The 43,755-nt window shown below is 71.1% G+C and carries 43 protein-coding genes; 17 read left to right on the top strand and 26 right to left on the bottom strand.

The features are described 5' to 3' along the window. From ABT129_RS33610 to ABT129_RS33590, 5 genes are all read right to left on the bottom strand, one after another. Window positions 1-443, bottom strand: a 443-nt coding sequence (locus tag ABT129_RS33610; RefSeq protein WP_351909219.1) for a DUF4394 domain-containing protein, incomplete at its 3' end; no start/stop codon positions are given. 412 nt (window positions 444-855) lie between these two features. Beyond that, entirely contained in the window at window positions 856-1,503 is a 648-nt protein-coding gene (locus ABT129_RS33605; RefSeq protein WP_351909217.1) for a fasciclin domain-containing protein, read from the bottom strand. An 88-nt stretch (window positions 1,504-1,591) separates the two neighbouring features. Continuing rightward, window positions 1,592-3,178, bottom strand: coding sequence for a sulfite oxidase (locus ABT129_RS33600; protein WP_351909215.1), 1,587 nt, complete (start codon window positions 3,176-3,178; stop codon window positions 1,592-1,594). A 66-nt stretch (window positions 3,179-3,244) separates the two neighbouring features. After that, window positions 3,245-3,409 (bottom strand): hypothetical protein, encoded by a 165-nt coding sequence (locus tag ABT129_RS33595; protein ID WP_351909213.1) that lies wholly within the window; start codon window positions 3,407-3,409, stop codon window positions 3,245-3,247. Between the two features lie 359 nt (window positions 3,410-3,768). Further along, window positions 3,769-4,008, bottom strand: coding sequence for a chaplin (locus ABT129_RS33590; RefSeq protein WP_351909211.1), 240 nt, complete (start codon window positions 4,006-4,008; stop codon window positions 3,769-3,771). A 377-nt stretch (window positions 4,009-4,385) separates the two neighbouring features. Here ABT129_RS33590 and sigK point away from each other — a divergent pair, with 377 nt between their 5' ends. Both sigK and ABT129_RS33580 read left to right on the top strand, forming a co-directional pair. Then, window positions 4,386-4,973 carry an ECF RNA polymerase sigma factor SigK gene (gene sigK, locus ABT129_RS33585; protein WP_351909225.1) on the top strand — a complete coding sequence of 196 codons (588 nt, stop codon included), beginning with the start codon at window positions 4,386-4,388 and terminating at the stop codon, window positions 4,971-4,973. Then, window positions 4,970-5,719, top strand: coding sequence for an anti-sigma factor (locus tag ABT129_RS33580; RefSeq protein ID WP_351909209.1), 750 nt, complete (start codon window positions 4,970-4,972; stop codon window positions 5,717-5,719). Before sigK ends, ABT129_RS33580 begins: the two co-directional genes overlap by 4 nt. A gap of 158 nt (window positions 5,720-5,877) precedes the next feature. On the opposite strand, the gene ABT129_RS33575 is transcribed toward ABT129_RS33580, so the two are convergent. Together ABT129_RS33575 and ABT129_RS33570 are read right to left on the bottom strand one after the other, a co-directional pair. After that, window positions 5,878-6,465: a GNAT family N-acetyltransferase gene (locus ABT129_RS33575; RefSeq protein ID WP_351909207.1), complete on the bottom strand. Its 588-nt coding sequence runs from the start codon at window positions 6,463-6,465 to the stop codon at window positions 5,878-5,880. A 69-nt stretch (window positions 6,466-6,534) separates the two neighbouring features. Next, window positions 6,535-7,431, bottom strand: coding sequence for an alpha/beta fold hydrolase (locus ABT129_RS33570; protein ID WP_351909205.1), 897 nt, complete (start codon window positions 7,429-7,431; stop codon window positions 6,535-6,537). A 401-nt stretch (window positions 7,432-7,832) separates the two neighbouring features. On the opposite strand from ABT129_RS33570, the gene ABT129_RS33565 reads away from it, so the two are divergent. Beyond that, the gene (locus tag ABT129_RS33565) at window positions 7,833-8,411 is read left to right on the top strand and encodes a fasciclin domain-containing protein (protein WP_351909203.1); all 579 of its coding nucleotides are present in this window, start codon (window positions 7,833-7,835) and stop codon (window positions 8,409-8,411) included. Window positions 8,412-8,519: 108 nt separating this feature from the next. Here the strand turns inward: ABT129_RS33565 and ABT129_RS33560 are convergent, their stop codons facing one another. From ABT129_RS33560 to ABT129_RS33535, 6 genes are all read right to left on the bottom strand, one after another. Beyond that, the gene (locus tag ABT129_RS33560; RefSeq protein ID WP_351909201.1) at window positions 8,520-9,404 is read right to left on the bottom strand and encodes a MurR/RpiR family transcriptional regulator; all 885 of its coding nucleotides are present in this window, start codon (window positions 9,402-9,404) and stop codon (window positions 8,520-8,522) included. 109 nt (window positions 9,405-9,513) lie between these two features. Beyond that, complete coding sequence (locus ABT129_RS33555) at window positions 9,514-10,803, bottom strand: cyanophycinase (RefSeq protein ID WP_351909199.1); 1,290 nt, start codon at window positions 10,801-10,803, stop codon at window positions 9,514-9,516. A 153-nt stretch (window positions 10,804-10,956) separates the two neighbouring features. Then, window positions 10,957-12,171 carry a M20 family metallopeptidase gene (locus ABT129_RS33550; protein WP_351909197.1) on the bottom strand — a complete coding sequence of 405 codons (1,215 nt, stop codon included), beginning with the start codon at window positions 12,169-12,171 and terminating at the stop codon, window positions 10,957-10,959. Continuing rightward, the gene (locus ABT129_RS33545) at window positions 12,168-12,920 is read right to left on the bottom strand and encodes an amino acid ABC transporter ATP-binding protein (RefSeq protein ID WP_351909223.1); all 753 of its coding nucleotides are present in this window, start codon (window positions 12,918-12,920) and stop codon (window positions 12,168-12,170) included. The genes ABT129_RS33550 and ABT129_RS33545 overlap by 4 nt, the downstream gene beginning before the upstream one ends. An 8-nt stretch (window positions 12,921-12,928) precedes the next feature. Next, the gene (locus tag ABT129_RS33540) at window positions 12,929-13,891 is read right to left on the bottom strand and encodes an amino acid ABC transporter permease (RefSeq protein ID WP_351909195.1); all 963 of its coding nucleotides are present in this window, start codon (window positions 13,889-13,891) and stop codon (window positions 12,929-12,931) included. Between the two features lie 2 nt (window positions 13,892-13,893). Beyond that, entirely contained in the window at window positions 13,894-14,838 is a 945-nt protein-coding gene (locus ABT129_RS33535; protein WP_351909193.1) for an ABC transporter substrate-binding protein, read from the bottom strand. Window positions 14,839-15,182: 344 nt separating this feature from the next. Between ABT129_RS33535 and ABT129_RS33530 the strand changes: the two genes are divergently transcribed. Both ABT129_RS33530 and ABT129_RS33525 read left to right on the top strand, forming a co-directional pair. Continuing rightward, window positions 15,183-16,613: a pre-peptidase C-terminal domain-containing protein gene (locus ABT129_RS33530; protein WP_351909191.1), complete on the top strand. Its 1,431-nt coding sequence runs from the start codon at window positions 15,183-15,185 to the stop codon at window positions 16,611-16,613. 469 nt (window positions 16,614-17,082) lie between these two features. After that, window positions 17,083-17,961, top strand: coding sequence for a MurR/RpiR family transcriptional regulator (locus ABT129_RS33525; protein WP_351909189.1), 879 nt, complete (start codon window positions 17,083-17,085; stop codon window positions 17,959-17,961). Window positions 17,962-18,117: 156 nt separating this feature from the next. On the opposite strand, the gene ABT129_RS33520 is transcribed toward ABT129_RS33525, so the two are convergent. Together ABT129_RS33520 and ABT129_RS33515 are read right to left on the bottom strand one after the other, a co-directional pair. After that, a complete protein-coding gene (locus ABT129_RS33520; RefSeq protein ID WP_502981991.1) occupies window positions 18,118-19,482 on the bottom strand; it encodes a class I SAM-dependent methyltransferase in 1,365 nt (454 codons plus the stop codon). Window positions 19,483-19,573: 91 nt separating this feature from the next. Further along, window positions 19,574-20,830: an NAD(P)/FAD-dependent oxidoreductase gene (locus tag ABT129_RS33515; protein ID WP_351909185.1), complete on the bottom strand. Its 1,257-nt coding sequence runs from the start codon at window positions 20,828-20,830 to the stop codon at window positions 19,574-19,576. A gap of 336 nt (window positions 20,831-21,166) precedes the next feature. Between ABT129_RS33515 and ABT129_RS33510 the strand changes: the two genes are divergently transcribed. Both ABT129_RS33510 and ABT129_RS33505 read left to right on the top strand, forming a co-directional pair. Beyond that, window positions 21,167-22,162: a MerR family transcriptional regulator gene (locus ABT129_RS33510; RefSeq protein ID WP_351909183.1), complete on the top strand. Its 996-nt coding sequence runs from the start codon at window positions 21,167-21,169 to the stop codon at window positions 22,160-22,162. Window positions 22,163-22,390: 228 nt separating this feature from the next. Further along, complete coding sequence (locus ABT129_RS33505) at window positions 22,391-23,059, top strand: RNA polymerase sigma factor (RefSeq protein WP_351909181.1); 669 nt, start codon at window positions 22,391-22,393, stop codon at window positions 23,057-23,059. On the opposite strand, the gene ABT129_RS33500 is transcribed toward ABT129_RS33505, so the two are convergent. Beyond that, window positions 23,047-23,430, bottom strand: a complete 384-nt coding sequence (locus ABT129_RS33500) for a DUF6479 family protein (RefSeq protein ID WP_351909179.1) — start codon at window positions 23,428-23,430, stop codon at window positions 23,047-23,049. The genes ABT129_RS33505 and ABT129_RS33500 overlap by 13 nt on opposite strands. Window positions 23,431-23,796: 366 nt before the next feature. On the opposite strand from ABT129_RS33500, the gene ABT129_RS33495 reads away from it, so the two are divergent. Then, entirely contained in the window at window positions 23,797-24,039 is a 243-nt protein-coding gene (locus tag ABT129_RS33495) for a hypothetical protein (RefSeq protein WP_351909177.1), read from the top strand. A gap of 163 nt (window positions 24,040-24,202) precedes the next feature. Here the strand turns inward: ABT129_RS33495 and ABT129_RS33490 are convergent, their stop codons facing one another. Together ABT129_RS33490 and ABT129_RS33485 are read right to left on the bottom strand one after the other, a co-directional pair. Continuing rightward, the gene (locus tag ABT129_RS33490) at window positions 24,203-25,537 is read right to left on the bottom strand and encodes a cryptochrome/photolyase family protein (protein ID WP_351909175.1); all 1,335 of its coding nucleotides are present in this window, start codon (window positions 25,535-25,537) and stop codon (window positions 24,203-24,205) included. A 131-nt stretch (window positions 25,538-25,668) separates the two neighbouring features. Beyond that, window positions 25,669-27,765: a glycosyltransferase gene (locus tag ABT129_RS33485; protein ID WP_351909173.1), complete on the bottom strand. Its 2,097-nt coding sequence runs from the start codon at window positions 27,763-27,765 to the stop codon at window positions 25,669-25,671. A gap of 328 nt (window positions 27,766-28,093) precedes the next feature. Between ABT129_RS33485 and ABT129_RS33480 the strand changes: the two genes are divergently transcribed. The 5 genes from ABT129_RS33480 to ABT129_RS33460 all read left to right on the top strand — a co-directional run bounded on the left by ABT129_RS33480 (window position 28,094) and on the right by ABT129_RS33460 (window position 32,039). Continuing rightward, complete coding sequence (locus ABT129_RS33480; RefSeq protein WP_351909171.1) at window positions 28,094-29,383, top strand: glycosyltransferase; 1,290 nt, start codon at window positions 28,094-28,096, stop codon at window positions 29,381-29,383. Window positions 29,384-29,606: 223 nt separating this feature from the next. Further along, window positions 29,607-30,122 carry a SigE family RNA polymerase sigma factor gene (locus ABT129_RS33475; RefSeq protein ID WP_351909169.1) on the top strand — a complete coding sequence of 172 codons (516 nt, stop codon included), beginning with the start codon at window positions 29,607-29,609 and terminating at the stop codon, window positions 30,120-30,122. Window positions 30,123-30,125: 3 nt separating this feature from the next. Then, window positions 30,126-30,797 (top strand): hypothetical protein, encoded by a 672-nt coding sequence (locus tag ABT129_RS33470; protein ID WP_351909167.1) that lies wholly within the window; start codon window positions 30,126-30,128, stop codon window positions 30,795-30,797. Window positions 30,798-30,985: 188 nt separating this feature from the next. After that, window positions 30,986-31,321 (top strand): ArsR/SmtB family transcription factor, encoded by a 336-nt coding sequence (locus ABT129_RS33465; RefSeq protein WP_351909165.1) that lies wholly within the window; start codon window positions 30,986-30,988, stop codon window positions 31,319-31,321. Window position 31,322: 1 nt separating this feature from the next. After that, window positions 31,323-32,039 carry a cation efflux transmembrane domain-containing protein gene (locus ABT129_RS33460; RefSeq protein ID WP_351909163.1) on the top strand — a complete coding sequence of 239 codons (717 nt, stop codon included), beginning with the start codon at window positions 31,323-31,325 and terminating at the stop codon, window positions 32,037-32,039. A 120-nt stretch (window positions 32,040-32,159) separates the two neighbouring features. Here ABT129_RS33460 and ABT129_RS33455 read toward each other — a convergent pair whose 3' ends face one another. Both ABT129_RS33455 and ABT129_RS33450 read right to left on the bottom strand, forming a co-directional pair. Beyond that, window positions 32,160-32,495, bottom strand: a complete 336-nt coding sequence (locus ABT129_RS33455; RefSeq protein ID WP_351909161.1) for a YnfA family protein — start codon at window positions 32,493-32,495, stop codon at window positions 32,160-32,162. A gap of 50 nt (window positions 32,496-32,545) precedes the next feature. Further along, window positions 32,546-33,313 (bottom strand): MerR family transcriptional regulator, encoded by a 768-nt coding sequence (locus tag ABT129_RS33450; protein WP_351909221.1) that lies wholly within the window; start codon window positions 33,311-33,313, stop codon window positions 32,546-32,548. Between the two features lie 165 nt (window positions 33,314-33,478). Between ABT129_RS33450 and ABT129_RS33445 the strand changes: the two genes are divergently transcribed. Then, window positions 33,479-34,000, top strand: a complete 522-nt coding sequence (locus tag ABT129_RS33445; protein WP_351909159.1) for a DUF6328 family protein — start codon at window positions 33,479-33,481, stop codon at window positions 33,998-34,000. Window positions 34,001-34,053: 53 nt separating this feature from the next. Here the strand turns inward: ABT129_RS33445 and ABT129_RS33440 are convergent, their stop codons facing one another. Both ABT129_RS33440 and ABT129_RS33435 read right to left on the bottom strand, forming a co-directional pair. Beyond that, on the bottom strand, window positions 34,054-35,271 hold the full coding sequence (locus ABT129_RS33440; protein WP_351909157.1) for a phospholipase D-like domain-containing protein: 1,218 nt from the start codon (window positions 35,269-35,271) through the stop codon (window positions 34,054-34,056). 179 nt (window positions 35,272-35,450) lie between these two features. After that, window positions 35,451-35,612: a DUF5670 family protein gene (locus tag ABT129_RS33435; protein WP_327166277.1), complete on the bottom strand. Its 162-nt coding sequence runs from the start codon at window positions 35,610-35,612 to the stop codon at window positions 35,451-35,453. A 252-nt stretch (window positions 35,613-35,864) separates the two neighbouring features. On the opposite strand from ABT129_RS33435, the gene ABT129_RS33430 reads away from it, so the two are divergent. Continuing rightward, window positions 35,865-36,038, top strand: coding sequence for a CsbD family protein (locus ABT129_RS33430; protein WP_351909156.1), 174 nt, complete (start codon window positions 35,865-35,867; stop codon window positions 36,036-36,038). 202 nt (window positions 36,039-36,240) lie between these two features. On the opposite strand, the gene ABT129_RS33425 is transcribed toward ABT129_RS33430, so the two are convergent. Then, window positions 36,241-37,053, bottom strand: coding sequence for a magnesium and cobalt transport protein CorA (locus ABT129_RS33425; protein WP_351909155.1), 813 nt, complete (start codon window positions 37,051-37,053; stop codon window positions 36,241-36,243). 439 nt (window positions 37,054-37,492) lie between these two features. Here ABT129_RS33425 and ABT129_RS33420 point away from each other — a divergent pair, with 439 nt between their 5' ends. Further along, window positions 37,493-37,666: a hypothetical protein gene (locus tag ABT129_RS33420; RefSeq protein ID WP_351909153.1), complete on the top strand. Its 174-nt coding sequence runs from the start codon at window positions 37,493-37,495 to the stop codon at window positions 37,664-37,666. 359 nt (window positions 37,667-38,025) lie between these two features. Continuing rightward, window positions 38,026-40,008, top strand: coding sequence for an APC family permease (locus ABT129_RS33415; RefSeq protein ID WP_502981990.1), 1,983 nt, complete (start codon window positions 38,026-38,028; stop codon window positions 40,006-40,008). A 131-nt stretch (window positions 40,009-40,139) separates the two neighbouring features. Here the strand turns inward: ABT129_RS33415 and ABT129_RS33410 are convergent, their stop codons facing one another. From ABT129_RS33410 to ABT129_RS33400, 3 genes are all read right to left on the bottom strand, one after another. Next, window positions 40,140-42,683, bottom strand: coding sequence for a DUF4118 domain-containing protein (locus ABT129_RS33410; protein ID WP_351909149.1), 2,544 nt, complete (start codon window positions 42,681-42,683; stop codon window positions 40,140-40,142). 22 nt (window positions 42,684-42,705) lie between these two features. Next, window positions 42,706-43,395 carry a response regulator gene (locus ABT129_RS33405; RefSeq protein ID WP_351909147.1) on the bottom strand — a complete coding sequence of 230 codons (690 nt, stop codon included), beginning with the start codon at window positions 43,393-43,395 and terminating at the stop codon, window positions 42,706-42,708. Between the two features lie 133 nt (window positions 43,396-43,528). Next, the coding region (locus ABT129_RS33400) for a potassium-transporting ATPase subunit C (RefSeq protein WP_351909145.1) at window positions 43,529-43,755 on the bottom strand (227 nt) is incomplete at its 5' end.

Here is a 43,755-nt window from a genome sequence, read left to right as displayed (position 1 = left end):
GTGGTCCGCGGGGCGGCGGGGTCGTCGATGTTGTGGCGCAGGTTCTGGCCGGTGTCGCTGATGACGCGCAGGCGGTTGGCGGCGGGGTTGAAGTCGACGCCGAAGTGCCGGCCCTGGAGGGCGACGGTCAGCTGTGAGACCTTGACGGCCTTGGCGTTGCTGTCGACCGTGTAGATGCCGCCCCTGTCGCCGACGCCGTAGAGCTTGCCGTTCTGGACGCGGAAGTCGATGCCGACCAGCTTGGTGTCGCCCGACAGGCCGGAGACCTTTCCGAGCGACCAGCTCTCGGCCGGGTTGTGGACGTCGAAGCCGACGAGACGCTGGTCGCTGGTCAGACCGACGCTGATCAGGCGGTGGCCCGAAGCGCGGCCCTGCGGCCCGAACGGATCGCCGCCCGCCGCCGTCGCCGAAGCCAGGACCGGGGAGAGCAGGGAAACAGCCATCGCGGCAGCGGCCACAGCGGCGGCAGCGACTCTACGAGTACGCACAACAGGGCTCCGATCGGTTTGCGGGCCTCAACCGTGAGGCACGTCTGCGCATCCTTCGACGCCAGGCGAGGCAGAGATTGCAGCCCTGCGCGACAACCCCTCCAACAGCCCGCAATAGTCCTATCGCCACGCCCACCCGCCGACCAATCGCCACCTCAGGACGTTCCTCTCCCAGCTGCCCGTCGACGACTCGGTGAGGTTCTGTCAGCGCGTGGACCACGGGCGCGGACCTTCCGTGGCAGGAGCCGGCCTGGGGCTCCGCCGCCATCGGTGCGCACCGGTGCTGGGGCCCTCCGTTCTCGGAGGGCCCCAGGGCACCGGTCGCTCTCGCGTCACGCGCTCATCGCGCTGTCCCTTGCCGGGGCTGCTACTTGGGCATCAGGACGGTGTCGACGATGTAGACGTTGGCGTTGGCGGTCTTGACGTTGCCGCAGACCACGTTGGACGTGTCGTTGACCTTGTAGGCCTCGCCGGAGCCGGCGGTGGTGACCATGCCCTTCTGGAGGGTCTCGAAGGAGCCGCTCTCCAGCTGCTTCGGGGTGAGCTTCTGGCCGACGACGTGGTACGTGAGGATCTTGGTCAGGGTGGCCTTGTCGGCCAGGACCTTGTCCAGGTCGGCCTTCGGGATCTTCGCGAAGGCCTCGTTGGTCGGGGCGAAGACGGTGATGTTCTGGGCGTTGTTCAGGGTGTCGACCAGGCCGGCCTTCTTCACGGCGGCGACCAGGGTGGAGAGGGCCGGGTTGTTGGAGGCGGCGGTGGCGACGGGGTCCTTGGCCATGCCGTCGAAGGAGCCCGCGCCGTCCTTGGGGACACCCGCACAGGCCGGGCCGAACGGCTGGTCGTCGGTCATCGCGTCCTCCGTCGGAGTGGCCTCGGTGGTGGCCGTGTCCTGGGCGGTGGTGGGGGCCGCCGCCTTGGTGTCGTCGCTGGATCCGGAGCAGGCGGCCAGCGAGAAGGGCAGCAGCGCGGCGGCGGCGACGGCGAGCGCGGTACGGCGGATACGCAGGTTGTTCATGAGAGTTTTCTCCTTGAATCAGCTGATATGCGATGGATCAGAGGGCTGGTGGTGCTGCCGGGCCGGCCCGTGGGCCGGTCCGGTGGTCTCAGGGGACGGTGACGAACACGCTGTGCCGGCCGCTCGCCCCGTCGGGGACGGTCCGGGCGCGCTGTTCGGTCTGCACCTGGCCGGTGCCGTCGGTCGCGCGGACGGTGAGGGTGTGTCCGCCCGGGGTGGTCCGCCAGCGGAAGGACCACTGGCGCCAGGTGTCGCGGGTGTCCTGGGCGGCGAGGTCGGCGTCCTGCCAGGCGCCGTCGTCGACGCGGACCTCGACGCGGCTGATGCCGCGGTGCTGCGCCCAGGCGACTCCGGCGACCATGACGGTTCCGGCCTCCGGGCGGGCGAAGGGCTTGGGGGTGTCGATGCGGGCCTGGGTCTTGATGGGTGCCTTGCGGGCCCACTTCCGCTTCACCCAGTAGGGGTCGTAGGCGTCGAAGGTGGTGAGCTCGATGTCCTCGATCCACTTGCAGGCCGACACGTACCCGTAGAGGCCGGGGACGAGCATGCGGACCGGGAAGCCGTGGTCGAAGGGAAGCGGTTCGCCGTTCATGCCGACGGCGAGCAGCGCGTCGCGGCCGTCCATGACGTCCTCCACCGGAGATCCCAGCGTCATGCCGTCCACGGAACGTGCCACCAGCTGGTCCGCCGTGCCGCCCTCCGAGGGGCGCTTCACACCGCACTCGGCCAGCAGATCGGCCAGGCGTACGCCGAGCCAGCGGGCGTTGCCCACGTACGGCCCGCCGACCTCGTTCGACACACACGTCAGAGTGATGTCGCGTTCCATCAGGGGCCGGGACAGCAGGTCGTCGAGGGTGTACGTGCGGGGCCGGGCGACACCCTTGCCGTGGATCCGCAGCCGCCAGGTGTCGGCGTCGACCTTGGGGACGACGAGGGCGGTGTCGACGCGGTAGAAGTCCCGGTTGGGCGTGGTGAACGGGCTGATCCCGGCCACCTTGAGCTGTACTCCCGCCGGAAGGGCGGGCGCGGGCGAGGCCGGAGCGGGCAGGACGAGAGCGGCACGGGAGGCGACGGCGCCCCGGCCGCTGCGCGCGGTCAGCACCCGGCCCAGCACTCCGGCGCCGGTCGCGGCGGCGGCGGTCACCGTGGCCGCGGTGAGGAACCCCCGTCGGCTCCAGCCGCTCGTGGGAACCTCCTCACCCGTCGACGGCCGGACGGCTGCCGCCCTGCCCGCCAGGATGTGAAGGACCGCGGCGCCGGCCACCGCGCCCACCACCGAGGGCAGGGCGTCCGCGACTCCCGCACTGTCGGGCCTGCTCAGGGCGGCGACACCGCCGACGACCCCGAACACCAGCACCCCGGCCGCTCCCGCCCGGCGGTGGCGCAGGGAGAGGACGCCCAGGAAGGCGGCGAACAGTCCCAACAGGACGAGGATGCCGAGCTGGAGGACGAACTTGTCGTTCTCCCCGAACGTGCGGATCGCGAAATCCTTCACCGGGGCGGGGGTCCGGTCGATGACCGCGCCACCCACCACCGTCACCGGACCGGCCGCGGGACGGACCAGGGCGGCGGTCAGCTCGGCCACGGCCAGCGCGGTGAACCCGGCCAACAGGCCGGCCGACGCTCCGAGGAAGGCTCGGCTGAGGGTGTTGCGGAAGCTGCTCACACCCGACATTCGGCGACGCCCACCCGGCGGATGGGTCGATCACCCGAAAGAATGAGAAAGGTGTGTCCTGAGGGGTCAGGGCTTGCGCACCGTGGCCACCTGCCGGCCGGTGTCGTCCGCGATCTCGCGACCGGGCCGCGGCAGCCGGCGCGAAGTGGCGGCGCTGCGGGGCAGGATGACCGGCCACCAGGTGCGTGGTCCCAGGTCGAGGATGAGGGCGGGGACGAGGAAGAGGCGCACCAGGAGTGCGTCGGTCCTGCCGGACTTGCTTGAGACGGCCCGTCAGATCCTGCGGTCCGATGCCGACGACAGGCGTCCTGGCCTCGCCGTCCCGTGCCGGCACCACGTCCCCGGAGTCGGTCCGGGCCGTTCCCGCAGGGCGGCGTCGGAGCGGCTCCGCGTGAGCCGACCCGACGATCACGGTCGGCTCACGCGAGAGCCGCGGGTGGCTGTGCCGGCAGCCACCCGCGGCCGACCCGACCGGAACGCGGCTCTGCGTGCCTGAAACGCCTGATGCGCTCCCTGCCCGCGGCCCGGTCAGGTCACCGGTCCGTGCCACCCCGACGGCAGCGGACCGGAGCCTCTCGGCGCTGCCCGGTTCAGGCGTTGACGCAGGTGTTGCCGAACGTCGGGTTCAGCAGACCGATGACGCTGACCGTGTTCCCGCAGGCGTTCACCGGCACGTGGACCGGGATCTGGATCAGGTTGCCCGACCCGACGCCGGGCGAGTACGCGGCCACGCCCTGCGCCCCCGCGTCGGCCGCCGCGAACGACGCTCCACCGAACACCACCGCACCGGCCGCCGCGGCGACCGCCAGACCCTTACAGACTCGAACCATGGAACTGCCTCCAGAAGAAGAGCTGTCCGGCCGTACGGAAGTCCCTTACGGCCGACGGGGATTCCGGTGACTACCTCCCGGCCCCTCACCTCCTCCTTCGTCGCCCCGAGGCCGACGGCTGGGTCACCGCCCCGCAGTTCACTCGCGCGAGGGAACGGGCCGCTCGCGGGTGACGGAACGGACCTCCCATCCGCAGGAGCGTCCGCTACGAAGAACCGCCGAGACCCCGTCCCTCGGCTCTGCTCCCGGACGGCACCCGGCGTCGCGGTCCGCGGCCCCACCAGCGATGAAGGACCCGCATGCGATGGACACCCCCCCTTCCTGACGGCCACCTCGGGCCTCCGCTCCGGCTGGTCGCCTCGGCCGGAGCCCGGCCGGTGAACCAGCCCCTCCCCTTCGGGGCTCCCGGCGGTCCCGGCCGAGCCGACCTCGCCGAGGTCGTGGAGCTGGTGGCCCGTGGCGACCGAGAGGCCTTCTCCGTCCTCTACGACGCCCTGGCACCACTCGTGTTCGGCATCGTGATCAAAGTGGTGCGCGACCGGGCCCGGTCCGAGGAGGTCGCCCAGGAGGTCATGATCGACCTGTGGCGACAGGCCCCGCGCCACCGTTCCGACGAAGGCTGCGTCACCACCTGGGCGGCGACCATCGCCCATCGCCGGGCGGTGGACCACGTGCGCTCCGCACAGGCCGCCCACGACCGCGAACAGGGTCCAGCCGCGCGTGAGCACACCACCGCGCACGACGAGGTCGCCGAACGGGTCGAAACCCGCCTGGAGAGCCGGCAGGTACGCCGCTGCCTCGACGGCCTCACCGAACTTCAGCGTCAGGCCGTCACGACGGCCTACTACGGGGGACTCACCTACCGTGAAGTCGCCGAATCCCTGCGCGCACCACAGCCCACGATCAAGACGCGCATGCGCGACGGGCTCGTCCGGCTGCGCGACGGCATGGGGGTGACCACATGAACCGGCAGCACGCAGACGTCCACGCCCTCGCCGCGCCCTACTCCCTGAACGCCCTCGACCCGACGGAGCGCACGACGTTCAGGAGCCACCTCCGGCGCTGCGCGGACTGCCTTCAGGAGGTGGCGGATTTCCAGGCCACGGCCGCACGGCTCGCCGCCGCCGCGGCCCAGGCCCCGCCCGCCGCCATGAAGCAGCGGACGGTGTCCGCCGTCTCCGGCGTGCGCCAGTTGCCGCCGCGGGTAGCGGCCCCCCTGTCCACGAAGCGGCTCGGTGCCCTGCGCCGCAGGGCCGGTCCCCTCGCCCTGGCCGCGGGCCTGGCCGCCGCCGCGTCCTTCGCCGGCCTGTCCTGGTGGCAGAACCAGGAGAGCGAACAGTCCGTACAGCGTGCCCGGCAGGCCGAGCAGCGACTCGACGCCATCAGCACCGTGCTGGCGGCACCCGACGCGCGCACCGTCCACGGCAGGACGACCCACGGTGCGCTGACCACGGTCGTCGCCTCCGGTCACCGCGACAAGGCCGTCTTCACCGCCACCGGCCTCCCCACCCCGGCAGCGGGAATGACCTACCAAGTCTGGCTGGAGCACCGGGGCACCATGCGGCCGGGCGGGCTCATCCACGGCGACGGCAGCATCCTCATCACGGGCAACCCCGGCACCGCCACCGCGATCGGCCTCACCCTCGAACCTGTGGAAGGATCCGCACGGCCCACCACCGCTCCCCTGCTGCGGATGCCCCTGCCGGCCTGAGGAGAGACCAGCGACGCCCGCGCGGCGCCACACGGACGCGGCGCCCCGCGCGAACGCCCGGCCTCGTGGACCGGGCGACGCTCAACGGCAGTTGTGCGTGCGGTGGCAGCGGGGCCACCCGTGGGAGTACGGAGGGGACAGCCACCGCACGACGGGGATCACGAGTACAGGACTTCGTTGGCCCGGGGCGTCACCAGGTCAGGAACCCGCCGCTGAGGCGGGGGCTTGCGCCGGTGTTCCCAGTGAGGTGCGAGCCAGTCGAAGATCAGGTGGTTGTGCCAGCGGCCTTCCTTGAAATCGACCTCGCGGAAGAGACCCTGCTCCTGCATTCCGAGGGTGAGGTAGAGCCGCCTGGCTCTGGTGTTGTCCTCTCTGCACATGCACCAGAACCGGTGCAGGCCGAGTTGCTCGAAGCAGAACGCCGCCGTGAGCTGGGCTGCGTCAGCACCGGCGAGGGCCAGGTTCCGTGCCCGCGGGTGCAGGACGAACGAATGAACGTACGCGCTGCTCTTGCCTTCCAGGTTCACGGCCACGCTGCCGATGAGCGTGTTGTCGTCGTGCTGGGCGATCCCCAGGTGGTACGTCCGGCGAGGGGACGACGCGGCCGACCGCACCGCGTGGCCCAGCGCTTCCGCGGCCCTCTGCCGGTCCATCGGGTCTGCCGTGAGGTACCGCGTGGCATCGGGGTCGCCCCAGATCTCTGCCGCCCGATCCAGGTCGGCCGGCGTCAGCTCCCGGAGGACCACGAACCGCCCGGGACGGTGCACGGCCGCCCTATCCACGGGCACCACACCCGCGGAACCGGAGGAGTCGCGTCATGTGAGCTGTGCCTGCCGTTCTGATTCGTCGAGCGGGCGGCAGTGGGGAACGGCTTCCGTGCGCCGGCTCAGGAAGGAGGCCACGATCTGCCCGTACTCGTCGGGGCGTTCGATGTGGATCATGTGACCCGCGTCCTCGACGACGGCGAACCTCCCGCGGGGGTAGCTCATGGCCAGCCGGTGGGCTTCGCCGGGCGGGGTCAGGATGTCGTTGACTCCCGTGAAGACCAGGACCGGCACTTCGGGCGGGGCCGACATCGGGAGTCCGGCGGGGAACCAGTCGCGGTACAGATGGCTTCTGAGGTCTTCCAGAACCCCGGGGTCGAGCGATCCGATCCTCTCCCTGAACTGAGGCACAGGGCCATGGTCCGCCGCCGCGCCGTCCCCCGCCGCCGTACCGAAGAACAGGTGCGTCGCCACCTCCAGCAGGGTGGCGCGGTCACCGCGGTCGCTGGCGACCTCGACGCTCTGAAGTCGGGCCAGCAGCTGCGGGCCGGGCCAGGGATCCGCGGAGACTCCGGAGAGAACGACTCGGCGGACACCCGGCCGGGCCTGCCGCAGCATCTGCTGCACCACGAACCCGCCCAGACACTGCCCGACGAGGTCGTACCGCGTGAAGCCCAGGCCGTCCACGGCCTTCCAGGCCGCCCCGGCCAGGAAGGAGGCGTCGTAGGCCTGGGGCAGAGGGTCGGCCGCGCCGAACCCGGGGAGGTCGACGGTGACAACCGTGGTCCGGGAAGGGAGTGCTTTCTCGAGCCTCCGCGCCCATCCGTGGTTGCGATGCAGCGCACCGCCGAAGAGGAAGACGGGCGGGTTGGCGCTCTCGGGCTGCCGATTGACGCGACACGAGTAATTGAATCCCTCGTGCGTCAGCCGCAGGATCTCCTCGCTCACGAGGTCTCCCCGAGGGCGGCCGCGGCGGGGGCACCGGCCGGCTCATGCCGGTGGCCGGCCGGATCGCAGGAGGCCGCCGGCGGAGGGGCGGTAAGGGAAAACCGCGTTGGTGTACAGATCACGCCAGAGATGTTCATGCAACCCCAACGAACCTGATCCGGCAACGAAACGGGCATGTCCGGTCCTCGCCACGCTCCTTGGCCGAGTACCGCCGACGGTCGGTGAGCGTCCTCTCGGGGCTCCTCGGCACACTCCGGGCATGTTCCGGGACACGGAGTTACGTCCGAAGAGAATCGGCTTTTCACACATCCGCATGCCCTCGCCGTTCCGAATACCCGAGTGAGAGGACTACCGATCCACGGCCGCCGCTCGTTGTGGCCGGCCGGTGGAAGGAGCACCCCATGAACCACACGCATACCCGACGTCGCGTCGCGGCCGCCCTCGCCGCCGCGGCCCTCTCGGTCTCGTTGGGAACCGCACTGGCGCCGCAGGCATCGGCCGAGGACGGCACCCCGTTCGGCCCCGCCTGCGCTTCGGTGCCCAAGGAGGGTGCGGGTTCGCTCGCGGGCATGGCGGACGACCCTGTGGCGACAGCCGCGTCGAACAACCCGGCTCTGTCGACTCTGGTCACCGCCGTACAGAAGGCCGGTCTGGTCGACACCCTGAACAACGCGAAGGACATCACGGTGTTCGCGCCGACGAATGACGCCTTCGCCAAGATCCCGAAGGCCGATCTCGACAAGGTCCTCGCCGACAAGGACATGCTCACCAAGATCCTCACCTATCACGTGGCCGATGAACCGGTGACGAAGGCGGATCTGGCGGACGGCTCGTTCAAGACGCTGGAAGGCGGCACGCTGACCACATCCGGATCCGGGGACACGTACAAGGTCAATGACAGCGCCACCATCGTCTGCGGTGACGTGAAGACCTCCAACGCGACCGTGCACATCATCGACACGGTTCTCATGCCGAAGTGAGGAGCGCGGAAGGCTTCGGGCCCGGCAGGGGCCGGGCCCGGCTCTCGCGCGTCCTCGGCTCCTCGTGAGCGGGGCGGTGGGCCGGTACGGGGTCACGCGCCGGCCGCGTCAGACGAGGTTGATCCGGCGGGCGACGTCCTCGCTGTGCCGCATGTGCTCGTGGGCGTCGGTGCCGAGGATGCCGACGAGTCCGGCGACGATCGTCTCGATGACGGCGAGCGTGGGAACGAGGCTGTCGTAGGGAGAGGGACTGTCGACCCGGCTGGAGAGGACGACCTCGGCGTGGGTGGTGGCCGGCGACAGCCACGTATCGGTGAAGACGATGACCTTGCCGCCGCTCTCCTGCGTGAGCTGGGCGACAGCGAGGTTGGTCTCCTCGTAGCGCCGGTGGTCGAAGACGACCACGACGTCTCTTCGTCCCAGGGCGGCGAGGGCCGCGGTGCGCTCGACGTCACGGTCGGGCAGGAAACGGACGTCTCGGCGGAGCTGCATGAGGTGCAGGCCCAGGTACTGGGCCAGCAGATGGGTGAAGCGGCCGCCGAGCAGGGTGACCCGGCGCTTCCGGTCGGACAGGAGCGCGACGGCGCTCCGCAGGTCGTGGGGTGGCACCTCGGCGAGGGTCTTGACGAGAGCACCGCTCAGGAGCTCGCTGGTACGGCTGATCAGTCCGTCGGCGGAGTCCTCGGAGGAGGACTCCCCCGCGGACTCGTAGAGCGAGAGGGGCGAGGCGTTGCGTGCGTCGAGCTCGCGGCGGAGGGCGCTCTGGAAGTCGGGGAAGCCGGTGAAGCCGAGGCGGCCGACGAATCGGAGGACGGTGGGGGCGCTGACGCCCGCTCGTTCGGCTATCGCGGCGACGGTCTCGAAGCCGGCGGAGGGGTAGGCGGCGAGGAGCACGCGGGCCACACGGCGTTCCGCCGGGCTGAGGGTGCCGAGTCTCAGCCGGATGTCGTCGGCGAGCGGGCGTCGGGCCATGCGGAAGGTCGTCCGTTCCATGCGGGGTGACGTCCGGGCGTGCGGAGCCCGGGGGTCCGGCGCGCCGGGTCGTGCGGCGGGAGGTGCTCCGTGGGATCGGCACGGCCGTTCCCACGGAGCACGGCGTCGGCTACTCGGGCGCGATGTCGATGCGCAGTCCGATCAGGGTCTGCGGGCTGCCGGCGGTGTCGGACCAGGCCGTGAAGCCGCGCGGCTCGGTGAAGGTGACGGTGAAACCGGGCCGGGTCTCGTACGTCGTCGCCGTGGCCCGGGTCTGGAGGCGGGCGGCGAGTTCACGGGCGGTGGTGCGGAAGGAGTAGGGCCTGCCGTCGGGGTTGGCGGCCGAGTAGAAGACGTCGGTGTTGGGCGGCACCGGGGTGGTGTCGCGCGGGATCAGGGGCTTCTTGCCGGGGGCCGGGAGGGGCGTTCCGGTGCGGGCCGCGTACCGGTCTCCGTGGGTGAGGTAGGTGTAGCGGGCGTTGCTGAGGGACCAGCCGGCCGTGGTGGTGCGGGCACGCGCACGGCGGAGGTCCAGGACGGCGACGCCCTGGGGGCCGAGGACGGACAGGCGCTCGTCGGTGCTGCCGGGGTTGTCGACGACGAGGGCGGTGTTCTCCTCCAGGGCGTAGACCCGGTCGTGGTGCGTGTCGCCGGCCAGTCGCAGGGCACGTCCCTCACGGCCGTAGGCGCCGGTGTGGGTGTCGACGAGCCCGGAGCGCAGGAAGCCGAAGCCGCCCCGGGGTATGTACCCGAGGCGGGTGGCGTCGTCGAAGTAGCCGGGGCTGCTGCCGTCGCGGAGGGCCTCGTAGGACTCGCCGCCGCTGACCATGTCGGGGCCGGAGGCGATCTGCGCGCCGGCGGACGACCCGGCGACGACGGCTCCCCGGGCGAGCTTGGCGCGGATGGCGGCGAGGACCTTGGAGTCGGTGTGCCTGTCACCGTTGAGGAGCGTGGTGACGTAGCGGTACTGGTCCCCTCCTCCGAAGAAGAAGCCGGTCATGGCGTTGACCTGGGCGACGACGCTGTCGGAGTCGGCGTTCGCGATGTGGTCGAGGTCGATGGGGACCCACTGGGCGTCGGCGGCGCCGTGCTTCTTGAAGAGGCTCGCGTAGTAGGCGCCGTTGCAGGCGGAGTTGCTGCACCGCTCCGGGTCTCCGGCGTCCGGGTCCTGGCTCTCGGGCACGGACGCGGCGGTGATGACACCGATGCGGGCCTTCGCTCCGCCGGCGCGCTTGATGATCTCGCCGTAGACCTGGCTGTTGTCGTCCTTGAGCCCGCCGCCCACCAGAACGAGCGAGCCGGGGTGGTGCGGACCGGCGGGGACGGCCTGCGCCGCCGGAGTGGCGGCGAGGAGACCGAGGACGAGTGCGGTGCTGCCGGCAAGGACGACGCGGCGTGCGGATCCGGGGTGTGCGCGCATGATGCCTCCGTGGGCGGATCGGGTGGGGTGTGACCAGGGCCCCTCGGCTGTCGGCCGGGAGGCCCTGGTCGGTGCCCCGGCAGGGCGACGGGAAGGACTGCCGGGGACGTCGGCGGGAAGGTCGACTCTGCTGGGCCCGGCTCGTCGCACGGGTCAGGAGTCGTTGCCGGCGCTGCCGAGCGAGGCGATCAGACAGGCCAGCATCGCGACGCGGTGGGCGACGCTGGAGGTGTCGAGCCATTCGCCGGGGGTGTGGTCGGCCCCTCCCACGGGGCCGAGGCCGTCCAGTGTGGGCACTCCCGCACCGGCGATGAGGTTGGCGTCGCCGACTCCTCCGGTGGCGGCCGCTCCCAGCCGCACGCCGTAGGCGGAGGCGGCCTTGCGTGCCGCTTCGAAGACCCGCCGTGAGGCGGGAGTGTCCTCCATCGGGGGGCACAGGTCGATCTGCTCGACGGTGACGGCGGTTCCGGGCACGGCGGGGCAGGCGGCGGCCTGACGGATGGCTCGGGTGGCACGCCTCATGTCGGCCGAGGTGGCGGCGCGGACTTCGATGTGCAGTTCGGCTTCGGCACAGACGATGTTGGGGCGGGTGCCCGCCCGGACGACTCCGACGTTGATGGTGACGTCGTCCCAGTGTCCGTTGAGACCTTGCAGTTCCACGGTGAGATGGGCGGCGGCGAGGGCCGCGTTGGCACCGCGCTCCGGCTCGATGCCGGCGTGCGCGGCGCGGCCGGTGACCGTCAGCCGGAAGTCGGCGACGCCCTTGCGGGCGACGACGAGGTCGCCGTTCTCCCGGGCGCATTCGAGGCCGAGGCCGTAGTGCATGCCCCGCGCGGTCCGTTCGATGAGCGGTCGGCTGACCTGGGAGCCGATCTCCTCGTCGGGGGTGGCGAGGAACACGAGCTCGCCGAAGTCCTGGACGGAGGCCTCCTGGAGGATCTCCAGGGCGGTGAGGCCGGCCAGCAGTCCGCCCTTGTCGTCGCTGACCCCGGGGCCGTAGGCGATGGCTCCGTTCAGGTGGAACGGCCGGTCGTCCGCCGTGCCGTCGTCGAAGACGGTGTCCATGTGTGCGGCGAGGAGGATCCTGCGGCCGTCCGCGGCGGGGTCGAGTCCGCCGCGCTTGCGCCCGATGACGGCGTCACCGGCTTGGTAGCGGTGGTCGGCCGGGAAGCGGACCCGCTCGACGTCGAATCCGATGCGGAGGAGGCGCTGCTGCACCCAGTCGGCGACCTTGTTGACGCCGTCCGGGCTGTAGGAGCCGGAGTCGATCGAGACGAGGTCGCGAAGATCCGTCAGGTACTGGGTGTGGCGAGCGCGCGCCAGGGTCAGCAGCTCCGCGCTGAGCAGCGGACGAGGGGGCGCGTTCACAGGACCTTGGACAGGAAGGCGCGGGTGCGCTCCTGCTCCGGGTCGACGAGGACCTGTCGGGGATCGCCCGCTTCGACGACGACGCCCTGGTCCATGAAGACGGCGGTGTCGCCGACCTCGCGGGCGAAGCCGATCTCGTGGGTGACGACGACCATGGTCATGCCGTCGGCGGCGAGTCGGCGCATGACGTCCAGGACGTCGCCGACGAGTTCGGGGTCGAGGGCGGACGTGGGCTCGTCGAAGAGCATGAGCTTGGGCTCCATCGCGAGGGCTCGTGCGATGGCCACGCGCTGCTGCTGCCCGCCGGAGAGCTGGGCCGGGTAGTGTCCGGCGCGATCGCCGAGGCCCACCTGATCCAGCAGGTGGCGCGCCTGTTCGCGGGCTGCCGCCCTCGGCACCCCGCCCACCTTGACCGGGGCCTCGACGACGTTGTCGAGCGCGGTCATGTGGGGGAAGAGGTTGAAGCGCTGGAAGACCATGCCGATGTCGCGGCGGCGCTCGGCGACCTCCCGCTCGCGCAGCTCATGCAGCTTGTTGCCGTGCTGCCGGTAGCCGACGAGCTCGCCGTCGACGGTGAGCCTGCCGCCGTCGACCTTCTCCAGGTGGTTGACGCACCGCAGGAAGGTGGACTTCCCCGAGCCCGAGGGCCCCAGGAGGCAGCACACCTGCCCACGCTCGACCGTGAGGTCGATCCCCTGGAGGACCTCCAGCTTTCCGAAGTGCTTGCGCACGCCCTCGGCGCGCACCATGGGGGCGTTCATCGGCCCGTCTCCTTGTTCTTCCTGCCGATCAGCCCCGTGGCGCCTCCCAGCATCCGCTGCAGCGGGGACACGTGGCCGGCGTGGGCGGTGCCCCGTCCGTACCGTCGTTCCAGCCATGCCTGGGGGACGCTGAGCAGGGTGACGAGCGCGAGGTACCAGAGGCTGGCGACGACCAGCATGGGGATGACCTGGTAGTTCTGCGCGTACACGTCCTGGATGTTCGACATGAGGTCGTGGGCGGAGATGACCGAGACGAGGGCGGTCATCTTGAGCATGTTGATGGTCTCGTTGCCCATCGGCGGGATGATGACGCGCATGGCCTGGGGCAGGACGATCCGTCGCATGGTGAGCGCGGGCCGCATGCCCAGGGAGTGCGCGGCTTCGGCCTGTCCGTGGTCGACGGACTGGATGCCCGCGCGGACGATCTCCGAGGCGTACGCGGCCTCGTTCAGGCCGAGCGCGAGCAGGGCCGCGACGGCGGGGGTGAGGAGGGCGTTCGTCTCGGCCTGGAAGAAGGTGATGTCGGTGAAGGGGACACCGATCTTCACGTACTTGTACAGGGCCGCGGCGTAGCCCCAGAAGATGATCTGGACGAGGAGCGGGGTGCCGCGGAACACCCAGACGAAGGCGTTCGCGAGTCCGTAGAGCACGGGGCTCGTGGACAGCCGCATCACCGCGATGAGGGTGCCGAGGCCGAGGCCGAGGGCCATGGCGGCGGCGGTGAGCCAGAGGGTCGTGGCGAGGCCGTCGAAGATCAGGTCGGCGAAGAGGTACCGGGCGACGACGTCCCAGTGCAGGTTGTCGTTCTTCGCCAGGGAGCCGATCAGTCCGACGAGTCCCAGGATCGACGCCGTGGCGGCGATCCAGCGTCCGTAGTTGCGGACGGGGACCACTTCGAGGTCCTGGGCGGCCGGCTCGGGCGTGGAGATGGTCTCGGGGGTGGTCGCGGTATCGGTCATCTTCAGTCGACCGCCGCGTTCCTGGTGGCTTCCTTGACGGCGATCGAGGCGACGCCGTACTTGGTGTAGATCTTGGTGACGGTGCCGTCGTCGATGAGGGCCTGGAGGGCCTTCTGGATCGCGTCGGTGAGTTCGGGCAGCTGCTTGCTCACGGCGATGCCGTTGGGCGAGGCGTTGTAGCCGCCGGGCGCGGCCGGGTCCTCGACCAGGTCGAAGGCCTTGCCTCCGTCGGCCGTCTTGGCGACCCAGCCGGCGGCCGGCTTCGTCAGGACCTGGGCCACGACCTTCCCGGAGCGCAGCGCGAGCTGGGCGTCGGAGTCCTTGGGGAAGGTCTGGATCTCCACGGCCCCCTTGCCGGCCTTCGAGCACGTCGCCTGGTGGCCCTTGAGGAGGTCGAGCTGGTTGGTCGCGGTCTGGACGGCGACCTTCTTGCCGCACAGGTCGTTCAGTCCGGCGATCCTGGCGGGGTTGTCGTTGCCGACGAGGATGCCGGATCCCGACTGCGAGTAGTCGACGAAGTCGACGACCTGCTGACGCTCCTTGTTGTCGGTGATGGCCGACATGGCGACGTCGAACTTGCCGGCCTGGATCGCGGGCACGATGCCGTCGAACTTCTGCGGCGTGAAGGCGAACGTCACGCCGAGCTTCCCGCCGAGCGCCTGCCCCAGGTCGTAGTCGAGCCCGGTCAGAGCGGTCTCGCCCTCCTTCACGAACATCTCGAAGGGCGGGTACGGCACGTCGGTGGCGACGCGGACCTTCCCCGCCTTCTTGATGGCGTCCGGCAGCATCGCGTGGAGGGCGGGGTCCTTCTCGATCCGGACGCCGTCGACGGTGACCGTTCCGCCCGCGGCGGGGGCGGGATCGGCGTCTCCGCACGCGGCGAGCGTCGCAAGGGCCGTGGTCGTGACAACGGCAGCCGCAAGGCAGCGGGTAACACGAGCGTTCATCGGGGTCGAACCTCTCGGGGATTCGGCCGACGGATTCAAGCCGCCGGTCACAGCACGGAAGTTACAGACCAAACAAGAAGTTGGCTAGATGTATCGCGCGTTACGTTGATGTAACGCCCCCGACTTCCCCGCATGCCAGGACTCTTTTGCCAGTTCAGGCCTGATTCATGGCTGCCGCGAACCGGTGAGGAGAGAAAACAGGCCGTACATCTTCCGCCCGAGCTGAACTATCTGTAAGTTCCGCTACCAACTCGGAGCCCCGGGGGTCGCACGCCGCCGATACGCCGCTTCGGCAGCCGGCACCCCCGCGCCGCCACCATCCCCCTGCCCCCATGGAGCGCATCATGGCGTCACCCGCCACCCGCAGATCCGCCCCGGCGCTGGCCGTCACCCTGCTGACCCTGGCGATGTCCCTCACCACGCAACAGCCCGCCCACGCGGCCGCCGATCGTGTCCGGCTCGGTTCGGCCGCGGACGTCAGCCGTACCTCGTGGAACGGCCCCGCCTTCACCATGAACGGCGCCGGCGCCGTCGTGCCCGCCTCCATGAACAGGGCCATCGCGGAGATCCGCGGCGGAACCGGAAGCATCGACGTCGTCGTCCTCGCCGGCTCGGCGCCGACCTCGGGCAGCAAAACACCCGAATGCGACACCGTCATGAGCCTGGCGGGGGTCAACTCCTGTACGACCTGGACGCTCACCGCCGCCACCGACGGCAACAACAGCCAGGTGAACACCGACGTGCGGAACGCCGAGTTCGTGTACTTCGCCGGCGGCGACCAGTGCCGGTACGCCGCCTGGAAGGGAACCGCGCTCGAAGCCTCCGTGGAGTCCGTGGTGGCCAAGGGCGGCGGATCGGGCGGAGGCAGCGCGGGCCATCACATCAACAGCCCCCTCGTGTACGACGCCTGCAACGGCAGCGTCACCACCAGCGAGGCACTGGCCAATCCCTACGACCGTTACATCAGCTTCACCACCGGCATGTTCCAGTGGGCCCACTACGGCGGGGTCATCAACGACTCCCACTTCGTGACGCGCGACCGCATGGGCCGCAGCATGGCGTTCGTCGCCCGGGCGGTGAAGGACGGGCTCACCACGGGTGGCGCCGCCTGGGCCGTCGGCGTCGAGGAGGGCGGCGGCTCGCTGTTCATCGACCGCAACGGCATGGCGACCGAGTACGGCAAGGACGCCTACGTCGTCCTCGCCGACCATCAGCCCGAGCAGGCCGCGGACCGCAAGCCACTGACGTACTCGAACTTCAAGATCTGGCGCCTCGCGCCGGGTTCGACGTTCGACTTCAAGAACCGCCCCACGTGCGGCTACTACCTGCGCAGCGTCACCAACGGGGTCCCCGACGCCAACCTCTACAACGGCGCCCCCGTGACGAACTGCGGCTCCCCGTCCGGCGGCGGTCTGACGGAGACCGAACCGAACGACACCCGTGACACCGCGAACGATGCCACCGGCCTCTCCTCCCCCGCCGCTCTGAGCGGCACCATGAAGTCGACCGTCGACCGCGACTACTTCAAGGTCACCCTCGGGTCGGGACAGAACGCGTCCGTGCAGTGCGCCGTCCCGGGCGCCTACGACGCCGATCTCTACTGGCTCGACTCCTCCGGCGGCACCCTCGAACGCTCCGTCAACAACGGCGCAGGCACCGACGAATCCCTCACCTTCACCAGGACCGCCTCCGGGTCGGGCACGTACTACGTGGACATCGAGGCCTACAGCGGCTCCGGCTCCTCCCCCTACACCTGCACCGTGACCAAGAGCTGACCGACCGAGGCCACGACCTTCGACTCGCGGGCCGGCTCCGTCACGGACCGGCCCGTGAGCAGGGACCGACGAGCCACATCGGCCGTCCGCCCGCACCCCGAGCACCTCCGTGCGGTCCCGGCACGACGTACAGCCGCTCCAGAGCGACCGCCGCCATCAGAGTATCGCTCATTACATTCACTTGATACAAGCCGTTTTTGAAATATGCGTTACACCGACAGGGGCAGTCCATCGGCCGTCGGCGCGTCGTCCGGAGCGGTGGGCGGCGTGCACCGATCACGGGTGGCGTCCCCGGGGGTCGGCGCTTCCGCACGCGCCCCTCCGAGCGCGCACCCCGGGATGTAACGAGCAGGCCCCTGCGCCCCGCACGTAACAGGCGGTACATTTGGTCAGGAAGTGAGCATGGCCTGGTCGCGGCTGGTGGCAGCGGCGGATCGCCGCGACCGGACCACCCCGGGGAGGAAAGCCGATGAGCCCTACGCTGGCCGACGAGATGCGCAAGCGACTGGGAGACCTGAGTCCGGCCGAGCGCAAGGTCGCACGGGTCCTGCTGGCCGGATACCCGGCCGCGGTCTTCGAGACGGTCGCCACCATCGCGGAGCGCGCGTCGGTCTCCGCTCCCACGGTGCTGCGCTGCGCCTCCCGCCTGGGCTTCAAGGGCTTCCCCGACCTGCAGGCGGCTCTGCGCTCCGAACTCGACGCGCGGACGGCCTCCCCCATCACCCTGTACGAGCACTCGGGAGCGCCGCAGCGCGACGGGGCGGACCGGTCCGAGGGGACGTCCGATCCCCGGCTCGGGGCGGCCCTCTCGCTCGTGCAGCAGGCCGTGTCGCAGACCTTCGACGAGGTCGCTCCGCACGAGTTCTACGACGCGGTGAATCTGCTGAGCGATCCCCGCCGCCGCGTGCACGTCGCCGGCGGCAGGTTCACCCACCTCCTGGCCCAGTACCTGGGCCTGCACCTCACGCAATTCCGTGACCAGGTGCATTTCCTCCCCGACCGGGACGTGGAACGGACTTCCTTCCTCACTCAGCTCGCACGACGTGACGTCACCGTGGTGTTCGACTACCGGCGCTACGAACCCGACAAGACCGTCATCGCCGAACTGGCCCGCGAACGGGGCGGGAAGGTCATCGTCTTCACCGACCCGTGGCTGTCGCCGGCGGCGGCCCACGCGGACGTCGTCCTCACCACCCAGGTGACGTCCGACTCCCCGTACGACAGTCTCACGCCTGCCCTGGCTCTCGTGGAGTCCTTGGTCGCCGCGGTCCTCGACCGGATCGGCGACGAGGGACACGAGAGGATGAAACTCTCCGAGAGCGTCGCGAAGCGCACCGGGCTGATCTGACCCGCGGGGTGCGCGCGCAGCCCCTCGCGCGGTGCCGTTCCGGTCGGTGCTCCCGCCGGGGGCCCGTGCGTCCGTCCGTCGACGTGGCGGCCGGATGGGCTTCGAGGGGACGTCTGCCGCTGCCCCAAAGAGCCACGGCACCGGGATCGACCGCCGTCACGCCGTCTCCTCCCCCGCGACGCCGCTTCCGTACCAGGAGGCGGGTGTGGCGGGCATCGACGCGGTGCCGCGGTCGTCCGTCCTCACCGCGAGGATCTGGTCGACGCCCATGCGGTGTTGGGCGAAGGCGAGACCACTGCCGACGAGGTAGAGGCGCCAGACGCGGGCGGTGGGTTCGCCCACCAGGCCGACGAAGTCGTCCCAGCGGTCCTCCAGGGTGCGGTGCCAGGCCGCGATGGTCGTGACGTAGTGCTCGCGGAGCGACTCGGTCGAGCGGACTTCGAGCCCCGCCGCCTCCAGAAGGGTCAGGGTCTGTCCGACGGGGCGCATGTGCATGTCGGGCGCGATGTAGGTCTCGATGAAGGGGCCTCCACCGGGGGCCGTCGAGCCGCGTGACATCTGCTGGACGAGAGCGCGGCCGCGCGGGCGCAGCATCCGGTGCAGGAGGGCCGCGAAATCGGGGTAGTCGGCGTCCCCCACGTGCTCCCCCATCTCGATGGCCGTCACCGCGTCGTAGCCGCCGCTCGCGATGTCGCGGTAGTGCCGCAGCTCGACCTCGACGAGGTCGTCGAGTCCCTCACGCACGACGCGCGCGCGGACATGGTCGGCCTGCTCGGCGGAGAGGGTGACCGCGGTGACGCGTACGTGGTGCTCCCGGGCCGCGTGCACGGCGAGGGAGCCCCATCCGCAGCCGATGTCGAGGAGCCGCATGCCGGGTTCGAGTCCCAGTTTCCGGCAGATCAGGTCGAGTTTGTCGCGCTGCGCGTCGGCGAGGCCGTACGCGGCGGATTCGGGTTGCCTCCAGTAGGCGGAGGAGTACGCCATGGTCTCGTCGAGCAGCAGCGAGTAGAAGGCGTTGGACAGGTCGTAGTGGTGGCTGATGGCCGCGCGGTCACGGCTCGTGGTGTGGAGCCGGCCCTGGAGGCGGGCTCGTGGGGCGCCGGGAGGTGCGGGACGGGGGCCGAGAGCTCCCAGCCCGAGCGCGACGCGGCCCGCGTGCGCGAGGTCGCCGGGCCGGGGGCGGGCGGCGGGGCGTCCGGCGAGGCCCGCCCACACGTGCGCCAGGGCGCTGCCGAGGTCTCCGTCGGTGTCGATCTCACCGGCGATGTAGGCCTCCGCGAGGCCTAGTTCGCCGGGCTGCCAGAGAATCCGGCGCAGCGCTCGCGGGGTGCGGATGACGACGACGGGGGCGTCGGCGGGGCCGGCTTCGCTGCCGTCCCAGCATCGCAGGCGCACGGGCGACCTGCCCGGGGGCAGGAAGGGGCGCAGTGCCTCGGCGACGCGCGTCGCGACTCCGTTCGGAGCGTGGTCGCGGGTGCGCTGCCGCGGGGGCGTCGGACCGGGGGAGGTCCGGGTGGTCATGGCGTCGTGCGAGAAGGGCTTCACGGAGTCTTTCCCTGGTTGTCGGCCTCGGTGGGCAAGGTCTGTCGGACGTCGAGGTGGCGGGCGTGCTTCACCAGTTCGCCCCCAGGTGCCGAGCGGCCTCGACGCCGGAGCGGCAGCCGTCTTCGTGGAAGCCCCACCCGTGGTAGGCGCCCGCATAGGCGGTGACGGGACCTCGGAGGGTGGGCAGCAGATGCTGGGCGGCCACGGATTCGGGGGTGTAGACGGGGTGTTCGTAGGTCATGCGGGCGAGCACGGTGGACTCGTCGAGCCGGTCGCCGGGGTTGAGCGTGACGATGTGCGGCTCGTCGGAGGGCAGGCGCTGGAGCCGGTTCATGTCGTAGCTGACCTGGACGGAGCCGGGGCGTGCGGAGCACGAGGGGAGGTAGTAGTTCCATGACGCGTGCGCGTGGGGAGACCGCGGTAGGAGGGTCGTGTCGCGGTGCAGCACGGTGGGATTGCGGGAGTAGGTGAAGGCTCCCAGGACACGCCGTTCCTGGTCCGTGGGGTCGGCGAGGAGCCGGAGGGCCTGGTCGGGGTGGACGGCGATCACGACGGCGGCGTGTTCGGTCGATTCTCCGTCGTCGGTGAACACGCGCACGTGGTCGGCGCCGCGCAGGACGCTGCGTACGGGGGTCGCGGTGCGGACGGAGGCGAGGTTCTTCGCGGCGCGTTCGACGTAGGAGGCCGATCCGCCGGTCACGGTCTTCCACCGCGGGGAGTCCGTGACCGACAGCAGGCCGTGGTGGTCGAGGAATCGGAAGAGGTACGCGGCGGGGTACCGCAGCGCCGTGTCGGGGGCGCAGGACCAGACGGCCGCGACGAGCGGGATCGCGAAGTGGCTCACGAAGTAGGAGGAGAAGCGGTGGTCCCGGAGAAAGTCGCCGAGGGTACGGCTGGTGTCGGCGGCTGCGAGGAGACGGCGGGCGGCACGGTGGAAGCGCGGGACGTCGGCGAGCATCAGGAGGTGTCGCCCGCGGCGCGCGTTGCCGCCGCCGAGGAGTCCACGGGCTCCCCGCGCACCCGCGTACTCCAGGCCGCATCCGTCGCAGCGGACGGACATGCTCATCTCGGAGTCCTGTGTGGTCACGCCCAGTTCACCGAACAGCCGCAGAAGTTGGGGGTAGGTGCGCTCGTTGTGGACGATGAAGCCCGTGTCGACACGGAGGGTGCCGCCCTCGGGCGTCGCCAGCTCGTGGGTGTGGGCGTGTCCTCCCAGTCGTCCTTCCGACTCGTACAGGACCACGTCGTATTTCCCGGACAGGATGTGTGCGGCGGTGAGTCCCGCCACTCCTGCCCCCACCACGGCGACGCTACGCCCGATCATCGGTTCCACCCCTTGTCCCACGACCCCGTCGCATGCCTCAGGAGCCTTCGTCATCGGTTCTTCGGCGTCACGGCCCCGCCGGATGGGTACGAGTTCGGCGTCTTCGTGGAGTCGGGGATCAGGGGCGGGCGGAACGGCGGCGGAGATTTCGCCCCGGTGCGCATCCGCGCGCCTGTCACCGGCCGAAGCCACCCATACATCCATCGCTTCGCGGGAGGCCACCGGAGAAGTAGTCGGCTCGCGTCGACAGCGCATCCGGCGGAGGTCGGGCCGACCTTCCCGGATCGTCCGGCGTTCGAGGGTGACGCAGCGTCTACGCATCCTGAGGTGGGTCGCATGGCCGATACGACTCCGGGAATCACCACGGGGGCCCTGGCACGACGCCTGGGGGTGTCGCCGACCACCGTCCGTTCCTGGGAGCAGCGCTACGGCATCGGGCCGGCGATCCGCGCGGACGGCAAGCACCGGCGCTGGTTCCCCTCCGATGTCGCGATGCTCGAGGAGATGTGTCGGCTCACCGCGTCGGGAATTCCTCCGGCGGAAGCCGCTCGGACGGCCCGGAGCGACCGTCCGGATGCGGACGGCATGGTCGGGGAGCTCCCCGACCGGACCGTGTCCGACGCCGATCCCGCCCCGCGCCGCAGGCCGGTCGGGGGCGGCGGACTGCCCCTGGGGGATGTACGACAGGAGTGCCGGGGCCTGGCCCGGGCGGCGGTCCGGTTGGACGCTCCGGCGATGGAGACGCTGCTGGAGCAGGTGATCTCCGACTACGGCCTCGTGACGGCCTGGGAGGAGGTGATGGTTCCGACGCTGCACGCGGTCGGCCGTAAATGGGAGTCCTCGAACGACCGCTACGTCGAGGTCGAGCACCTGCTGTCCTGGCAGGTCTCGACCGCTCTTCGCCGGGCCGCCATCGCCGCCGTCGGCAGGCCGAGCACGCCGGTGCTGCTGGCGTGCGTGCCGTCGGAGCCCCATACCCTTCCGCTCGAAGCGCTGGCCGCGGGTCTGTCCGAGCGGGGCATCGCGACCCTGATGTTCGGGGGCGCCGTCCCCGCGGAGGCGCTTGACGCGGCGGTGCGCAGGTGCGGTCCGGCCGCGGTCGTGCTGTGGTCGCAAGCACGGGCGACGGCGAGCCACGCGCTGGCACGCCATGTGGCGGGCATGACGTTCGGTCTGCGCGGTGCCCGCACAGCGCCCCTGGTGCTGCTGGCGGGTCCCGGCTGGGCGGGGCGGACACCCGACTCCGGCATGCTGCGGCCGCGGGGGCTGCGGGAGGCCCTCGACGCCCTTTCCCGCATCTGCGGCGAGCCCGTGCCGAGATCGGAACGCTGATCCGTCGCGGCGAGCCGTGCCCCTCCCTGCTTCACCTCTCCGCAGGCCGCTCGCCTACGACGTCGTCGGGCGGGGGCGTGCCTGTTCTGGCCTGAGGATCCCCACCACACGGATGGCGCGCACGGGGCGATCGGCCGTATCGATGCACCATCAATGCGTCTTGCTGGGGTGCGTCGATTCGGCGGACCGTGTGAGGGACGGTGCATCCCCGTGCCCTAGGAGCAAGCCATGGTCTCCGCCCCATCCTCGTCGTCCGTTCGAGGTCGCCGGCAGGCACCGCCCACGGCCCCCACCGGGGCGGTGCGGGCGGTCGGCCGGTCCACCGTGCTCGACGCGTCGGAGGCAGAGCTGGCGACGCGGTTCGCGAACGGCGATCCGTCCGCGTTGGCCGCTCTGTACGAGCAGCACGCGCCTCTGGTGTTCTCGCTCGCCCGTCGTGCGCTCGGCAACACCCAGGATGCGGAGGACGTCACGCAGCAGGTGTTCATCGCCGCCTGGCGCGGCCGTGCCGGATACCGACCGGAGCGGGGTGCTCTCGGCGGCTGGATCGTGGGCGTCGCACGGCACGTCATCCTGGACGCGCGTACGGCACGGACGCGGCGGAACGACCTCCAGCGCGTACTGATCGGTCAGCACGCGCAGGTGGTCCGCACCTACAGCCGGGACGAGTGCGAACAGGCGCTGAACCGCGTCCTCGTGCTGCAGAAGCTCGGGCTCCTCTCTCCCGTCCAACGGCGTCTGGTCGGAATGTCGATCTACGGTGACATGACCCAGACGCAGATCTCGGAGGAGACCGGGCTTCCTCTCGGCACGGTCAAGAGCCACATCCGGCGGGCTCTGCACGCCCTTCGTCGTGTCATGGAACCCCCGGCCGACCCTGCCGATCAGTCGCCGTGACCGGTGCCACCGCTGCCGAAGCCGCCGCTGGAGATACCGCGCCACTTGCGCTTCTCCTCGCTCGGCGTCTCCGTGTCGGCCTCGCCGGAGTTGTTCAGGTTGTACGGCATGAGCCGGTGCTCGCCGTCCGTCCGCGGCACCTCGGAAGGCTTGCGGTACTCAGAGACCTCACCGGGCAGTTGGTCGGTGTCGGGGCGGTGCGGCTGGGACTCCGGGTCCGGGGGAGGAAGTTCCCTGTTCATGACCCGGATGCCCAGCACGAATGCTCCGATGAGAAGGGCGACCACGATCAGCCCGCCCAGTACCTGAGCGAGACCCGACTGCCAGACACCCGCCGCGAGCACCGGCGTCCCGAGAAGATCTGTGTGCATGTTGCGCTCCGTTCGTCGGCCCCCTCCGCCACGAGACGACGAGACCCTGCGACCTCGCATACGCCGTCGTCATCAGCGGTTTCGGACTTCGGCCCGCCGGCGGATGCACACGTTCGTGAAGGACCCGCCGTCCCTCTTCGCCGGGCCGCGAGCCCATGGACGGCGGTGCGGGGCGGTACGGGTCGGGGTCGATGCATCCGTGGACGCGAAGAATGCGAAGTATGAGGCGAAGCAGGTGGGTGTCAGCGGCATCAGCGCTGTGCACCTGCGCTCGGGTTGCTGACCTCATCTCACGGCGGACGGGGCCTGATCGCCCGGATGAGCGGTCACCGTGGCGCCGTCGGTTCAACGGAAGCGAGAGAGACGATGATTGTCAAGAAGCTGCACGACGCGGGAGTGAGCAGCGAGCACGCCTACCTTGCGGCCTTCGGCTCGATCGGGCTGTCGCTTGCTTCGTGGCTCACGTCGCGGCGAAGCGAGAACCTGGAACGGGCCGACCGGTGGGGCATCTTCGTCGGTGAGTGGGCGCCCACGTTCTTCGCCCTCGGACTGGCGCTGGCGAACTACGAACGAGAAGAAGCACCGGTGGACATCGTCGACATCAGCTGACGCTCCGAGTGTCCCGAAGTCCGGTTCGCCCCTGGCAGGCCCGCCAGGGGCGAACACCATGTCCTGAGCGGCGTCACCGACGCCCGTGCGGGCCCTCTCGCCTGCGGGGACACCGGCCTCGGGTTCTAGGGGCCCCCGCGCTCGTCGACGGGGCTCCGGAGCGTCACCCGGGGTCGACGAGCGGCTCGGGGTAGTCGTAGGACGCCCGGTCGGTCCCGGCGAGCAGCCAGGGTTCGTGGACGGCCGATCCGCCGAGGCCGGAGAGCTCGGGGAGCCAACGACGGACGTAGATGCCCTCCGGGTCGTGCCGACGGCCTTCGAGAACGGGGTCGAACGTCCGGTGGGGCCTGGTGTCCGTTCCCGTTCCCGCGACCCACTGCCAGTTGAGCTGGTTGTTCGCCACATCGCCGTCGACGAGCAGGGCGAGGAAGTGACGGGCGCCCTCCCGCCAGTCGATGGACAACCTCCTGGTGAGGAAGGAGGCGGTGATCAGGCGGCCTCGATTGTGCATCCAGCCCTCGTGGGCGAGTTGTCGCATGGCGGCGTCGACCACCGGGTAACCCGTACGTCCTTCCCGCCAGGCAGCGAGATCCGCTGCGGCGTCCTCGCCCCGCCGCCAGCGAACGGGTCGATCCCGGTAGTCCGCCGTGGCCGCCGCCGGCCGTGCGGCCAGCACCTGGTGGTAGAAGTCGCGCCAGCAGAGCTGCCGGACGAAAGCGTCCGCTCCGGCGCCCCCGCGTGCCCGCGCCCGATGGACGGCCTCGGCCGCCGAGACGGCTCCGAAGTGAAGGTACGGGGAGAGGCGCGAGGTGGTGTCACCCACCAGGCCGTCATGCTCCTCCGCGTAGGCGTCGACGGGACCCGACAGCCAGGATCCGAGGCGCCCGCGTCCCTGGGTCTCCCCACCGGCGGGCAGGCCCTCCGACACGTCCGCGCTCGCGGATGGTCGGGGGATCGCGTCCGACCGCACCTCGGGGGGAACGCGCACGGCGCGCGGGGCGTCGAGCGGTGTCCGCAGGGTCTCCGCAGCCCATCGCCGGTAGTACGGCGTGAAGACGGCGAAGTGGTCCGAGTCCTCCGGTACGAGGACACCGGGCGGCACAGCGGTGACCACGGCGTTGTGCGCGTAGAGGCGACATCCGTCCCCTTCCAGCATCCGGCGCAGTCGTCGCTGCCTCGCCCCGGCGAAAGCGGAGCATCCGGCGGCGACGTGCACCTCGTCGGCCTCGGTCTGCCGCACGACGGCGCGTACTTCCGCCACCGTGTCTCCGGTGCGAACCACCAGGCGACCGCCCCGAGCGCCCAGAGAACGGTCGAGGTCCGCGAGGCAGTCCGCGAGGAACGCAAGGCGGTTGGGTGCCGCGAAGCCGGCACGGTCGACGGCGGGGTCGCGGACGAACAGCGGGACCACCTCGTGCGCACCGTCGAGCGCCGCCCGCAACGGCGGATGGTCGTGGACCCGGAGGTCGGAGGTGAACAGGACGACGGAGACGGTCATGGCGCCTTCCAGGACCGGCCGCCGCCCCTGCCGGGAGGGGCGGCGGCCCAGTGATGCAGTGGTACCTAGGGTTCCGGGAGCGCTCGCCCGGTGGATGCACCACGCGCGGGCGTCGCAGCGCCCTGCCCTGGTCAGGCGGGTACGCGCCCGTCCGGCTGTGACGACGGGCCGCGTTGCGCTCTTCGGCCTCGCGGCGCCACGTCGGCGTAGTGGCCCGCGAGAGCCCGCGCCATGGCAGCCGCCGAGTACCTGGTGCGAACGAGGTGCCGTGCTCGCCGGGCCATGGCCTCCGCGGCCTCGTCGTCCAGGCCCACCAGGCGCCGCAGTCCTCGGCCCAGCGCCTGCGATGTCGAGGTGTCCAGGAGCAGGCCGTTGATCCCGTCGTCCAGATAGTGCGGTACGCCGCCGCGCTCGGGCCCGGCCACGACCATCCCCGCTTCCATCGCTTCGAGGACCGCGAGACCGAACTCCTCCTTCGCGCTGGGACACACGTAGCGTGCCCGGAGCCGGTGAGCGGGGTCGGTCAGCGCGCGTTCGAGCGACCGTACGTCGGCGTTGGAGAGCGCGGGGAGAAGGAGCAGGCGTCCCCGGGCTTCCGGGTCGCCGAGGGTCGCCGCGTGGATCCGTTCGCGTATCAGGGATTCCTGGCGGTCCGGCGCTCGGGTGCTTCCGCCGACGAGCACCAGCACCGATTCACGGTGGCATCCCGACTCGATCCACGCACGGACCAGGACGTCCTGCTGCTTCACCGGGTGCAGACGGCCGACGCTCAACAGCACCGTTCGTCTGGACGCCTCGATGGATCCGGCCAGGCTGCCGATCCTGTCGAGGAGGAATCCGCATCGCCTGGCCGCGCCGGGCGGCGGCTCGTAAGGTGCCACACCTTCCGGCGGGGCGCTCAGTTGCCGTGCCCGGTATCCGCGGGCGAGCTGCGGGAAGTGATGGAGCAGTTCCGTCGTCCCGCCGCGACCGGCGATCCCCACCACACGATCGGCTCGGTCGACCAGACGGTCGGCGAGGAACACTCGGTGCAGGTCCAGGCGCACCTGGTCGGGATCGGCGTCCGGGTGGTCGAGGCGCTCGCTCATCTGGCGATGCGGATCGGGGGTCGCGGTGAAGACCAGCCCGGCACCGATTCTCCGGGCCGCCTCGGCCAGCGCGAGCGAACCGTCGTCGGCGTATCGCACGTGGAGGACGTCGAGCGGCCGTCCGAGCGCGGACATCAGTGTGGTGGCCCACCAGGCCAGGGCTTCGCGGTGCTCCCCCATGTCCTGCGGGCCGGCCGGACGGTCGCTGTCCACGGGAAGCCGCAGGATCCAGTGACCAGGGCTCCGCCGGCGAAGGAGCACACGATCGTCTTCGAGGTCGGGGCGACAGGCGGTGACCACGGTGAGCACGCCGGCGATGCCGTCGGTCGAGGCGAGCGCCGCCCCGACGGAGTCGAGGAGCACGCTGAGGCCGCCGCTCAGTCCCTCGCCCGGCCGGTCGAACCGCCCCATCAGCATGGACTGTGCGACGAGGAGCCCGGAAGAGGGCAGAGAACACCCGGCTCCTCCGGGCGGCTCGTGACGCAGGGTTTCCCACAGGAGGCGCTCGTAGGTGTCCACGGGCTGCACCGCCCGGAGCCGGCTCTCCCCTCGGCGCCCGTACCGGGCGAGCAACCGCCATGCCGCGTGCCGCACGCGGCGAGAGCCCCCGTGGGCGAGCCGGAGGACGCTGTCCACGGGGAGGGGCCTGAGGTCGACCGCGGCCGCGAGGTGGAGCAGCGTGGCCGTCGTCGCGGGGTCCCGAGCTCCACGGAGACCGGAGTGCAGCGATCTGGCGGCCCGGGGGCTTCCGTGGAGCCGCACGACCTCGGGCCACGCCTCGAAGACGGCTCCCCGTGCTCCGTCGCCCTCGGCCACGAGCCGCACGCACTCCTCCGGGCCGGGCGTCCGGCCCAGCCGCACCCGGTTCCGCAGGCGGGCGACCGCGACATCCCCGGCGGTGACCAGGGCGTGCTGCCGGTGGTGTGCCGCACCGCTGTCGGCTCCGTACTCCGCTTCGGCCAGCTGGGAGAGGAGGCTGCGGGAGGAGGAGGTCGCGCCCGCCGGGCGGGCGGACGCCGTCGCGCCCTCGGAACGGGTCCAGAAGGCGCGCCTCGCCGCCGTGAACGCGTCACGCTTCCCGTCCGCGGTGGTGAAGCCGTGGGGACCCGGCGGCGCCAGGTCCGGAACAGAGATTTCCATGGGGACTCCTGGTGGGAAACATCCGACCAGCCTGCTTTCGTCGTCTCCTCCCGACGTGGATGCACCCCCGGGGCGACGCGTCTCCGTCCCGGAGGCCCGAGTGGGGGCCCCGGCCCTGGCGTCGTGGAACATCGGCCGGGGATCGCTCGTGCGAGGCGCGCACGGCGCCGGCGGAGGGCCTCGGCCAGGACTCGAAGGGCGACGGACGCGCATCCGCTGCGACGTTCCGAGGCGAAGGACAGGGCGGAACGTCCCTGCCGTAGGAGGTCGGATGCCGCGCGTCGTGGTGATCAGTCCACCCTTCCAGTCGCATGCCCAACCCCTGTCGGTGCTGGCAGGCGCACTCGCCCGGGCGGGCTCCGACGTCAGCTTCGTGTGCGCACCCCCCTTCGCCCAGCTGGCCGAGGAGGCCGGCGCGCGCTTCGTTCCGCTGACCGTGTCACGCAACGCGAACACCGGTGTCGCCCGGAGCACGAGACAGGGCGTACGGGAGTCGGAACGGCTCGAGGAGTTCCTCGGCTCCACCCGCGAGGGCGCGATCGCCGCGCTGCTCACGCAGTCCCGTCACCGCGGCGAGGACATGCTCGCCGGCCCGGAGAAGGTCCTCGCCGAGGTCCGCGACCTCCAGGAGCGGCTCACTCCCGACTGGTTCGTGGTCGACCAGCTGAGCTACGCGGTGACGCTTGCGCTTCATTGCCTCGGACTCCCTTTCGCCACGTTCTGTCCAGGGCATCCGACCTACCTGCCGCACGGCCCGGAGGCCCTGTTCGGTGTCCCCTACGCCTGGCCCCGGGCCGTCCGTCCCGCGGCCCGGGAGCTCGCCGCGCTGAGGCAGGCCGCGTTGGGCAACGATCGCGCGTTCACCGAGCGATTCGCCGCGGTCGCACGCCGGTACGCGCCCCAGGTTCCGGCGCCCGGCCGCGCGTTCGCCCTCGCCTCCCGGCACGCTGTCGTCTTCAACTACCCGCGGTTCGCCTGGTTGCCGAGACACCAGCCGTCCGGTGTGCGCTTCCTGCACGGAGGCCACTGCGTGTCCCCGGAGGAGAAGGGACCCGGCGAGGAGTGGGAGGGAGTGGTCAGGCGGCTCAGGTCCGGTGCCGGGCGCCTGGTGCTGATCGCACTCGGCACCTTCCTGTCCGCGCGCGACGACGTACTGGCGCTGCTGATCCGGGGCATCCTCTCGCACTGTCCGGACGTGGCGGTCGTGGTCGCCGCGGGCGAGGGCGCGCCCGCGTTGGCGAGACTCGCCGGGCCCAGGGTGCACGTCGCCCGTGTCGTTCCCCAACGATGGCTGCTGAACCGGGTCGACGCCATGGTGCACCACGGGGGCAACAACTCGTTCACCGAGTGCGTGGCATCCGGCACTCCGGCGCTGATCCTGCCCTTCTCCAGCGACCAGTTCTCCATCGCTCACGACGCCGAGCGCGCACGGCTGGCCACGTGTCTGAACCCGGCGACGCTGACCGAGGACGACGCCGGTGCCGCTGTACGCGATCTCCTCGACCACGTCCCCGAGGGGCTCGCGCGCTGGTCGGAGGAGCTACGTCGGCGCGGGCCCCACTGGACTGCCAGCCGCCTGCTCGACGCCATGGACCGGCGGTGCGCCTCGACCGGGTGACGGTGCGGTGAGGGCGCCCACATCTCAACAGGCCTGGGATTCCCAGGTCATGGTGTGCCGACAGGCTCGGGCAGAACAGGCCCTGTTCGCGTCGGCCGCGGTCGGCACGCGCCGCCGGACGCCGATCGCGCACGCTCGCTCGCCCCTGTGGAACCCTCTTCGCCGTCCGGGTCCTCTGTAAGGGTGACGGGCCCGGGTGGCGGGCCGGCGAGGAGTGAAACGGATGCGGCACGGCAGGGACGAGGCATTCACGGCGTTCATGGCCGCGCGCTACCCCTCGATACTGCGGACAGCGAGGCTGCTGACCGGCGGCGGACCTCAGGCCGAGGATCTGGCCCAGGAGGCGTTGCTGCGCAGTTATCGCGCGTGGCACCGGATCGGGCGGCTGGAAGCGGCGGAGGCGTACACACGCACCACGATGGTCCGGTTGCTGGTCAAGGACCGCCGACGGAAGTGGCACGCCGAGATCCCGGCCGAGCAGATGCCGGAAGTCGCTCTCGCGGGCCACGAGGACCGGACAGCGACCGGCGTGGCCGTACGCAAGGTGTTGCGGCTCCTCCCGCCTGCCCAGCGGGCGGTGCTCGTGCTGCGCTACTACCACCAGCTCAGCGAGGAGGAGATCGCCGGTGTGCTGGGCTGCTCACGCGGAACCGTGAAGAGCCGCGCGGCCCGTGCGCTGACCGCCCTGCGTGAAGAGGGCGTCCTGGCCGCCGTCTCGTTCGACTGTGACAGGAGTTAGACCGTGACCGACCGACGGCATACCGAGGAGGAGCGGGTGCAGCGGCTGCTCGCCGCGGCCGCGGAGCTGCCCGGGGGCCCGGCCCTACCCGGCGCCGACTTCACCGCCCGGGCGCGCCGTGGGTTGGCGCGCCGGCGACTGGGGGCCGCCGCGGGCGCCGCCGTCGTGGTCCTCGCGACCGCGGTGGGTGCGCCTGCCCTGCTCAAGGACAGCTCGGGGCGGGGAGAACCGTATGCGGCAGCATCGGCGCCATGCCTGCGGAGCACGGTCCGCGACCTGGGAGACGGCAGGCAGGCGGGCTTCCAGGTCGTCTACGGGGAGCTACGGGCGGGCGCCGTCCCGATGGACGACGGCGTCACCGAGGGCTCGGCCTTCCGCTTCGACATCGACGGCACCCTCACGGACAGCGGCGGCGGCCCCTCCTCCGGCCCCGCCCTGGTCTGGTACCCGGTATCGCAGACGCAGCTTCCTCGGCCCGGCCGCTATGTGCTGCCGCTCGCGCAGGCGGAGCGTCCCGCGAAGGACGGCCGGCGTCTCTTCGAGTTCAGGCCTGACGATGTGCTGCCCCTCGACACCGAGGGGCGGGTGCGGCTGACGTGCGCGGAGGGCACGACGGGCAGCGTGGAGCTGGACCGGCTGCGGGCCGCGCTGACCGACCGCATTCCCCTGCGATGAACGGCCGTCCATGGCGCTCGGAGTCCGGGCTCGGCGGCGCGGGTCAGCCGATGCGGCCGACACGGACGGCGTGCGTCCGGCGCGGGTCCGCGGAGCCGTACACGGCGCTGACTGGGCGCAGCTGGGCATCACCCGCCGATCCTAAGTTCACGCTTTTCTGAATTCAGGATCAGATGTACTCTCATCGGGTGCTGACCGTTGCCTCCGACATCGACGTGCTGGCCCGCTTCGGCCGCGCGCTCGCCGACCCGATCCGCTGCCGCGTCCTGCTCGCCCTGCGCCAGGCCCCGGCCTACCCCGCCGACCTCGCCGACGCGCTCGACGTCTCCAGGACCCGGCTGTCCAACCACCTGGCCTGCCTGCGCGACTGCGGCCTCGTCGTCACCGTGCCCAACGGCCGCCGCACCCGCTACGAACTCGCCGACGCACGTCTCGGCCACGCCCTGGACCATCTCCTCGCCGCCATGGTGGCCGTCGAGACCGACAAGACCTGCCCGGACGCCGCCACGAAGGACTGCTGCTGAGATGGCCGTGACATCTCTCGGGCCGCCCTTGGACCGCCGCGACGCGCTCGCCCGCCGGATACGGCTCCTGGTCGCCGCCACGATCACCTACAACGTCATCGAGGCGGTGGTCGCGATCACCGCCGGGACGATCGCCTCCTCCACCGCCCTGATCGGGTTCGGCCTGGGCTCCGTGATCGAGGTGTCCTCCGCGGGGGCGGTCGCCTGGCAGTTCTCCGCCCGCGACCACGCGGTGCGCGAGGCCCGGGAGAAGACCACCCTGCGGATCATCGCAGTCTCCTTCTTCGCCCTCGCCGTCTACGTAACGGTCGACGCCGTACGAGCCCTGGCCGGCACCGGCGAGGCCGACCGCTCGATCCCCGGCATCGTCATCGCCTGTCTCTCCCTGGCGATCATGCCGTTCCTCTCCGCCGCCCAGCGCCGCGCCGGCCGCCGACTCGGATCCGCCTCCGCGGTCGCCGACTCCAGACAGACCCTGCTGTGCACCTACCTCTCCGCCGTCCTCCTTCTCGGCCTCGTCCTCAACGCCACCCTCGGCTGGTCCTGGGCCGATCCCATCGCCGCTCTCGTCATCGCCGCCGTAGCGGTCAAGGAAGGCCGCGACGCCTGGCAGGGCAAGGGCTGCTGCGCACCCACCGCCCACGCGCCGGCAGCCGCCTGCGACGCCGCCGAGGCGGACGCGTGCGGCTGCGAGCCGGGGTGCGCCTGCTGCTCGTGAACAGCGCGGCGGCCGCGAGCCGGGCCGCACCTCCGTCCGGCACCGTCGCACCCTCCCGGCAGCCCGGCCCGCCCCACGAGCGCGCCGGGCGCCGGGCTCGCGCCCCAGCGACGCGGCAGGTCAGTGGCTGCGCGGGGCGTACATGATGACCGCCATCCCGGCGAGACAGACCAGCGCGCCGATGACGTCGAAGCGGTCGGGGCGGTAACCGTCGGCGACCATGCCCCACGCGATCGACCCGGCGACGAAGATGCCACCGTACGCCGCGAGGATCCGGCCGAAGTCGTCGTCGGACTGCAAGGTGGCCACCACCCCGTACAGCCCCAGCGCGATGACGCCGGCACCGATCCAGATCCATCCCCTGTGCTCCCGGATGCCCTGCCAGACCAGCCAAGCGCCCCCGATCTCGAACAGCGCGGCGACGGCGAACAGGGCGATGGAACGGGCGACGAGCACGGCGAAGACTCTCCAGGGCGAAGGAACCGGGTGGGAAGGGGTGGGCGCGGTCAGGCGGCCGGGCCGAACAGAGCGGTCAGCGGTCCGGCACCGTCGGCCGGGGCGCGGACCTCCAGGTGAAGCCGTGGGCCGTCGAGGTGGAGGCGGAAGTCGAAGAACGGGCAGCACCGCTGTTCGGCTGCCGCCAGCTCCGCCACCCGCGCCGTCCGGTCGACGGGCATGGTCAGGCGCAGCCCGTCGGGGACCGCGGTCCGCTCGGCGCCCTCGACCACCTCGCGCCACTGGGCGGTCCGTTCGCGCGATCCGTCGCCGGTCAGGGAGCAGGCCACCGGCGCCGTCCGCCATGCCTCTGTCTCGGCGGCCCGGCGACCGGGTGCCGGCACCACGTCCACCGGTCGCGGGCCGGCAGTGCCCGGAGCCGGCGGATCGAGGAAGCCGCACGCGGGGTCGCAGGGGCTCGCACGGTCGGGCAGGGCGTCCAGGCGCTCCAGGGCCGTGTGCAGGGAGGCCGTGAACGCGGCCAGTTCGGCGGCTCGCGACTCGGCCTCGGCAAGGCGGGCGGTAATCCGCGGCCGCAGGTCGGCCCTCACGTCCCGGCAGGCACCCGCCTCCCACACCGCCAGCAACTCGCCGATCTCCTCCAGCGGCAGCCCGAGGTGTTTGGCCGCGCCGATGAACGCGAGCCGCTCGACCGCTCCTTCGCCGTAGAGCCGGTAGCCGGCCGGGGTGCGGTCGGCGGGCAGGAGTCCGGCGCCCTCGTAGAAACGCAGGGTCGTCGCCGGCACGCCGGAGCGCTCGGCCAGCTGGGAGATCCGCATCGTGCTCACCTCCCAACGGTAGACCTTCGACCCAGGTAGAAGGTCAAGCCGGAACCCGCACGCTGGCTCGCGCGGCGTCGCATGGCCACCTCTCACGGACGAACCCTCGCGCCCCCATCGAACATGACTGCGAATGCGTGTCGCGGTCCGGGGCAGGAGGGCGCCATGGCTGCGACGGAGGAGAAGAGTGTGAGCGGTACCGAGGATCAGAGAACCGCACGTGACGAGACGCACGAGGAACGTGCGGACCGGCGGTGGACCGAGCTCATGCAGGAGATACGGGTCGCCCAGACCGGAGTGCAGATCATGCTGGGCTTCCTGCTCACCGTGGTCTTCACCCCGACCTTCCAGGACCTGGGACAGACCGACAAGACGATCTACCTCATCACGGTCGTGCTCGGTTCCCTCTCCACCGGGGCCCTCATCGCACCGGTGGCGTTCCACCGCATCGTGTCGGGACGGAACCTCAAGCCCCACGGCGTCGCCTGGGCCTCGCGGCTCACCTTCACCGGCCTCGTGCTGCTCCTCGCCACTCTGACGTCCTCGCTCTTCCTGATCCTGCGCGTGGCGACGCACGACCACTACGTACCGTGGCTGGTGGCCGGAGTCGTGGCCTGGTACCTGTGCTGCTGGTTCGTCCTGCCCTTCTGGGCGCGCTCCCGCTACGCGAGCCGCGACGAGGACTGACCGCGGCGCCCGCCGACGCCGCGGGGCGGAGGCACCCCGTCCGCCGCTTCCTGCTACAGGTAGCGGCGGATGGGCAGTACCGCGGTCTCCCCGGCGCGCCGCAGCAGCGAGCGCCGCTTCCAGCGGTCCGGACGTATCAGGTCGCTGGCCCCGAGGTCCTCGTCGTAGTGCGCGTCGAGGGTGGAGGTGAACTCCGCGTCCATGACGGCGAGCATGACCTCCTCGTCGTGGTCGAGGGAGCGGCGGTTGAAGTTGGTGGAGCCGATCAGGGAGACGACCCCGTCCATGGTCATGACCTTCGCGTGCATCATGGTCGGCTGGTACTCGTGGATGAGTACGCCGCAGGCGGTCAGCGCTTCGTAGTGGTGCTGGCCGGCCAACTGGCAGACACGCTTGTCGGTGTGGGGGCCGGGCAGCAGGATCTCGACCCTCACACCGCGCCGGGCAGTGGCGCACAGCAGGTCGACGAAGTAGGTGTCGGGGGCGAAGTAGGCGGTCGCGAGGCGGACCCGCTCCTCGGCCGATTCGAGAATCACTCGCATCAGGGTCTGCATGTCCTGCCAGCCGAAGCTGGCGGAGCCGCGGACCACCTGCACGATGGCGTCCCCGCTCGGCTCGTGGCTGACGAACCGGTCGCGTGCGTCGAAGAGTTCCGCGTGGCACTCGGCCCAGTTCTGCGCGAAGGCGGCGGCGACGCCGTCGACGGCGGGCCCTCGGACCTCGACGTGGGTGTCCCGCCATTCGCCGGGGTTGCGTGCGTCACCGCACCATTCCTCGGCGATCCCGACGCCCCCGGTGAAGGCCGTCTGCTCGTCGACCACGAGGACCTTGCGGTGGCAGCGGTGGTTCTGCTTGAGGGGGGAGAGATAGAGCGGTTTGCGGAACCAGGCGACCTCCACTCCGGCCTCGCTCATCCGGTCCAGCAGCTCCCGCTCGATCAGACGGCTGCCGAAGCCGTCCAGGAGCAGCCGCACCCTCACCCCCGCACGCGCCCGGTCGGTCAGGGCATCGGCGAAACGCCGCGCGATCTCGCCCCGCCAGTAGACGAAGGTCATCATGTCGACGGTGTGGCGGGCGCCGCCGATCGCGTCGAGCATCGCGGCGAAGATCTCGTCCCCGTTGCGCAGGGGCCGCACGGTGTTTCCCTCGGTGGCCGCGATACCGATGAGCCGCTCCAGGCGTCTTCGGATGCGGTGAATTCTCTCGTCCGCGTCCCCGCGCCCGGCGGCGGTGTCCGTCGTACGGGCAGGTGAGTGGTCGTGGTCGGTCATTCGGCACTCCTCGTTCGGGCCTTGGGTACACGGAACCTCCGAGGGCGTCGAAGGTCCCCTCCGGGTCCCGGAGTCACACGCGGGGTCGCGCGTGACCGCACAGGCGGGACACGGTGGTGGGCCCACCACCCGTCAGGTGGTGGGCCCACGGTCTTGCCGTTCGGGTATCGGTGAGGCCGCTACCAGCGGTACCAACGGCCGCTGCCGCCCTTGGGTCGGGCGACGAATCCGAGCAGCCACAGGACCAGCAGCACGACCGCGACCCACCACAGGGCGTTGAGCGCGAAGCCGGCGCCGAACAGGACGAGCACGAGCAGTAGGACGAGCAGCAGGGGAACCATCGTTATCAACCTCCGAGGCGCCGTATGCCCCACCCCTCTTCGCTCATGCGTGCGATGCCGATGGGATTCCTCGGTCGCCGACGGCACCGGCTCAGCCCCGTCACGACCGGCCCGGAGCGGCCCCCGTACGGGCAGGGCGGGCGAGGATTCCGCGCCTCCCGGTCGACGGCGACCGCGGCACGAGGTTTGAGGGTGCCGATCGGGAGCAGGCGTCGGTCACGACCAAACCGGTTCATTCACGAGGAGGTCCCGATGTCGGGCACGGAGAAGACCAAGGCGCAGGTCGAGCAGGCCAGGGGCAAGGCCAAGGAGGCCATGGGCCGCATGGTCGGCAACGACCGCATGAAGGCCGAGGGTCACACGGATCAGGCCAAGGGCGAGGCCCGTGAGGCCAAGGAAGACGTCAAGGACAGCTTCCGGCGCTGACCGCCCCTCGCACCGCAGGGCCCCGACCTCCCCCTTGGGTCGGGGCCCTGCCGCGTGCGGCTGTGCGCCCTCCCGCCTTCGTGCGAGGCCGAGGCCGCCAGGGACGCGTTCCGGGCGCCGGGCGCGGTATCCCGTCGGCTTCCGCCTCGCCGCCGCTGGGCGTCCGGCGCGGCGGCTGGTGAGCGGTACGAGTGGCCGGACTCTAGAGCCACTTGTTGCGGCTCAGGGCGCGATGGATGACGGCGCAGGCGATGACGATGACGGTCAGGACCGCCGGGTAGCCGTAAGGGGACCTCAGCTCGGGCATGTGGTCGAAGTTCATGCCGTAGATGCCTACGACCATGGTGGGCACGGCGACGAGGGCCGCCCAGGCGCTGATGCGGCGCATGTCGGCGTTCTGCTGCACGCCGAGTTGAGCGATGCTGGCGCTGAGCATGCCGGTGATGAGCTCGTCGAAGGTGACGATCTGTTCGCTGACGCGCTGATGGTGGTCCGCGACGTCACGGAAGTAGGCGGACACCTGCGGAGGGATCTGCGGGATGGTTCCCTCGCTGAGGCGCTGGAGGGCCGAAGTGAGCGGTGTGACGGCGCGCTTGAATTCGAGGAGTTCTCGTTTGAGCTGGTAGATGCGGGCGGCGTCGACCGGAAGGTCGGGTGAGAAAACCTCGTTCTCCAGGGTGTCGACGTCTCCGGCGAAGGCGTCGGCGACGTCGAGGTAGCGGTCGACGACCATGTCGGCGACCGCGTGCAGGACGGCGGCCGGTCCGCACCCGAGGTGCTCGGGGTCGTCCTGGAGCGATCGGCGCACCCTGTCCAGGGGCGGTGCGCTGCCGTGGCGGACGGTGATGGCGAAGCCGGGGCCGGCGAAGACCATGATCTCGCCGGTGTCGACGATCTCGCTGGTCGAGGTGATCTTCTCGTGCTCCACGTACACGATGGTCTTCAGGACCAGGAAGAGGATGTCGCCGTAGCGTTCCAGCTTGGGCCGCTGGTGGGCATGGACGGCGTCCTCCACGGCGAGGGGGTGCAGGCCGATCCGCGACCGTCTGGAGCTGCTCGGCGGTGGGCTCGTACAGGCCGATCCAGGCGAAGCGGCCCGCCTTCGGGTCTATCCGCTCCAGTATCTTCTCCAGACTCACCTGGCCGGGCAGCCTGCGGCCGTCCTCGTACAGGGCGCAATCCACGACCGCCGGTGGCAGCCCGATGGCATCACCCGTGTCGTCACGCTCCGTATCCATGCGTCACCCCTTGTTCGCGCCGTGTGTAGGGGCAACTTACTCGCGCGCGCCGGGGGGGGCCGTCCGCGGGGATGCCCGGGTCGGCCCCGGAGCGGTCTCCGCGCACCGTCGACGTTCCCACGGAGCGTCCGGCCCAGCGGGAAGTCGCGCGTTAAGAACGCGACAGGAATTTTGTCGCGGGGCGAGGAGAGGGTGAGGTGCCGGGAGCCTCCTGGTGTGGCTGATTCCTGGGGTCCCGATCGTGACGTGCGGCGAGCTGTGCACGCTCTCGCCGTGGTGGGTGTGTGCCTGATCGCGCTGGGGGCCGCCTATGGCGCGTTGTGGCTGCTGGGGGTCGGCGCGTGGTTGTTCATGGCGGCTGTCGGGATCGATCTGTTCCGGCGCCCCTAGCTCCTCACCGGCTCGATAGCCCAGGTGGGAACGCCTGTTGGCCGGGGCAGGAGGTGCTCCGCCCCGAGGGGCGCCATCCGTGGCGGGCACCGTCGCTCCGGTGTCGACAGCCCGGTGCGGCTTCTCGAAGCGGGGGTCCCCGTCGTCCCGCGCCCCGGCGGAACGCTCCGTCCCCACCCCCGGACCCGCTTCCCCGGAGGGCCGCCGGATTCGTCGGGACCGCCCCGCGCGAAGACGCGGGAGGCGTTCCCGCGCGGGTCGGACGGGCTGCCTGGAGGTCCCATACTCGGTGGTCGCGTCGCCGCGAGTGCGGTGATCGTCAGGCCTGCGGGCGGGAGCGAGGAAAGTCGATGGGAGACATGAAGGACGCGATGGCCCCGGCCGCCGTGCCCGAGGTGGTGGACAGCCCCGCGCTGCGACCGCAGCCGACCGGGCGGCTGGCGCGGTGGATGCTGCGCCACCAGGTGCAGCCCGCCGGAGCGGCCGGTGGCGGGCAGGCCGAGTCGCACGCCTGGTGGAAGGTGATGTGTCTGACCGGGGTCGACTACTTCTCCAGCCTTGCCTACGTGCCGGCCATCGCCGCGCTCGCGGCGGGTGCGGTCTCCCCCCTGGCGACGCTGCTGATCGTGGCGCTGACCCTGCTCGGCATGCTGCCGATGTACCGGCGGGTGGCCAAGGCGAGCCCGCACGGCGCGGGATCGGTGGCGATGCTGGAGGACCTGCTGCCCTTCTGGTGGGGCAAGCTGTTCGTCCTGGTCCTGCTCGGCTTCGTGGCCACCTCGTGGATCATCACCATCACCCTGTCGACGGCGGACGCCTCCGTCCACGTGGTGGAGAACCCGTTCTTCCCCGAAGCCCTCCACGGCCATGAGGTGGCCCTCACCGTGGCGCTGCTGCTGGTTCTCGGCGGTGTCTTCCTGCTCGGCTTCAGCGAGGCCGTCAGCGTCGCCATCCCCCTGGTCGCGATCTTCCTCGCCCTCAACGCCGTCGTCATCGGTGTCGGCCTGGTCCACGTGATCACCACTCCGGGCGCGTTCACGGCCTGGACCGACGCGCTCCTGGAAGGCGGCGCGGGCTTCGGCGACCTGATGACGCCCGCGCTCCTCGCCTTCCCGCTGCTCGTGCTCGGCCTGTCCGGCTTCGAGACCGGAGTCAGCATGATGCCGCTGGTCTCCGCCGACGGCGCCGACGCCGGGGAACGGCTCCGCTCACGCATCCGCAACACCCGCAGGCTCCTGACCAGCGCCGCGCTCGTCATGAGCGTCTACCTGCTCGCCTCCAGTTTCGTCACCACCGTCCTCATCCCCGAGGACGAGTTCCAGCCCGGCGGCGCGGCGAACGGACGCGCCCTGGCCTGGCTGGCCCACGAGCACGTCGGAGAGGCGTTCGGCACTGTCTACGACATCAGCACGATCCTGATCCTGTGGTTCGCCGGCGCCTCCGCCATGGCGGGACTGATCAACATCGTGCCCCGCTACCTGCCCGAGTACGGGATGGCCCCCGAATGGGGACGCGCGGTGCGGCCCGTGGTCCTCGTCTACACCGCCCTGTGCATCCTCATCACCATCGCCTTCGACGCCGACGTCGACGCCCAGGCCGGCGCCTACGCCACCGGAATCCTGGCCATGATGGTCTCCGGCGCCTTCGCTGTCACCGTCTCCGTGGCACGCCGGGGGCGCAGGGCGGTCGCCACCGGTTTCGCGCTGCTCACCCTGGTCCTGCTCTACGCCCTGGTCTACAACATCGTCGACAAGCCCGACGGCATCACCATCTCCGGGTTCTTCATCGCCGGCATCATCCTCGTGTCGCTGATATCCCGCGTGTCACGCACCACGGAACTGCGCGCCGACAGCCTGGTCTTCGACGAGGCGGCCCGCCGGTTCATCGCCGACACCCTGGCCCACGACAACGCCATCAACATCATCGCCAACCGCCGCCAGGCCGGCGACATGGCCGAATACCGCGACAAGGAACGGGAGCAGCGCGGCACCAACCCGGTCCCCGGACCCGCGGACGTGCTGTTCCTGGAGATCGACGTGGTCGACCCGTCCGACTTCAGCGAGGTCCTGACCGTGCACGGCGTCGAGGTCGACGGATACCGGATCCTGCGGGCCGAGGCCCCGGCCGCCCCCAACGCCATCGCCGCCGTGCTCCTCGCGCTGCGCGACACCACCGGCGTGCGGCCCCAGTGCTACTTCGCCTGGGCCGAGGGCAGCCCGCTCAAGCACATGCTCCGCTACTTCCTCCTCGGCCGGGGCGACACCGCCCCCGTCACCCGCGAGATCATCCGCAAACACGAACCCGACCCCGACCGCCGACCCGGCATCCACGTCGGCGGCTGACCGCCTCCTCCGCCGGCCACGCCACGGCTCCGGCCCTCATGGTGATCACCCCGGCGTCTTCTCGCCCGACCCCGCGCCGGGGGCCGGGGCCGGGGCCGGGGACCGCCGGGGGCGGGAACTCCCCTCCCCCGTCAGGTCGTCACTTCGGCCGCCATCTCCGTGACCGGTCGAGGTGCCGCGTCCGTCATCCGCAGGGTGACCGTCATGGTGAGCCCGCCGCCGGGGGTGTCCTCGGCCGTCAGCGTGCCGCCCATCGACTCCAGGAACCCCCGCGCCACCGCGAGGCCGAGGCCGACGCCCTCTCCTCGCGGGGCGTCGCCGTAGCGCTGGAAGGCGCCGAAGATGCGGTCCTTGGCCTCGTCCGGGACGCCCGGACCGCGGTCGACCACCCGGAGTTCCACGCGGTCCGCCAGAGCGCTCGCCGAGACGAGTACGGGCTGACCGGGCGAGCTGTACTTGACCGCGTTCTCCACGATGTTGGCGACGGCCCGTTCCAGCAGGCCTCGGTCGACGGCGACCATCGGGAGCGTCTCGGGGATGTCGAGTTCCACGCTGTCCTCCGGGACCCCGAGCAGCGCCATCGGGACGACCTCGTCGAGGTCGGTCTCCCGGATGACGGCGGTGACGGTCCCCGTCTCCAGGCGGGACATGTCGAGCAGGTTGCCGACGAGGTGGTCGAGGCGGTCGGCACCGGCCTCGATGCCTTCGAGGAGCTCGGCGCGGTCCTCCTCCGACCACTCCACATCGTCGGAGCGCAGCGACGTGACCGAGGCCTTGATGCCGGCGAGCGGGGTACGCAGGTCATGGCTGACGGCCGCGAGGAGCGACGTACGGATCTTGTTGCCCTCCGCCAGCTTCCGGGCCTCCTCCGCCTCACCGACCAGCCGCTGCCGGTCGAGGACGACCGCGGCCTGGGCGGCGAAGGCGCCGAGCACGCGCCGGTCCTCCGCGGGCAGCACCCGGCCGGTGAGCGCGAGCGCGAGGTGGTCTCCGACCGGCATGTCGACGTCCGCGTCCTCCGGGCGCTCGGCCGGCGGGTGGCCGACGACGGCGACGCAGGACCACGCCTCCGTCTGGTGGGGGCGTTCAAGGAGGGCTACCGACTCCATGGAGAAGCTCTCCCGGACCCGTTCGAGGAGCGCTTCGAGCGTCGTCTCGCCCCGCAGGACACTCCCGGCGAGGAAGGACAGGGTCTCCGACTCGGCCCGCAGACGGGCGGCCTGGTGCGTCCGGCGCGCTGCCAGATCCACGACCGAGGCCACCGAGATCGCCACGCCCACGAAGACCACCAGGGCGACGATGTTGCGCGGGTCGGCGATGGTGAGCTGGTGTATCGGCGGGGTGAAGAACCAGTTCAGGAGCAGCGACCCGACGGCGGCGGAGGCCAGGGCCGGCTTGAGTCCACCGAGCAGTGCCGAGGCGACGGTGAGCGTGAGGTAGAGCAGTACGTCGTTGGCCAGGCCCACGTCGGGTACCGCGGTGCTGAGCAGCAGCGTGAGCAGGGCCGGACCGGCCAGGCCGACGAGCCAGCCCCGGACGGTCCGGGAGCGGCTGAGCCGGGCGCCCCCGGAGACGGGCAGTCGGCGGCCCTTGGCCGCCTCGTCGTGCGTGACGATGTGGACGTCGAGGTCGGGTCCGGACTCGCGGGCGACGGTCGCGCTGACGCCGGGTCCGAGGAGGTACTGCCAGGAGCGGCGCCTGCTCACCCCGAGCACGATCTGGGTGGCGTTCACCCCGCGCGCGAACTCGAGCAGCCCGGCGGAGACGTCGTCGCCGACGACGTGGTGGAAGGTGCCTCCCAGGTCCTCGACGAGGGTCCGCTGGACCGCCAGCTCCTTGGGCGACGCCGAGGTCAGACCGTCGCTGCGCGAGATGTAGACGGCGAGCACCTCGCCGCCCGCGCCCTTCTCGGCCAGCCGTACGGCACGGCGTATCAAGGTGCGGCCCTCCGGCCCGCCGGTGAGGCCGACGACGATGCGTTCCCGGGAGCCCCAGATCGTGGAGACGCGGTGCGCGGTCCGGTACTCCTGGAGGTACTCGTCGACCCGGTCGGCCGTCCAGAGCAGGGCCAGCTCGCGCAGGGCGGTGAGGTTGCCGGGGCGGAAGTAGTTGGACAGGGCGGCATCGACCTTGTCCGGCTTGTAGATGTTGCCGTGGGCCATGCGGCGGCGCAGCGCCTGGGGCGACATGTCGACCAGCTCGATCTGGTCGGCCCGCCGGACGACCTCGTCCGGGACGGTCTCCTTCTGCCGGATGCCCGTGATGGCCTCGACGACGTCCCCGAGGGACTCCAGGTGCTGGATGTTGACCGTCGACACCACGTCGATGCCGGCCGCGAGCAGCTCCTCGACGTCCTGCCAGCGCTTGGCGTTCCGCGAGCCCGGAACGTTCGTGTGCGGCAGCTCGTCGACGAGCGCGACGGCGGGCCGCCGCGCCAGCACGGCGTCCACGTCCATCTCCGTGAAGGAGGTCCCCCGGTACTCGATCGTCCGGCGCGGAATCGTCTCCAGCCCGTGCAGCATGACCTCGGTACGGGGCCGATGGTGGTGCTCGACGAAGGCGACGACGCAGTCCGTCCCGCGTTCGACGCGCCGGTGCCCCTCGGAGAGCATGGAGTACGTCTTGCCGACGCCAGGCGCCGCTCCCAGGTAGATACGCAGCTTTCCGCGTCCCATGTTCTGCGTCTCTCCTACGGCTCTACGGTTCGAACCGGTAGCCCATACCGGGTTCGGTGATCAGATAGCGGGGATGCGACGGATCCACTTCCAGTTTTCGTCGCAGCTGGGCCATGTAGACCCGCAGGTAGTTCGTCTTCGTGCTGGAGGTCGGGCCCCACACCTCCTGGAGCAGCCGGCGCTGGCTGATGAGGCACCCCGGGTTGCAGATCAGGATCTCCAGCAGATGCCACTCGGTCGGGGTGAGCCGTACGTCCCGGTCCACCCGCTTCACCTTCTTCGCCACCAGGTCGACGGTGAACTCGTCGGTGACGACGCGGCCGCCCGTGGCCGGTGCCTCCGCCGGCGCCGCGGCCGTGCGCCGGGTGGCGGCCCGCAGCCGCGCCAGGAGCTCGTCCATGCTGAAGGGCTTGGTCATGTAGTCGTCGGCACCGGCGTCAAGGGCCCGGATCTTGTCCTCGGAACCGCTCCGCGCGGAGAGGACGAGGACGGGGGATCGGCTCCAGCGCCGCACCGCCCTGATGACATCGACGCCGTCCATGTCCGGCAGCCCCAGGTCGACGATCAGCACGTCCGGCGGTTCGGAAGCGGCGAGGGCCAGTGCCGTGGCGCCGTCCGGCGCCGCGTCCACCACGTATCGGCGCGCCCGCAGGTTGATCACCAGAGCTCGTGCGAGCTGCGCGTCGTCCTCGACCACCAGCACCCGCGTCATCGGCGTGCTGCCTTCCTCTTGTACGTGCGGTTCGTAGGGTGCTTGTGGTTCGTGTCGTCCGTCGTACTGCGGGAGCCGGCGGGCCCACGCGTGTCCGGGGTCCGCCGGCTCTCATGCCGCTTCGATAAGCCCATCAGCCCTGGATCAATTCCTTGAGTGCGATGTTGAGTTGGAGGACGTTGACGCGGGGTTCGCCGATGAAGCCGAGGATGCGGTCGTCGGTGTGGTCGGCGACGAGTCGGTCGACCTGGGCGACGGTGAGGTTGTTCTTCTCGGCGACGCGGTGGACCTGGAGTTCGGCGTACTCGGGGGAGATGTGGGGGTCGAGGCCGGAGCCGGAGGAGGTGACGGCGTCGGCGG

The sequence above is a fragment of the Streptomyces sp. NPDC002057 genome, assembly GCF_040296665.1.
In the GTDB taxonomy this organism is placed as follows: Bacteria; Actinomycetota; Actinomycetes; order Streptomycetales; family Streptomycetaceae; genus Streptomyces.
The sequence above is the reverse complement of the archived record's forward strand: the minus strand, read 5'-3'. Positions and strand labels throughout refer to the sequence as shown.

What these genes read in the sequence shown, in the direction of transcription:
- ABT129_RS33605 (WP_351909217.1), bottom strand. Translation starts at nt 1,503, where the DNA reads ATGAACAACCTGCGTATCCGCCGTACCGCGCTCGCCGTCGCCGCCGCC.
- ABT129_RS33600 (WP_351909215.1), bottom strand. Translation starts at nt 3,178, where the DNA reads ATGTCGGGTGTGAGCAGCTTCCGCAACACCCTCAGCCGAGCCTTCCTC.
- ABT129_RS33590 (WP_351909211.1), bottom strand. Translation starts at nt 4,008, where the DNA reads ATGGTTCGAGTCTGTAAGGGTCTGGCGGTCGCCGCGGCGGCCGGTGCG.
- ABT129_RS33580 (WP_351909209.1), top strand. Translation starts at nt 4,970, where the DNA reads ATGAACCGGCAGCACGCAGACGTCCACGCCCTCGCCGCGCCCTACTCC.
- ABT129_RS33565 (WP_351909203.1), top strand. Translation starts at nt 7,833, where the DNA reads ATGAACCACACGCATACCCGACGTCGCGTCGCGGCCGCCCTCGCCGCC.
- ABT129_RS33560 (WP_351909201.1), bottom strand. Translation starts at nt 9,404, where the DNA reads ATGGAACGGACGACCTTCCGCATGGCCCGACGCCCGCTCGCCGACGAC.
- ABT129_RS33555 (WP_351909199.1), bottom strand. Translation starts at nt 10,803, where the DNA reads ATGCGCGCACACCCCGGATCCGCACGCCGCGTCGTCCTTGCCGGCAGC.
- ABT129_RS33545 (WP_351909223.1), bottom strand. Translation starts at nt 12,920, where the DNA reads ATGGTGCGCGCCGAGGGCGTGCGCAAGCACTTCGGAAAGCTGGAGGTC.
- ABT129_RS33540 (WP_351909195.1), bottom strand. Translation starts at nt 13,891, where the DNA reads ATGACCGATACCGCGACCACCCCCGAGACCATCTCCACGCCCGAGCCG.
- ABT129_RS33535 (WP_351909193.1), bottom strand. Translation starts at nt 14,838, where the DNA reads ATGAACGCTCGTGTTACCCGCTGCCTTGCGGCTGCCGTTGTCACGACC.
- ABT129_RS33530 (WP_351909191.1), top strand. Translation starts at nt 15,183, where the DNA reads ATGGCGTCACCCGCCACCCGCAGATCCGCCCCGGCGCTGGCCGTCACC.
- ABT129_RS33525 (WP_351909189.1), top strand. Translation starts at nt 17,083, where the DNA reads ATGAGCCCTACGCTGGCCGACGAGATGCGCAAGCGACTGGGAGACCTG.
- ABT129_RS33520 (WP_502981991.1), bottom strand. Translation starts at nt 19,482, where the DNA reads ATGACCACCCGGACCTCCCCCGGTCCGACGCCCCCGCGGCAGCGCACC.
- ABT129_RS33515 (WP_351909185.1), bottom strand. Translation starts at nt 20,830, where the DNA reads ATGATCGGGCGTAGCGTCGCCGTGGTGGGGGCAGGAGTGGCGGGACTC.
- ABT129_RS33510 (WP_351909183.1), top strand. Translation starts at nt 21,167, where the DNA reads ATGGCCGATACGACTCCGGGAATCACCACGGGGGCCCTGGCACGACGC.
- ABT129_RS33505 (WP_351909181.1), top strand. Translation starts at nt 22,391, where the DNA reads ATGGTCTCCGCCCCATCCTCGTCGTCCGTTCGAGGTCGCCGGCAGGCA.
- ABT129_RS33500 (WP_351909179.1), bottom strand. Translation starts at nt 23,430, where the DNA reads ATGCACACAGATCTTCTCGGGACGCCGGTGCTCGCGGCGGGTGTCTGG.
- ABT129_RS33495 (WP_351909177.1), top strand. Translation starts at nt 23,797, where the DNA reads ATGATTGTCAAGAAGCTGCACGACGCGGGAGTGAGCAGCGAGCACGCC.
- ABT129_RS33490 (WP_351909175.1), bottom strand. Translation starts at nt 25,537, where the DNA reads ATGACCGTCTCCGTCGTCCTGTTCACCTCCGACCTCCGGGTCCACGAC.
- ABT129_RS33485 (WP_351909173.1), bottom strand. Translation starts at nt 27,765, where the DNA reads ATGGAAATCTCTGTTCCGGACCTGGCGCCGCCGGGTCCCCACGGCTTC.
- ABT129_RS33475 (WP_351909169.1), top strand. Translation starts at nt 29,607, where the DNA reads ATGCGGCACGGCAGGGACGAGGCATTCACGGCGTTCATGGCCGCGCGC.
- ABT129_RS33460 (WP_351909163.1), top strand. Translation starts at nt 31,323, where the DNA reads ATGGCCGTGACATCTCTCGGGCCGCCCTTGGACCGCCGCGACGCGCTC.
- ABT129_RS33450 (WP_351909221.1), bottom strand. Translation starts at nt 33,313, where the DNA reads ATGCGGATCTCCCAGCTGGCCGAGCGCTCCGGCGTGCCGGCGACGACC.
- ABT129_RS33445 (WP_351909159.1), top strand. Translation starts at nt 33,479, where the DNA reads ATGGCTGCGACGGAGGAGAAGAGTGTGAGCGGTACCGAGGATCAGAGA.
- ABT129_RS33440 (WP_351909157.1), bottom strand. Translation starts at nt 35,271, where the DNA reads ATGACCGACCACGACCACTCACCTGCCCGTACGACGGACACCGCCGCC.
- ABT129_RS33435 (WP_327166277.1), bottom strand. Translation starts at nt 35,612, where the DNA reads ATGGTTCCCCTGCTGCTCGTCCTACTGCTCGTGCTCGTCCTGTTCGGC.
- ABT129_RS33430 (WP_351909156.1), top strand. Translation starts at nt 35,865, where the DNA reads ATGTCGGGCACGGAGAAGACCAAGGCGCAGGTCGAGCAGGCCAGGGGC.
- ABT129_RS33415 (WP_502981990.1), top strand. Translation starts at nt 38,026, where the DNA reads ATGAAGGACGCGATGGCCCCGGCCGCCGTGCCCGAGGTGGTGGACAGC.
- ABT129_RS33410 (WP_351909149.1), bottom strand. Translation starts at nt 42,683, where the DNA reads ATGGGACGCGGAAAGCTGCGTATCTACCTGGGAGCGGCGCCTGGCGTC.
- ABT129_RS33405 (WP_351909147.1), bottom strand. Translation starts at nt 43,395, where the DNA reads ATGACGCGGGTGCTGGTGGTCGAGGACGACGCGCAGCTCGCACGAGCT.